Here is a 55,407-nt window from a genome sequence, read left to right as displayed (position 1 = left end):
GATCTGCGTGCAGCGGGTTCGCGGTGACCAGGTGCGGCTGAAAATCCTCGACGCCGGAGAGAGTCAGCGCGAGCGGCGCGGCGCCTGGTGGCGCTGGCTGCTGCCCCGCGCGTTGCGCAGTGTATGAGCAGGTGATTATGCAACATGAATTCTGGCAGGCGCGCTGGGCGCGCAATGAAATCGGTTTCCATCAGCAGGCGGTGAATCCGGGCTTGCAACGGCACTGGCCGAACCTCGGGCTGCCCGAGGATTCGCAGGTCCTGGTGCCTCTGTGCGGCAAGAGCCTGGACATGCTCTGGCTGGCGCAGTGGGGGTACCGCGTGCTGGGTGTCGAACTGGCCGAGCGTGCCGCCGTGGACTTCTTCGCCGAGCTGGGGGTGACCCCGCAGGTCAGCACGGAGGGCGCGCTGCGCCGCTACAGCTACGAGCGCCTGGAGATTCTCCAGGGCGACTTCTTCGACGTGAGCGCCGAGCAGGTGGCGGGCTGCAGCGGGCTGTATGACCGCGCCGCGCTGATCGCCCTGCCACCGGACCTGCGCACGGCCTACGCGGCGCATCTGCAGCGCATCCTGCCGCAGCAGGCGCGGGGGTTGCTGGTCAGCCTGGAATACCCGCAGGCGGAAATGGACGGCCCGCCGTTCGCCGTGCTGGCGGAGGAGGTGCGCGGGTTGTTTGCCCCGGCGTGGAGCGTGGAAGAGGTGGAGCGCCTCGACGTGCTGGCGGAGAACCCGAAGTTCCTCAAGCGTGGCGTCGGCCATCTGGACGAGGTGGTGTTCGCGCTGCGTCGCGGCTGAGTCGCAGGCATGAAAAAGGGCGGCCCATGGGCCGCCCTTTTTTATTGCCTTGAAACTCAGCGGCCAGCGGCGCGCAGGGCTTCGATACGGTCTTCCAGCGGCGGGTGGCTCATGAACAGGCCAGCCAGGCCGTGCTTGAGGTTGCCGTTGATGCCGAAGGCCTGCAGCGAGTCCGGCATCTGCACCGGTACGCCCTGTTCGGCGCGCAGGCGTTGCAGCGCGGCGATCATCGCGCCGGTGCTGGCCAGGCGGGCGCCGGCTTCGTCGGCACGGTATTCGCGTTTGCGCGAGAACCACATGACGATGATGCTGGCGAGGATACCCAGGACCAGTTCGGCGAAGATGGTCGCGACGAAGTAGCCGATGCCCGGGCCGTCTTCGTTCTTCAGGATCACCTTGTCGACGAAGTTGCCGAAGATGCGCGCGAAGAACATCACGAAGGTGTTCACCACGCCCTGGATCAGCGCCAGGGTGACCATGTCGCCATTGGCCACGTGGCCGATCTCGTGGGCCAGCACGGCTTTCACCTCTTCAGGCGAGAAGCGCTCGAGCAGGCCCTGGCTGACCGCGACCAGTGCGTCGTTGCGGTTCCAGCCGGTGGCGAAGGCGTTGGCCTCGTAGGCAGGGAAGATGCCCACTTCCGGCATCTTGATGCCGGCTTCGCGGGACAGTTCTTCGACGGTCTGCAGCAGCCACTGTTCGTGGCGGGTGCGCGGTTGGCTGATGATCTCGGTGCCGGTGCTCATCTTCGCCATCCACTTGGAGATGAACAGCGAAACCAGGGAGCCGGCGAAGCCGAACACGGCGCAGAAAATCAGAAGGCTACCGTAATTCTGGCCGGTGAAACGGTCCACGCCGAGCAGTTTCAGGGTGATGCTGGCGATCACCAGAACTGCCAGGTTGGTGGCCAGGAACAACAGGATGCGCATCATGGCGTAAAGCTTCTCCTCACGGTGACATTGGGGAAAACCGCCTGGGAACGCGGCTTTCCGGATCGCCGGGCACAGTAGCGCACGGGATCGCTGAATAGTATGCGGGGTATATACGGTTGGCCCCCAGGCGATTCAACTCGGGGACTATTTCAACTTGTGTCGCCTGCCCGGATTACAGGCGGCCGGGCTCGCTCTCGAAGAGTAGACGGGTCAGCCGCGCGATGCGCTCCCCGTGCCGGGCGGCCAGCGCCTCGCGCAGCTGGTTGGCCAGCGTGGCCTGGTCACGGCGCACGCTGGGCGGCAGTTCCTCGCCGTCGCGCACGGCGTGGGGGACGATGCGGGTCAGGCGCATGAAGGCCTTTTCGCTGAGCACGGCCTGGTCCAGCGCCTCGTAGCGAATGGTCGCTTCGAAGCGCAGGTAGCCTTCGTCGGCCAGCCACAGCAACGCGCCCAGGCAACTCTGGTGGCGCGTACTGGGCAGGCCGAACTCGTCAGGCTCTTCCCGGCCGATCAGGTCCTCGACATAGAGGGCGATCTTGCGCGGGAAGGCCTGGTAGAGCGTCAGCAGGCCCGAGGCGGCGTCCTTGTAGAAATCGTCGATCTGCAGGTCCATTGATGCGCTGGGGTTCACTAGCGATGAGTTATTGGCGATAGCTTTTCAGGAAGTTGCCGATGCGCCCGATGGCCTGTTCCAGGTCATCGACACGGGGCAGGGTAACGACCCGGAAGTGATCCGGCCAGGGCCAGTTGAACGCGGTGCCCTGAACGATGAGCAACTTCTCGGACAGGAGTAGGTCGAGGACGAATTTCTCGTCGTTGTGGATCGGGCAGACCTTCGGGTCGATGCGCGGGAAGGCGTAGAGCGCGCCCATGGGTTTGACGCAGCTGACGCCGGGGATGTCGTTGAGCAGTTCCCAGGCGCGGTTGCGCTGTTCCAGCAGGCGGCCGCCCGGCAGCACCAGGTCATTGATGCTCTGGTAGCCGCCCAGCGCGGTCTGGATGGCGTGCTGGCTCGGCACGTTGGCGCACAGGCGCATGTTGGCCAGGATATCCAGGCCCTCGATGTAGCTCTGCGCCTTGTGCTTGGGACCGGAAATGGCGATCCAGCCCGAACGGAAGCCGGCCACGCGGTAGGACTTGGACAGGCCGTTGAAGGTCAGGCAGAGCACGTCCGGCGCCAGGGACGCGGTGGAGATGTGCTGGGCCTCGTCGTAGAGGATCTTGTCGTAGATCTCGTCGGAGAAGATCACCAGGTTGTGCTGGCGCGCCAGTTCGACGATGTCCAGCAGCACTTCCTTGGAGTAGACCGCGCCGGTGGGGTTGTTCGGGTTGATCAGCACCAGGGCCTTGGTGTTGCTGGTGATCTTCGCCTTCATGTCGGCAACGTCGGGGAACCAGCCGGCCTGCTCGTCGCACAGGTAATGCACCGGCTTGCCACCGGAGAGGGCGACCGAGGCGGTCCACAGCGGGTAGTCCGGCGCCGGGATCAGCACCTCGTCACCGTTGTTGAGCAGCGCCTGCAGGGCCATGACGATCAGCTCGGATACGCCGTTGCCCAGGTAGATGTCCTCGATGCCGACGCCTTCCACCTGCTTCTGCTGGTAGTACTGCATCACCGCCTTGCGCGCGCTGAACAGGCCCTTGGAGTCGCTGTAGCCCTGGGCGGTGGGCAGGTTGCGGATGACGTCCTGGAGGATTTCGTCCGGCGCCTCGAAACCGAACGGCGCCGGGTTGCCGATGTTCAGCTTGAGGATGCGGTGGCCTTCCTCTTCCAGGCGCTTGGCATGCTTGAGCACGGGCCCGCGGATGTCATAGCAGACGTTGGCGAGCTTGTTCGATTTGGTGACCTGCATGATCTGGAATTCCGAAATAGTCCGCGGCCGGCGACTTGGCAGGCTGTAACGCGGGTGACAGACTGGCGTCAAATAGTGGGTTCGGAAGTGCTTTTCCCTGGTATCGATCCTGAAAATCGGCAGGAAAACAGTGTATTTCTCGAAAAGGTAGAGTTTTTAAGGCTTTTCTATCGCGAGAACGTCTCTGTGCGGCAGATTCTGAACCTGACGTTAACCACGCGCATCATACGTGCGGCCCGATTCCCGGAAAAGAGAGGGAGTGGGCATTTTTTTGCTAATGGAGGCAGATCGATGGAAAAGCTGGAAAAACCCCTGGACTCCTGGCGCGAAGAGCTGACCGACGAGCAGTTCCATGTCTGCCGTCTGGGGGGCACCGAGCGCGCCTTCACCGGCGAATACCACGACACCAAGACCCCCGGCATCTACCACTGCGTGTGCTGCGGCACCGCGCTGTTCGACTCCGATGCCAAGTACGACTCGGGCAGTGGCTGGCCGAGCTACTTCCAGCCGGTGAACGGTGAGGTGGTGCGCGAGCTGGAAGACTTCAGCCACGGCATGCACCGCATCGAAGTGCGCTGCGGCAAGTGCGATGCCCACCTGGGCCACGTCTTCCCCGACGGCCCGCGGCCGACCGGGCTGCGCTACTGCATCAACTCGGCATCCTTGAAGCTGGTGCCCAAAGCGTGATCCCAAGGCCCGCCACCGAGCGGGCCTTTTCTTTGGTGTGCGTGGCATTCCACTGTAGGAGCGGGCCATGCCCGCGACCGGCCGGCAGGCCGGCATAACCTCGCGCCGACAGGCATCGATCATGGATTTCAGCGGACGTTGTCCGCTGTTCGCGGGCATGGCCCGCTCCTACACGGGAATCCATGTCGTGTCATTTTGCTGGGTGATTCGTGATCAATTGAATTGCGTGCAATTTAATTGATCACTACTCTTGGGTTTCCCACTTCCCGGAGCCATGTCCGATGAGCGATGCACTGCTGAATATTCCCGTGACCACCATCAAGGGCGAACAGAAGACTCTCGCCGACTTCGGCGGCAAGGCCCTGCTGGTGGTGAACACCGCCAGCCAGTGCGGCTTCACCCCGCAGTACAAGGGGCTGGAGAAGCTCTGGCAGCAATACAAGGACAAGGGCCTGGTGGTGCTCGGATTCCCCTGCAACCAGTTCGGCAAGCAGGAGCCAGGCAACGAAGGGGAGATCACCCAGTTCTGCGAGCTGAACTTCGGCGTGAGCTTCCCGCTGTTCAAGAAGATCGACGTCAACGGCGCCGACGCCCACCCGCTCTATGTGCAGCTGAAGAAGCGCGCCCCCGGCCTGCTGGGCAGCCAGGGCATCAAGTGGAATTTCACCAAGTTCCTGATCGGCCAGGACGGCAAGCTGGTCAAGCGTTTCGCCCCGACCACCAAGCCCGAGCAACTCTCCGCCGAGATCGAAGCGCTGCTGTGATGAACGACGCTGTATCCCTGCCGGCCGAGCTGCACCTGGACAACCAGTTGTGCTTCCGCCTGTATGCCGTGTCCCGCGCGGTGATCCGTGGCTACCGGCCGATGCTCGAGGCGCTCGGCCTGACCTACCCGCAGTACCTGGCCATGCTGGTGCTATGGGAATGGCAGGCCGAGCCGCCGTCGCAGCCGTCGGTGAAGGCGCTCGGCGAGCGCCTGATGCTCGACTCCGGCACCCTCACGCCGCTGCTCAAGCGCCTGGAGCAACTGGGCCTGGTGCAGCGCCGCCGCGCCCGGCACGACGAGCGCGAGGTGCATCTGGGGCTGACGCCGGACGGCGTTGCACTGCGCGAGAAGGTGCTGCCACTGCGCGAGGAGTTGCTCTGCCGTAGCGGCATTGACCTGGGCGTCACCGACGGCCTGCGCGAGCAGTTGGACAGCCTGCTGCTGCAGTTGTCGAAGCTGGACGCCTGACTCAGGCGCGGGCGCGCGGCCCGGCCCAGCGTTCGAGGATGGCCGCCAGCTCGTCGCGGTGGAACGGCTTGGCCAGGTAGTCGTCCATGCCAGCGGCGCGGCAGCGTTCGCGCTCCTCCGGCAGGGCATTGGCGGTCAGTGCAACCACCGGCAGCGCCGGCCAGCGGCCGCTCTCGCGGATCGCCCGGGTGGCCTGGTAGCCGTCCATCACCGGCATGTTGCAATCCATCAGCACCAGGTCGAATTCGGCGCCGTCGAGCTGCTTGAGCGCCTCTTCACCGTTGATGGCAATGCCCACCTGGCAACCCAGCTTCTGCAGCAGGCCGCGGGCGACCAGCTGGTTGACCGGGTTGTCCTCCACCAGCAGTACGCGGGCGGAGAACTGTTCCTGCGCGGCGGCCCCCTCGCTGGTCGACGAGGGCAGCGGCTGGTGTTCGAAGGCCTGCTTCAGCGCCTGATAGAGCACCGCGCGGGACAACGGCCGTGCCAGTTGCCGCAGCGGGGCGAGGCGCTGCGCCAGTTCCGGTTCGAGGAAGTTGCCATAGGCCGTCACCAGCAGCACCGGCCGGGTGACGTTCTGGCGCAGCACCACCAAGCAATCCGGGCAGTCCGACAGCAGGGCGTCCAGCTCTACGCCGGCCAGGCTGGCGTCGATGTCCAGGCGCTGGTAGTCCACTCCCCATTCCGGCAGCCAGTTCTGCAGCAGCGCCGCCAGCCCGCTGCTGGCGGCGCATTGCACGATCAGCCTGCCATTGAGCTTCGCCAACGGTTGCGCAGGCTCCAGTGTCTGCAAGGGCAGGGTGACGACGAATTCGCTGCCCAGGCCCGGGTCCGACGTCACGCTCAGCTCGCCGTGCATCGCTTCGCAGAGCTTGCGGGTCAACGCCAGGCCCAGCCCTGTGCCGCCGTACTGGCGGGCGATGCCGGCGTCGGCCTGAGTGAAGGGCTGGAAGATCTTCTGCAGCGCTTCGGGCGCCACGCCGATGCCGGTGTCGCGCACGCTGATGCGCACCCCTTGATTCAGGGGTTCTACGCGCACGTCCACGCGACCGAAGCGGGTGAACTTGAGCGCGTTGGACAGCAGGTTGCTGACCACCTGGCGCACCCGTGTCGGGTCGCCGGAGTGCTGGGCGGGCAACTGCGGGCTGATCAGGCAGGTGAGTTCCACGGCCGGGCCGGCGTTCTGCGACAGCAGGCTGGCGGTGTCTTCCACCAGGGTGCCGAGGTCGAAGGGGATCTGCTCCAGCTCCAGTTGGCCGGCCTCGAACTTGGACAGGTCGAGCACGTCGTTGAGCAGCTCCACCAGCACCTTGCCCGAGTCGTGGGCGATGGACAGCTGCTGGCGCTGCTCGGCGGTCAGCGGGCCGTCGAGCGCCAGGCCGAGCATCCCCAGCAGGCCGTTGAGCGGCGTGCGGATCTCATGGCTCATGTTGGCCAGGAAGCTGCCGCGCGCCTGGGCCATGGCCAGGGCGGTCTGCCGCGCCTGTTCCAGTTCCTGGTTGGACAGGGTCAGGCGCGCGTTGGCCGCCTTCAGCTCGGCGGTGCGCGCGGCGACGATGCTTTCCAGCTCTTCCAGGTACTGGGTCAGGCGGTCCTCGGCCTCGCGGCGCTGTTCCATCTCCACGGAAATGCGGTTGAGCTGGCGGTTGGTGACCTCCACCAGCACACCGATCTCGTCGCGCTCGTGGCCGCGCGGGCAGGGCAGGCGCAGGCGCGATGGCGAGCGCGGGTCATGGCGGGAGAGGGCCTCGATCAGGCTCACCAGCGGCTTGGTCAGCAGCGCGTAGAAAAGCACCAGGAGGATCAGCGAGAGCATCAGGCTGCGCACGAAGCCGGAGATCAGGGTCACCCCGGCGCGGCGCAGGAAGTCATTGCCGAAGACGAAGGTGTCGATCTCCAGGCGCAGAACGCCCAGGGATTCGGCTGGCGCATGGTCGACGAACAGCGGTTCCTCGTAGGTGCGCTGCTGGCCGAAGAGGAAGTCGCTCAGCCCCCGCAGGCTGCTTTGCGCAGGTGGCCGGTCGGCACTGGCCAGGGGCACGTTGGCGTTGTCGATGATCTCGGCGCGGATCACCGCGGGCGAGCGCAACAGCCCGACCACCAGTTCCTGGGCCAGTTCGGCGTCGATGTTGTAGGCGATGCGCGCCGCGGGGTTGTGGCTGACGTCCAGCAGGGCGCGCACTTCGCGGTTGATGGAGGCGTCCTGGCTGGCATAATCGACGCCTACCTGGATGAGGCTCAGCAAGGTGCCCAGGATGAACGCCACCAGCACCGTCAGGCTGGCCTGCTTGAACGAGAGGCGATGTGTGAGCGCAATATCCATGGGTGCGGAGTGTCGCCTCGCGGAAGCTTTCCTGCGGCGTAGCATAGCCCATCGGAACCGTCTGTCGGGATAGCCCGTAGGCGAAGTCATTCCCGGCCCGTACCTGGCGAATTGCCCCAGAGAACTTGGAGACTCGCGTGGATTCCCGTCTGAACGATTTTCTTGCCCGCGCCGAAGCACTGATGGCGCGCCTGGAGCCGTTGCTGCCTGCCGTGCGTGAAACACTGGACTGGCAGCACTGCCTGGCCGCGCGCTGGCACCGAGACGGCCGCAGCGGCTACCTGCAGCCGCTGAAGGTCAGCCTCGACCTGCGCCTGGATGACCTGCTGGGCGTCGACCGCCAGCGCGAGCAGCTGACGCGCAACACCCGGCAGTTCGTCGCTGGCCAGCCGGCCAACCACGCGTTGCTGTGGGGCGCCCGCGGCACCGGCAAGTCCTCCCTGGTGCGCGCGCTGCTGGCGGAATTGGCTGGCGAGGGCCTGCGCCTGATCGAGATCGAGCGCGACCACCTGGCCGACCTGCCCCGTGTGGTCGAACAGATACAGGGCCTGCCGCAGCGCTTCGTGCTGTTCTGCGACGACCTCTCGTTCGATGCCGGCGAGGGGGATTTCCGCGTCCTCAAGAGCGTGCTCGACGGCTCGCTGGAGCAGGCGCCGGACAACGTCCTGCTGTACGCCACGTCCAACCGCCGCCACCTGGTGTCGGAGAAGCAGAGCGACAACGAGAACTGGAAGATGGTCGACGGCGAGCTGCACCCCAGCGAAGCCGTCGAAGACAAGATCGCCCTGTCCGACCGCTTCGGCCTGTGGCTGTCCTTCTATCCCTTTACCCAGGAGCACTTCCTCGAGGTGGTGCGCCACTGGGTCGAGGTGCTCGCGCACAAGTCCGGCCTTGCCGCCTTGGCCTGGGACGAGACGCTGGAGAAGGAAGCCATCCGCTGGGCGCTCGGACGCGGCAACCGTAATGGCCGCTGTGCCTATCAATTCGCCCGCTACTGGGTGGGCCGACAATTGCTGGAAGGAGATACCCCATGATCGATCTGCAACAGGCCGGCGCCGGCCTGGGTGGCTACGCGCTGCTGGCCGCCCAGGCGGAGTCGCTGTTCGCCGATGAGCGCGACTTCATCGCCAACGCCTCGCAGTTTTCCGCGTTCCTGTTCAATGAGCTGCCGGACCTGAACTGGGCCGGCTTCTACCTGAACCGCAACGAAGAGCTGGTGCTCGGCCCATTCCAGGGCAAGGTAGCCTGTGTGCGCATCCCCTTCAGCAAGGGCGTGTGCGGCGCCGCGGCGCGCACCCGTGAAACCCAGCGCGTCGAGGACGTGCACGCCTTCCCTGGGCACATCGCCTGCGACAGCGCGTCCAATAGCGAGCTGGTGGTGCCGCTGGTCAAGGATGGCCGCCTGATCGGCGTGCTGGACCTAGATAGCCCGAAGGTCGGCCGTTTCAGCGAAGAGGACCAGGCCGGCATCGAGCGCCTGGCGGAGATATTCCTGCGTCTATCCGACTGCTGAGGGTGTGCCGGTAAGCAAAAGCCCCGCCTCGGCGGGGCTTTTTCATGGGGTCGCGCGGGTGGCCGGAGCGGTGCGAACCCATCGCGGACGGAGTCCGCTCCTACGCCTTCTGTAACGCCGTGAGTGCCAGCAGGAGCGGATAACGCTGTCGGCTGTTGGCGTGGGATCCGCTCAGCGCTTGGCCATGATCTTGGCAATGATCTGCAATTCGCCCTGGACGATCTCGGCCAGGGCAGGGCGCGCCAGCGTGCGTTCGAAGTGCGCGGCCAGCCGGGGCCAGCGCTGGGCGTCCAGTTGTTCCTCGCCGTGGCGCAGGTTCACCAACTGGCAGGCGATGGCGATATCGGCGAGGCTGAAGCGGTTGTCGACGAACCATTGCTGCTCGCCGAGGGACTTCTCCAGGTAGTCGAAGTGCTCCGGCAGCTTTTCCTGCATCGCACCCTTCACCGCCACTTCGTCGCAGACCTTGCCCATCAGCGGCTTGAGCAGGCGGTTGCGGAACACGGTGAAGGTGGTCAGCGGTGCCAACTCGTAGTCGGCGTACTTTTCCAGCCAGTTGATCCGCGCCCGGGCCTGGGCGCTTTCGCCACACAGCGGCGGGCGTTGCGGGTCGCGGTCTTCCAGGTAATGGCAGATGACGCTGGAGTCGGCGAGGGTGAAGTCTCCATCGCGGATCGCCGGCACGCGGCGCAGCGGGTTGAGCTCGCGGTACCAGTCCGGCTGGTTGAACGGATTGACGTTCTCCAACTGGTAGTCGAAGCCTTTTTCAGCGGCGAACAGGCGGACTTTGCGAACGAAGGGGGATAGCGGGGCGCCGAAGACGACGAGGCTCATGCAAGGCTCCTGGGGCGAAGGTGGCCGGAGTGGATTCGACGGTGGATCAGTCGTAAAGGTTCTTCTTCTTCCAGATATCGTCTTCGTCCAGCGCCTTGAGGCCGTCGCCCAGTTCGCTCTGCTCATCCGGGGCAGGCTGCGAGGTTTCCAGCACCAGGGCGTTGGCCTGGGCCAGTTGGGCTTCCATCTGCCGCAGCTGCGCCTGGTAGCGGCCGATTTCCGGCTGCTTCTGCAGGTACTGCACGCCGCGCTCGAACGCCAGGCGCGCCTGGCGTGGCTGGCCCTGCTGCAGCGCCTGCTGGCCGAGGTTGCCGAAGAACTCTATATGGAGGAGGGTGAGCAGGTGGCGGATTTCCTTCACCCACTTCTGCGCCTCGACCCGCGGCAGCATGTTGTCCTGGGCGCAGCGGGTCAGTTGGGCGTGCAGCGCTTCAAAAAGGAAGCGCACGTCCTTGGCCTTGGCCTCGGTGAGGATCGGCTGCGGCGGGTTCTTCACCGGAATGGCTTCGCCCTTGGCCACCAGCGGGCGCAATTCGGCAATGCGCTGCTTCAGCCCGGCGTTCTGTTTATCGACGGCGAGCAGGCGCTCGCTGAGGCTCAGCTCGAAACTGCTCAGCAGAAGCTTCAGCGCAGGCGACATGAACTGGCCGGGCAGGGATTCGGAAACATCCGCGCAGCGACGGCAGCGGTCTGAAAGATCAGCCTTCAGACGTGCCTGCTCCAGCTTGCGGTTTTCCACCATGTGGTTGATGTAGCCGATGGCGACCAGCAGGGCGATACCGACAAGAACCAGGACCGTAATGACGATTGGCGACACCGTGGAGTGCTCCGGATGTTTTTCCCCGAGTGTAATGTCTTAGTGATACTGCTGATAGCGCCAGCTCAGTTTTTACTCAGAAGTCTTTGATTTAAAAAATATTTCTTTGAAGGGTTGACGACCTTTCAAAGCGTCCCTAGAATGCGCGCCACTTCGACGCGAAACGCAGAACTTGCCGGAACGTCGAAGTCGGAAAGATGTTAAGTTCCGGGCCGCGTCCCCTTCGTCTAGTGGCCTAGGACACCGCCCTTTCACGGCGGTAACAGGGGTTCGAGTCCCCTAGGGGACGCCATTGCGGGAATAGCTCAGTTGGTAGAGCACGACCTTGCCAAGGTCGGGGTCGCGAGTTCGAGTCTCGTTTCCCGCTCCAGATTCTCGATCATCGCCACGGCGGTGAACGAAAGATGAAATGGCGTTACCCTTCGGCGAAAGCTGAAGGTTGCAACAAGTTACTGCGGGAATAGCTCAGTTGGTAGAGCACGACCTTGCCAAGGTCGGGGTCGCGAGTTCGAGTCTCGTTTCCCGCTCCAAATCGAAACGCCGCCTGTCAAGGCGGCGTTTTCGTTAGCCTGAGGCGAGCGCCGAAGGCTACAGCAAGTCAATGCGGGAATAGCTCAGTTGGTAGAGCACGACCTTGCCAAGGTCGGGGTCGCGAGTTCGAGTCTCGTTTCCCGCTCCAGAATCGAAACGCCGTCCATCAGGACGGCGTTTTCGTTTGTGCGGAAAAAATCCCGCCGCCACGTTCTGACTTCTCCAATACCACCCTGCCAAACCGGCGGCCGTTGCCGGCCGTGCGTCCCTACGTCGGTTGATCACGCTTCGAGACAGCGGTGCGAAGTCCTTCGCGCGCCGGAATTAAAGAAAATTCCGACGCCGCGCAGAGGTTAATCCCGTTTGTCTGCCCGCACGGGCAACCGAGAATGCCAGCGCTCCCCCGCGCTGCGGGGGAGAGGGGCTCATCGCGCCGCTGCCTGGCGGCGCAGGTGAGCAGTTGTGATCGCGCCGGTGAGGTGGTTACGCGGATGCTGGAGTTGCTGAATCGCCCTCAATCGGGCTGTCAGGATCGGTTGTCGGCGGCGGGCAAGGCCGCCGTGCTGTCGGTGTTCGACTTCGACGGCACCCTGACGCGGCATGACAGCTTCCTGCCGTTCCTGTGGTTCGCCTTCGGCACGTTCGGCTTCCTGCGCCGCCTGGCGCTTCTCACGCTGCCGAGCCTGGCATTTGTGTTGCGCCGACTCAGTCGCGATGAGCTCAAAGCCCGTCTGATCGAGGTGTTTCTTCGCGGCGTCGACGTGCAATGGCTGGCCGGCCAGGCCGACGCTTATTGCCGGTTCATCTGGGATTACCTGCTGCGCGCCAAGGGCGTGCGCGGCGTGGCCGCCGAATTGCGCACGGGCGCCGAAGTGACGCTCTGCTCGGCATCGCCGGCTCTGGTGTTGCGGCCCTTCGCCGCGCGCCTGGGCGTGAGGCTGATCGGCACGGAACTGGAGGTCGTCGATGGGCGGCTCACCGGTCGCCTGCTCGGCGGCAACTGCCGGGGCGAGAACAAGGTGCTGCGCCTGCAGGCCAAGTACGGCCCGCTGAGCGCCTACCGGTTGCGCGCCTGGGGCGATACCGCCGGCGACCACGCGCTACTGCACGCTGCCCAGGACCCGCATTGGCGGGCCTTCCATCCGCGCTGGCGACGACTGTCCAAACCGACCCGCCCGGCCGCCTGACCCGACCCATGGCCGGTTCGGTCCGGCTGCCTTTTCCTTTTCGAGAACCGTAATCATGGAACAGACACACATTGGCTTCCCTCCGCTGACCATGGCGGTCTTCGTCGGGCTGGCGCTCGCCGCGCTGCTGCTGGACATGGCGACGCACCGCGACAACAAGCCGATCAGCCTCAGGGACGCGGTGGTCTGGTCGATCTTCTGGGTGGCGATCTCCCTGGGCTTTGCCGGCTTCCTCTATATCCAGCACGGCGCCCAGGTGGCCAGCCTGTTCCTGACGGGTTATACGCTGGAGAAGGTGCTGAGCGTCGACAACCTGTTCGTCTTCATCGCCATCTTCGCCTGGTTCAAGATGCCGGATGGCCTGCGCCATCGCGTGCTGTACTGGGGCATTCTCGGCGCCATCGTGTTCCGCGCCATCTTCGTCGCCATCGGCACCGGCCTGCTGACCTTCGGCCCCTGGGTGGAAATCGTCTTCGGCCTGATCGTCGCCTGGACCGGCGTGATGATGCTCCGGGGCGGCGGCGACGATGACGAGCAAGAGGATTACTCCCAACACCTGGCCTACCGCTTCGCCAAGAAACTCTTCCCGGTGTGGCCGAAGCTGTTGGGTGGCCATTTCTTCGTGGCCCGCCAGCAACTCGAGCGCGAGGCACGCAAGCCGGAAAACCAGGGCATCAGCCTGGCTGCCAAGGGCGCGCTGTTCGCCACGCCGCTGTTCCTGTGCCTGGTGGTGATCGAGGTGTCGGACGTGCTGTTCGCCTTCGATTCGGTGCCGGCGGTGATCGCCGTCAGCCGCGAGCCGCTGATCGTCTACTCCGCCATGCTGTTCGCCATCCTCGGCCTGCGTACGCTGTACTTCGTGCTCGAAGCGCTCAAGCGCTACCTGGTACACCTGGAGAAGGCCGTGGTGGTGCTGTTGTTCTTCATCGCCGCGAAGCTGGCGCTGAACGCCACCGACCAGCTGTTCCACCACGGTTACAGCATCGATGCCAATACCAGCCTGGTCGTGGTGCTGGTGGTCCTGGCGGCGGGAATCGTCGCCAGCCTGCTGTTCCCGGAGAAGGAAGAGGCAGAAGGCGAGGCCAGCGAACGCTGAAAGCGCCCGTTTCCTGAAAAGCCCGCGCCAAGCGGGCTTTTTCATGGGCGGGCGATAAGTCCCGGCGCGCCGGTGATCGGATTTTTTCGCGCTCCCGCCGAGCCCGCCGTCATCTGGCTGAAGCCGCGATGCAGAGCGCGGCGCTGGCGTTTGTTCAATGGCGGCGATTGGGGCTGCCGCCGTCGGTTTTTCACACCTTTTTCACGAACGCCGCGCCGCGCCGGAAGTGGTATGGCCATTGGCCGCACGCCGGCTTTTTCCGTGATCTAAGCTCCACTCAGATCGGCCTCTCCCGCAGAGGGTTCCATGCACAGCAATCCTCAACAGAACCTTCGAGACGCGCTGCAGGCCTGCCGCGAGAGCTTCCTGTTCGTGGGTTTTTTCAGCCTGTTCATCAACGCGCTGATGCTGGTGCCGACCTTTTACATGCTGCAGGTGTACGGGCGGGTGATCACCAGCGGCAGCCTGACCACGCTGACCATGCTGACGCTGATCATGAGCCTGCTGGTGATCACGCTCGGCTCGCTGGAGTGGGTACGCTCGCGCATCCTGGTGCGGGTGAGCACGCGGCTGGATGTGCTGCTTAGTCGTCAGGTCTACAAGGCCAGCTTCCAGCGCGCCCTGCACAGCGGCGGGATGGATGCCTCGGCGCAGCCGCTCAATGACCTGACCGGCCTGCGCCAGTTCCTTGCCGGCAGCGGTCTGTTCGCCTTCTTCGATGCGCCCTGGCTGCCCATCTATATCGCGGTGATGTTCGTCTTCCACCCGTGGCTGGGCTGGGTGGCGGTGGGTAGCGCCGTGCTGCTGCTGGTGCTGGCGGTGATCAACGAAAAGCTCACCGCACCCGCGCTGGCGCAAGCCAACAAGGAGCACATCGCGGCGACGCTTCACACCACCAAGAACCTGCGCAATGCCGAAGTCATCGAGTCCATGGGCATGCTGGAAACGCTGATGGAGCGCTGGGGCGCGCGGCAGCGAAGCGTGCTGCTGTTGCAGTCGCTGGCCAGCGACAAGGGCGCGGCGATCAGCACGATTTCCCGGACCTTCCGCCTGCTGGTGCAGTCGCTGGTGCTGGGGTTGGGCGCCTACCTGGCGGTGGACCACCAGGTCGGTCCGGGCATGGTGTTCGCCGGCGCCGTGCTGCTGGGGCGCGCGCTGGCGCCGCTGGACCTGATCATCGGTAGCTGGAAGGGCTTCATCTCGGCCCGTTCGCAGTACAACCGGCTCAACGACATCCTCGAAAAGCAGCAGGCGCAACCGCAGCGCATGCCGCTGCCGGCGCCCCAGGGACATATCCAGGTGGAGAACCTGGTGGTGGCGGCGCCCGGCTCGCTGACGCCGATCATCAAGAACATCAGCTTCAGCGTGCCGGCCGGCTGCGTGGTGGGCATCATCGGGCCGAGCGCGGCGGGAAAGTCCACCCTGGTGCGGGCGCTGATGGGCGTCTGGCCGCCGCTGCACGGGGTGGTCCGCCTGGACGGCGCGGACATCAGCACCTGGAACAAGCACGACCTCGGTCCCCACGTCGGCTACCTGCCCCAGGACATCGAGCTGTTCGAGGGCACCGTCGGCGAGAACATCGCCCGCTTCAACGAGGTGGATGCGGAGAAGGTCATCCAGGCCGCGAAGATCGCCGGCGTCCACGAAATGATCCTGCTGCTGCCCGATGGCTACGACACCGTCATCGGCAGCGAAGGGCTGATGCTGTCCGGCGGGCAGCGCCAGCGCATCGGTCTGGCCCGTGCGCTGTATGGCAGTCCGCGGCTGATCGTGCTCGACGAGCCCAATTCCAACCTCGACGACGTCGGTGATCGCGCCCTGGCGGCGGCGATCCACCAGATCAAGCAGAGCGGCGCGACGGTCTTCGTCATCACCCACCGCACCAACCTGGTGTCCCAGCTCGACCGCCTGATGTTGATGAACGACGGCACCGTCACGCTCTACGGCTCCCGCGACCAGGTGCTGGCCGAGCTGACTGCCCGGCAGCAGCCCCAGGTGCCGCAACGGCCGATGCCGGCCGGCGCGAGCATCGCGCCGGTCGATACCCACAAGGGAGACGCCGATGCCCAGTCTCCCCGTTGAACGCTTCGCCGACCTGCCGGTATCGGACCTCAAGGTCCGCCGCCTGGGGTTGGCCATCGTCGCCCTGACCTTCGGCCTGTTCGGCACCTGGGCGGCGTTCGCGCCGCTGGACGGCGCGGTGTACGCGCCGGGGGTGGTCACCGTGCAGGCCTACCGCAAGACGGTGCAGCACCCCGAGGGCGGTATCGTCAAACAGGTGCTGGTGCATGACGGCGACATCGTCAAACGCGACGACCCGCTGATCGTGCTCGATGACGCCCAGCTGCGCTTCGAATTCGACATGACCCGCAGCCAGCTGCTTGCCGCCCAGGCCATGGAGGCGCGACTGAAGGCCGAGCGCGACGCCCGGGCGGCGATCGACTTCGACGGTGTCGGCGACTTGGCCAGCCCGCGTGGCGAAGAGGCGCGGCAGAGCGAAACGCAGGTGTTCAACGCCCGCCAGGGCTCGCGGCAAGGGCAGATTTCGGTGCTGCGCGAGCGCATCGGCCAACTGAACCAGCAGATCGACGGGCTGGAGTCGATGATTGGCGCCAAGCTGCAGTTGGCGAACTCCTACAGCGGAGAGATCGGCGAGCTGTCCGACCTGCTCAAGCAGGGCTATGTCGACAAGCAGCGCCTGCTGGAGCAGCAGCGCAAACTGGGAATGATCCGCGCGGAAATCGCCGATCACCGCTCCACCATCAACCGCACGCGCCTGCAGATCAACGAAACGCAGCTGCAGATCCTGCAAATCGACAAGGACTTCAGCTCCGAGGTGGCCAAGCAACTGGCCGAGGTGCAGACGCGCCTCTACGACCTGCGGGAGAAAAGCTCGTCGCTGCAGGACCGTCTTGGCCGCATCGTCATCCGCGCACCCGATGCCGGCATGGTGATCGGCATGACGGTGCACACCGTGGGCGGGGTGGTGCGGCCGGCGACGCCGCTGCTGGACATCGTGCCGTCGGTGTCGGAGCTGGTCATCGAGGCTCAGGTGCCGCCGGTGGACATCGACCGCGTGGCCATCGGCAAGCGCGCCGATATTCGCTTCAGCGCCTTCAACAGTGCCACCACGCCGGTGATCGAGGGCGAGGTCATCAATGTGTCGGCCGATCGCCTGGTCAACGAAAAGACCAACGCGGCCTATTACCTGACGCGGGTCCGGGTCACCGAGAAAGGCGCCCGCGCGCTGGGTGAGCGCAAGCTGCTGCCGGGCATGCCGGCGGACGTGCTGATCATCACCGGGCAACGCACCTTGCTGCAGTACCTGATGCAGCCGGCGCGTAACGCCCTCTCCCAATCGATGATCGAGGAGTGACCATGGGTGCATCTTCATGTGGGCTGGTCGGCGCGCTGATGCTGGCGGCGGGCGTCGCGCTGGCGCAGACCGCCGCGGTGGCGCCCGGCGGCGTCAGCATGGCCGAAGACGGCACTGACCTGCTGCACCTGTACCACGAGGCGCGGCTGGAAGACCCGCAGATACTGGCGTCCTTCGCCCATGCGCAGGCGGGCAAGGAGTACCAGCGCGAGGCCATGGGCGTGCTGCTGCCGCAGCTGTCGCTCAATGCCGGAACGAACCAGATCCACCAGCGCAACGACTTCATCGACGAGAGCTACGACAGCGAGAACTACAGCCTGGTGCTGCGCCAGTACCTGTACAACAAGGCGGCCTGGGAGAACTACCAGAAGTTCAAGAGCATGGCCCTGCAGTCCGAGTCCGAGGCGCTGGACGCCCAGGCGGAAGCCACGGTGGAGCTGGCGCGGCGTTATTTCACTGCGTTGGCGGCCGAGGACGAGCTCGAACTGGTGATCGCCGAACGCCGTACCACCCAGGAAAGCCTGGATCGGGTCAACGCGCTGTACGCCAGGCAACTGGCCCTGGTCACCGACCAGCTCGATCTGCAGGCGCGGGTGGACCTGCTGGCCGCGCAGGAACTGGAGGCGCGCAACCAGGCGATCATCAGTCGCGAGGCGCTGGCGGAGATCGTCGGCCGACCGGTGAAGGAGCGACTCAGCCGGGTGCGCAACGATGTGCGCCTGCGGATGACCGAGCGGAGCCTGGACAACTGGGTGCGCGACGGCATCGCCCTGAACCCGGCGCTCAAGGCGCGTGAAAGTGGCGTCGCAGCGGCGGAGGCGGCGCTGCGCAGCGGCAAGGGCGGGCACTATCCGACGCTGAGCCTGAACCTCAGCGCGCAGCAGACCAACGAGGGCTACAACAACTCCCTGGCGCCGCGCACCGACAGCTACGTCGCCGGCGTCGGCCTGCAGGTGCCGATCTACAGCGGCGGCTCCACCTCCGCGCGGGTGCGCGGCCTGTACCAGGACCAGTTGGTGGCCAAGGAGCAACTGGAGGAAATCCGTCGGCGGGTGGTCAAGGAGATCACCAGCGCCTACCTCACGGCCAACTCCAACGGCGAGAAGATCCAGGCCAACCGCCTGGCGCTGGCCTCGGCGCACAAGTCGCGGGAGTCGGCGGAAAAGGCCCTGGGCTACGGCATGGTCAATGCGGTGGATGTGCTGGCTGCGGTGCGCAACGAGTTCCGTGCCCGGCGGGATCTGCTCAAGACGCAGTACGAGTTCCTCAGCAATGTGTTCACCCTCAATCGCTGGGCGGGCAAGCCCCCGATCGAGAGCGTGCAGAGCGTCAATGGCTGGCTGGGCGCTGGCAGTGCCAGTGAGGATTTCCTGCGCCCGTGAGCGGGGGCAGGGCCTTCGCGTGCCCGCTGCGGGGCAGTCCCTTCCCGGTTCCCGTGCCCGTGCGGTTGGCTCGGTCACGAGGTGATCGTGTGCGCGCGGCGCCCACCTTCTGTGTCTTGGGTGACGGTATTTTGGCTGTGCTGGATGACCTGGCCTCCGTTCGTCGTTTAATTGACGAGGTTCGCTGCCCCGAAGCACGGTTCGCCACGCGCGCCCCCCGTATCCAGCTCGATGATTTTGCTGGAGTTTCACGTGTCGCCGGGGAGGGCGCAGCTAACCCTTCGCCGTGAAATCGGACCGCTGATCGACAGGCGGCAAGGCGGTAAGCGGAGCGGCCTGACCTAGACTCAGGTGACCGGCGAGGGAGCACAGTGTCATGTGCAGCGAGGTCTTGTTGATTCCTGTTCGTGCCGTCTCTGGGGCCGTTCCCGACCACGGGAAACGGCCATGGAGCAGTCGCGTGGAAAGACCGCCCGCGCCGAGGAAGTCCTCATCGGCCAGCTCCGCCGCTGGCACCTTCCACCTGTCGCCGCTTCCGTCTTGCTGCCAACCGCCGTAGCCCGGTGGTGAAGACGTCCAGGCAAAGGAGCGCGCGTTCGTTTGCAGAGGGGGTCAGCACACCATGTCTGACCAGAAGAAACCGATACGGGTGATGCTGATCGATTGCCGCCCACTCGTTCTCATCGGCCTGCACGACCTGATCAATGCCCGAAAACCGCACATGGAGGTCAGCGGCCAGGCCACGACCTACACCTACGCCCTGGACTTGGCCGACCAGCAGCGCCCCGACGTGGTGTTCTTCAGCTTCTTTCCCGATGCCCTGGACCCGCTGGAGGTGGTGGGCGAATTGACCCGCAGCGCGCGGATGAAGGTGCTGGTGCTCAAGGGCCTGTACGAGGCGGTGCCGGTCGCCCAGGCGATCGACGCGGGCGCCCGCGGCATCGTGCTGGCGGAAGACCCGACCGAGTCGATCATCCAGGCCATCGTCAATGTCCACCATCGCGATATTGGCCTGGATCGCGCCTGGGCCGGCGGGCTTTCCGGCTACGCGGCCAACGGCCGTGTGCCGCTTCGGTGCAACCGCGAGCAGGCCAAGCAGGCCCGGCTGACGCTGCGCGAGCGGGAACTGATCAGCGCCATCGTCGAAGACCCCTCCGCCAAGTACATGAGCATCGCCGAGCGCCTGGGTATCAGTGAGCACACGGTGCACAACCACCTGAGCAACATCTACCAGAAGCTCGACCTGATCAACCGCATGGACCTGCTGATGTATGCCCTCAAGCACGGCCTGGCCAGCAGCGAGGAGCCGCCGGAATCCGCCTGGGTGGAGCTGGACCGGGCGCCGCAGGGCAATGGGGCGTCGCTGCGTAACGAGTGAGCGGCCGTTTGCCGGTGTGGCGGGCATGCAGCGGAAAAACGAGGCGGGGGTGGTTTCCACACCGCCCCCGCCTCTTTTCCGCGTGCGAATCAGGTGGCGCTGCCGTGGACGATGTCGGTGTTGAGGATGTCGACCCCGACCACGGTGATGGTGGTGATCTGCCCGCCGGTCTCGTGGATGCTCACGACACTGTCGGCGCCGCTGTTGTCGATGGTCTGCACGGTGGAGCCGGCGTCGCCGTTGAGGACCAGCTTGTCACGCTGGCCGGCGGTGTCGAAGCCGGTGACCTGGTACTTGTTCTCGGTGCGCGCCAGGTCGACGTTGAAGGCCTCCCGGGTTCCGCTCAGCCCTGCCAGCACGTAGTCGAAGGTCCCGCCGGCGGCCTTGTTGGCGTACAGGTTGGCGGTGAAGGCGCTGGTCGCCGCGTCGCCGTCCTTGTCGGTCACAGTGGCGTTGAACGCCAGCTTGACGTCGCTGGCGAGGTTCTCGACCTGGCGGATGAACTGGATGGTCGGGATCTTCACCATGCCCTCGGCCATGGTCAGCTGGATGGCGTCGATCATCTTGCCGGCGGCCGTCTGCACGGTGAAGGATTTCTGCCCGCCGGCCTCGCTCTGCAGGTTGCCCGCCAGCACCTTGATTGGTGCGCCGGACGTCGTGCCGTCGTCGTAGTAGGCGACGTAGTACAGCGATTCCGAGGTCGGATCGTAGCCGCCTACCGAGTTGTCGATGAACACCTTCACCGAGGTCAGCAACGTCTGCGGGTTGGCGACGAAGCTGTCGTCACCGGCGGTGATGCCGGCGCCGCTGCCCTGCAGCACGTTGTTCTTCACGCCGATGCCGGAGGTGCTGACGTTGAGGGCCTTCTGGTCGTCGATGTAGGACGGCAGGGGGTTGGTCTGCAACTGTGCTTCGGTCGGGTCGCTCGCGCCCTGTCCGATGCCGGTGAGGATGCTGTTGGCGCCCGTTTGGGGTGCCAGTGCCTTGGCCGCGAAGAAGACCACGGCGTCAGTGCCGATGGTCAGCGTCTGCACCGGGTCGGGGCCGCCGGCGCCGAGCGAGCCGTTGGCGGTGCTCAGCACCAGGGTCGAGCTGAAGCCCTGCACCAGGTCCAGGGTGTAGGTGCCATCGGCCAGGGCCGTCAGGGTGTAGTCGACGCTGGTGTTGGGCGTGCCGGCGTTGTTGTCGAAGTCGCCGGTCAGCGTGCCGGCGAAGTGGTAGGCGCCGTTGACGTCCGGCGACGGCGATTGCTCGGTGAGCGTGCCGGTGCCGGTGGTGGTCGTGCCGTTGGGCCGCACCAGGGTGAACTGGCCGTTGCTCAGGACGATATCCAGACCCGCCGCGCCGCTGCCATCAGCGCCGAAGCCGTGGTCCCAGTACCCGGTCTGCGCCAGGGTGCTGCCGGTGCCGACGATGTTGCCGAAGGCCAGCGACGGGCCGTCATCGTAGAACACCAGGTTCTGCCCGATGTTCAGGGTCGCCTGGGCGGTGTCGCCGTCCTTGTCGGTGGCGGTCGCGGTGAGTTTCACCAGGTTGTCCGCGCTGAGGGTGCGGCTGTCGTTGGGGTCGCTGGCATTGGCGTGAACCACGGCGCGCAGTTGGTCGAGCGTGACGTCGCCATTACTGGCCGCGCTGACGGTGAACACCAGCACGTTGCTGACGGCCGTGCGGCCTTCCACCACGCCGTTGTTGAGCGACAGGTTGACCGCCTGGCCGGTGGCCGTGTCGACCAGCCCGGAGGCGCCGGCGATGACGCTCAGGGCATAGCTCACCGGGGTCGCGCCGGCCCCGTCGGCGCCGTAGCTGGGGCTGAAGTTGGCGGCGAAGTTCTGTGTCGCGTTGGTGGTGAAGTCGCTTTCGTCCACCGTCAATGTCGGCTCGGTGCCGGTGGTGGTGACGCTCGGCCCGTCATCCTTGAAGACCAGGTTCTGGCCGATGTTCAGCGTGGCCTGGGTGCTGTCGCCTTCCTTGTCGGTGACGGTGGCGGTCAGGGTGACCAGGCTGTCCGAACTCAGGGTGCGTGAGTCATCGGGGTCGTTGGCGTTGGCGTGGACAATGGCGCGCAACTGGTCGAGGGTGACGTCGCCATTGGCGGCCACGCTGACGGTGAACACCAGGTCGTTGCTCACGGCGCAGCGGCCTTCCACCACGTTGCCGTTGAGCGAGAGGACCACCGATTGGCCGGTGGTGGTATCGGTCAGCCCGGAGGCCCCGGAGACGCAGCCCAGGGTGTAGGTGACAGTGCCACCGCCGTCGGCGCCGAACGAGGAGGTGAAATTGGCGGCAAAGCCCTGCAGCGAGTTGGTCGTGAGATCCGACTCGTCCACCGTCATCACCGGCTCCGTGCCAGCGGGGCTGACGGTCGGCCCGTCATCCTTGAACACCAGGTTCTGGCCGATGTTCAGCGTGGCCTGGGCGCTGTCGCCGTCGCCGTCGGTCTTGGTCGCGGTGAGTTTCACCAGGTCGTCGGAGGCCAGGGTTTTCGAGTCATCCGGGTCGCTGGTATCGGGATGCACCACGGCGCGGATCTGGTCCAGCGTCACGGTGCCGTTGGCGGCCACGCTGACGGTGAACACCAGGTCATTGCTGGAGGCCGTGCGGCCTTCCACCACGGCGCCATTCATCGACAGGTTCACGGTTTCACCGGTGGCGGTGTCGACCAGCCCGGACGCCCCGGCGATCACGCTCAGCGCGTAGGTCAGGGTGCCCGCGCCGTCGGCGCCGAAGGACGAGGTGAAGTTGGCGGCGAAGCTCTGCGAGGCATCGGTGCCGAGGGCGGATTCGTCCACCGTCAGCGTGGGCTCGGTGCCGGTGGTACCGATGCTCGGGCCGTCATCCTCGAAGACCATCTTCGAGCCGATCTCCGCGGTGGCGGTGGACACCTGCAGCAGCTTGAAGCCGCCGATGTCGAAGGCCGCGTGGTCATTGCCCTTGGCCCCGACTGCCGCGCCGTTCTCGACCAGCACGCGGTTGTGTTCCGCCGTGGTGGTGTACTCGATCTTGTAGCCGGCCAGCACGCCGGTGATGGTCGCCACGCCACCAGTGATGGTAATGACGATGCCCGGATCGTTGGCCGAACCGTTGGAGTTCTCGAGTACCGCACCGGTGCTGCTGTTGAGGACCCGGACATTGGTGATGGCGATGGGCGCGTCGTTCCCATACCCGTCGATGAAGGCGGTGCCGGACTCGACGGCGGTGCTGAAGGCGCTGATCTTGACCACCGCGCTCTTGCCGCTCTGCAGCTGCACCACATCGAAGCTGGCGGTCTTGGCGTTGAACATCTGGGTGAAGTCGACGTTGGCTTCGACGTCCGCTTCGTTCTGGTCCAGGTTGGGAATGGTCACGTCCTGCCGGGCGCCGGTGACGAAGGTGAAGCGGATGCCTTCCTGCTCGACGATCATCTGGTTGTTGGTGCCGAAGGTGGTCGGGCCGCCGGCCTGGCTGGTGTTGATGGTGTCGCCGGTGGTGATGTTGGCGCCGGTGGACTGGTTGGCCGGGTCCCTGCCGGTGGCGATGATGGTCGGGTCGGTGATGCGCACCACGCCGTTGTCATTCACCGTGGTCGGCGTCGCCGTGGTGAACATCAGGAACAGGTTCTGCCCGGACGGCGCGTTGGCCAGGCTGAAGGTCAGGTCCTGGCTGGTGCCGATGTAGACCTTGTTCAGCAGGTTCAGGGCGTCGTCGGCATTGCTGCCGTCCGTGTGCTTGAGCGGCTGGTATTCCACGGTCCAGATCTTGCCGCCGCTGACGGGCGAGCCGGTCTCCTCGATGTAGGCGGCGAACACGATGGCGCCCGCGGGCCCGCCGGCACGGCCGACGAGGACGTTGTTGTTGGTGGTGTCGGTATACAGAAGGATGTCCTGCCCGGCGAGGGTGTCCAGCCCGCTGTCGAGGCCGTTGAGCGGCGCGCCGCCGCTGCCGGTGAAGAGGATGTCGGTGATGGCGCCGCCCGGTGCGGAGCTGATGGTGAAGGCGTTGCTGCCGGTGTTGCCGACCGCGCCGGTATAGCCGCTCAGCGCAGCGCCCGAGGCAGTGCCGGCGCCCAGGGCCGACAGGCGCGCGGTGAACGCGGCAGGCAGGGCGGCGAGCAGGATGTCGTTGTCATCGGCGTCGCCCGCCGGGCTGGGAGTGGCCGTAGCGTTCTGCAGGCCGGCGGTTTCGTCCAGTGAGACGCTGACGCCAGTTGCCGTCACGATGGGGCCGGCGTCGGTAAAGGTGGCGGTCGTGGAGGCGTTGCCGCTGGAAGCGGAGAGCAGGAAGCGCGCCCCGGCGGAGTCGTCCGGGTCCACGTACCAGGACGTGGTGATGCTGCCGTTGGCCTGGCCGTCCAGGTCGCCGGCGCCGCCGTCGGTCACGTACCACGGGTCGTGGCCGGCGCCCGCGCTGGTATTGAGCACGTCATCGGCGGTGCCCCACACGCCATCGGCGCCGGGGCTGGTGGCGTGGTCCACCTCGATCTTCACCGTACTGCCGGCGGCAAAGCCGCTGGCGGTGATGATGGCGGTGCTGCCGGGGGCATAGTCGTTCTGGTCGGTGGTGACAAAGAGGGTGCTGCTGTCATCTGCGGTGGGGCGCGTTGGCGACGCAATCTTCTTATGGAGGGTCATGATGTTCTCCCGAGCATGTCCATGCGTGGCGGCCAGACCTCGACTGCTGGCCTTTTACTGCTACATGCCACGACTATGAGGACGGCCCGGGGAACGCGCATCGGCCGATACTCCCAGGCGGCCTGGGAGTTTCGGCCCAGGTGGAGCGCGCAGCACAGGCGCGGTGCGGGTTTGCGCGGGTCGCCTGGCGACGGGAGGTTGCTGCGGAGGCGTCAGGCGCTCAGCCGCGAAATGCTGGCGATCGCCCATGAAAAAGCCCGCATCTGCGGGCTTTTTGAGTGCTGGTGCGGGGTTAGTGCTTGGGCGTGTCGTCCGGCAGGGCGAGCAGCTGCTTTTCGCGGTTCCAGTCGAAGGCCTCGCCATTTTCCTCGGCCTCGAAGCGGCGTTCGTCGAGTTGCTGGTACATCTGCAGCTCCTCGTCGGGCATGTAGTGCAGGCAGTCGCCACCGAAGAACCACAGCAGGTCACGCGGGATCAGGTGGGCGATCTGCGGGTAGCGGTGGAAGATCTGGCTGATCAGGTCCTGGCCCAGGTACTGCGCGCCTTCCGGGTCGCGGGGCAGTTCCACCAGCAGCTCGTCGAAACGTTCGAGGAACAGGCCGTGGTTGTCCTCGGGAACCTGCTCGGCTTCGCCCAGGGCGCCAAGGATCATGCGCAGGTGGTTGAGCAGGGCGATGTGGTGGTCGAGATAGGCGCTGGCCATGGGATTCCTCTGGAGCTGTGTACGAACGGCCGGGGAGTATATCGGGTTTCGCCGCCGCTGCCGCCCGCGCGATCAGCGGATCGGGCGCATCTGGATCTGCCGGCGCTGGTTGTCGATCTGCTGGCGCTGCTGGTCGAGCAGGCGCTGCTGTTGTTGCAGCTGCTGTTGCTGCAGCTCGGTCTTCTGCCGCTGGATCATCTGGTCGCTCTGGCGGCGCTGTGCGTTCCAGCGCTGCTGGTTGTCCTGCTGGCGCTGCAGGTCCTGCTGCTGCCGTTGCAGGCGCTGGTCCTCGTAGTTCAGACGCTGGCTGTCCAGCTGGTTCTGCCGCAACTGCTGCTGGCGGCGCAGGCTGTCCTCCTGTTGCTGGATCGGGTCGATGACCGGGCTGGGTGCCGGCGCCGGGCGCGGCCGGCTGGGGTAGAGCCAGGGGTCGGCTTGCGCGCTGCCGGCCAGCAGGGCGAGCAGGAAGAGAAGGACTCGACGCATGTGCGCATCTCCGCGGGGTGATGCTTTCAGTGTGCACCCGAACGCCCGCGCCGGCATGGCTGTGCGTCGGAGAAAAAAAGGGCGCCCGAAGGCGCCCCGTGCGTGAAAGCGGCTCGTCACTCGGCCTTGCCGGCAAGTTCTTCCTTGGAGAAGTCGTCCACGTCGATCACCGCGCGGCGTGCGCGTTCGGCGGCATGCAGGGTTTGCGCTTCCGCCGCTTCCAGCACGCCCGCCTCGAGGGCGGCATCGATGGGCGACTGCCCCGGCTTGGGATGCACGCCGTGCTCCTTGAGCGCCTTGTGCAGTTTCTTCTGCAGGGGGGCGGCTGCCGCCAGCTGGTCGTAGGCAAAGGTGAGCTTGGCCACTGGATCGTCCTCGCCGGTGGGCAGGTGTGCGCCGGCGAGGATGGCCTGAAGCGCCGGGTCGCTGAGCGGGCGGCCGAGGATGTGGGCGATCTCGGCGTCCAGCGCGTCGCTCGGGCCGCGGTGGCGACGGCCCAGGGGCAGCACCAGCACGCGCAGCAGGCAGGCGAAGGCGCGGTTGGGGAAGTTGTCGATCAGGTCGGCCAGCGCGGCTTCGGCCTTCTCCAGGTTTTCCTCCATGGCCCAGTGCAGCAGCGGGTGCAGGTAGTCCGGGTTGTCCAGGTCGTGGTAGCGCTTGAGCGCGGCCGAGGCGAGGTAGAGGTGGCTCAGCGCATCGCCCAGGCGCGCGGACAGGCGTTCGCGGCGCTTCAGCTCGCCGCCGAGCAGCATCATGCTGAAGTCGGCGAGCAGCGCGAAGGACGCAGCGAGGCGGTTCAGAGCGCGGAAATAGGGGCGGCTGATGCGGTCGCCCGGCACCTGGTCGAAGCTGCCCAAACCCAGGCCCAGCAGCAGGCTGCTGGCGGCGTTGCTGACGGCGAAGCCGATGTGGCTCAGCAGCAGTTCGTCGAACTCGCGTTCGGCCTGGTCCTGGTCCTCGCGGCGGGCCAGTTCCATCTCCTTGAGCACGTACGGATGGCAGCGGATGGCGCCCTGACCGAAGATCATCAGGTTGCGCGAGAGGATGTTGGCGCCCTCGACGGTGATGAAGATCGGCGCGGCCTGCCAGGAGCGGCCCAGGTAGTTGTTCGGGCCCATGATGATGCCCTTGCCGCCGTGGATGTCCATGGCGTGGGCGATGCACTCGCGGCCGCGTTCGGTGAGGTGGTACTTGAGGATCGCCGAGAGCACCGACGGCTTCTCGCCCAGGTCCACCGCGTTGGCGGTGAGGATGCGCGCGCTGTCCATCATCCAGGCGTTGCCGCCGAGACGGGCGAGGGCTTCCTGGATGCCTTCGAAGGCCGACAGCGGCACGTTGAACTGCTCGCGTACCTGGGCGTAGCGGCCGCTGACGTAGCTGCCCGCCTTGGCGGCGCTGGTGCCCACCGCCGGCAGGGAGATGGAGCGGCCCACCGACAGGCAGTTCATCAGCATCATCCAGCCTTTGCCGATCATCTCCTGGCCGCCGATGATGTAGTCCAGCGGCACGAACACGTCCTGGCCGGAGTTCGGGCCGTTCATGAAGGCAGCGCCCAGCGGCACGTGGCGGCGGCCGATCTGCACGCCGGGGGTGTTGGTGGGAATCAGCGCCAGGGTGATGCCCAGGTCCTCCTGCTCGCCCAGCAGGTGGTCCGGGTCATGGCACTTGAAGGCCAGGCCGAGGAGGGTGGCCACCGGGCCCAGGGTGATGTAGCGCTTCTCCCAGGTCAGGCGCAGGCCGATGACTTCCTCGCCTTCCCACTGGCCCTTGCAGACCACCCCGACGTCGGTCATGCCGCCGGCATCGGAACCGGCCTGCGGGCTGGTCAGGGCGAAGCAGGGAATCTCCTCGCCGGTCGCCAGGCGCGGCAGGTAGCGCTGGCGCTGGGCATCGGTGCCGTAGTGCAGCAGCAGCTCGGCCGGGCCGAGGGAGTTGGGCACCATCACGGTGGAGGCGAGGTCGCCGCTGCGGGTGGCCAGCTTCATCACCACCTGGGAGTGGGCGAAGGCGGAGAAGCCCTTGCCGCCGTATTCCTTGGGAATGATCAGGCCGAAGAAGCCCTGGCTCTTGATGTAGGCCCAGGCTTCGGGCGGCAGGTCCATGTCCTTGCCGACCTGATAGTCATTGATCATCGCGCAGAGCTGTTCGGTGGGGCCATCGACGAAGGCCTGTTCCTCCTCGGTCAGCTGTGCGCGGGGGTAGGCCAGCAGGGTGTGCCAGTCCGGACGGCCGCTGAACAGCTGGCCGTCCCACCACACGGTGCCGGCCTCGATGGCCTCGCGTTCGGTCTCGGACATCGGCGGCAGGGTCTTCTTGAACCAGGCGAACAGCCGCGAGGTGAACAGGCTGCGGCGCAGGTCGGTGGCGAGCAGGGTTACCGCGACCACGGCCCACAGCAGCCACAACAGCACCATCCAGCCATGGGCATGGCTGAACAGGCTCATCAGAACCAGGTAAACGGCGACGATGCCGAGTGCTTTCAGAGGCGCGGCGCGGCGATGCGCGAGCCAGGCGACGCCGAGGATCAGAACCAGTAACCAGACGAGCAGCATGCGGATTCCTCCATGACAGCCAGCCCCGGCGACCGCAGGCCGCGGCGGGCTTGGTGACGAACGTGCGCGAACACAGCGGCAGGTTTTCCAGCGGGAACTCCCTTCACCATGCACCCAAAGCGTAGCTGGGCGAATCGGACCGATGGCCGCATGGCCGGACAGCTTGGCCGGATCGCCGTGTCGGGCGGACGCCGGCGCTGGTTAGACTGTGGGCGCCATCACGGATGACCGCCCGGAGACAACGCCATGCAGCAATACCTCACGCCCAGCCGCTTCGTGGATAGTGACCACCCCGGGGTAATCGAGTTCGCTCTAAATCACCGCGACAACGGCGCCACGCCGCTGCAGCAGGCGGTGGCGCTGTATTACGCGGTGCGCGACACGGTGCGCTACAACCCCTACGTGTTCAGCCGCGACCCGCAGACGCTCAAGGCCAGCTACGCGCTGCAGGCCGGGCAATCCTACTGCGTGCCCAAGGCCACGCTGCTGGCGGCGTGTGCACGGCACTGCGGCATCCCCGCGCGCATCGGCCTGGCCGATGTGAAGAACCACCTGGCCACGCCGCGCCTGCTGGAGCTGCTGCGCAGCGAGGTGTTCGCCATGCACGGCTACACCGAGCTGTTCCTCGAAGGGCGCTGGGTCAAGGCCACGCCGGCCTTCGACCTGGGCCTGTGCGAGGCCTTCGGCGTACTGCCGCTGGAGTTCGACGGGCGCACCGACAGCGTCTTCCACCCGTTCAACCGCGACGGCGAGCGGCACATGGAGTACCTGCGCGACCACGGCCAGTTCGCCGACGTGCCCGAGGCGTTCTTCTTCGGCTACCTCAAGCAGTGCTACCCGCACCTGTTCACCGGCGACGACGCGCTGCCCGCGGGTGACCTGCGCAGCGAAGCGGCCCAGGCGTGAACGCCAGCGCCCACATGAACGCAATCGATAGTGACCATCAGTCGATGAGTCTTTTTTCCTGGCGCTGTTGTCGGTAGGGTGCCGTCATCCGAAGTCACGCCTTCAGGTCGTGCCTTCATTCGATGACAACGACAAGAGGGCGCAGCATGCTCAAGATCTGGGGCCGGAAGAATTCCTCCAATGTGCGCAAGGCGCTCTGGTGCGCGGAAGAGGCGGGCCTGGCCTACGAGCGGATCGACGCCGGCGGCGCCTTCGGCGTCGTCAACGACGCGCCCTACCGCGCGCTGAACCCCAACGGCGTGGTGCCGACCCTGGAGGACGAGGGCTTCGTCCTCTGGGAGTCCAACACCATCGTCCGCTACCTCGCCGCGCGCTACGCGCCGCAGCTCTACCCGCAGGACCTGCAGCAACGCGCCAGCGCCGAGAAATGGATGGACTGGACCACCTCGTCCCTGGCGACGCCGTTCCGTACCGTATTCTGGGGAACCGTGCGCACGCCGCCGGAGCAGCGCGACGTGGCGGCCATCCAGGCGGCCATCGACACCTGCGCCGACCTGCTGGCCATTCCCGAAGCGACCCTGGCGCAGCAGCCCTACCTCACCGGCGCACAATTCGGCATCGGCGACATTCCGCTGGGCTGCTTCATCTATGCTTGGTTCGAAATGCCCATCGAGCGCCCGGCGCAGCCGCACCTGGCGGCCTGGTACGAACGCCTGAAGGCGCGCCCGGCCTACCGTGACGCGGTGATGACCGCACTGACCTGACCTGCCTGCGCGCGCCGCGGCGGTTGCAATCCTCGCGGCATACCCTTATCAAGCAGGCCTTTTTTCCAAAGACAGCTGTCTTTCCACCGACTTGCAACGGGAATACCCATGAGTTCCGCGCTGTCCATCCGTCAATTGACGAAGACCTACGGCAACGGCTTCCAGGCCCTCAAGGGCATCGATCTGGACGTCGCCGAGGGCGATTTCTTTGCCTTGCTGGGCCCCAACGGCGCCGGCAAATCCACCACCATCGGCATCCTCTCCACCCTGGTGAACAAGACCAGCGGCACGGTCAACGTGTTCGGCCATGACCTGGACAAGGACCCGTACGGCCTCAAGCGCTGCCTGGGCGTCGTGCCCCAGGAATTCAACTTCAACCAATTCGAGAAGGTGTTCGACATCGTCGTCACCCAGGCCGGCTACTATGGCATTCCCATGAGCGTGGCCAAGGGCCGCGCCGAGAAGTACCTCACCCAGCTGGGCCTGTGGGACAAGCGCAACTCCGCCTCCCGCGAGCTCTCCGGCGGCATGAAGCGCCGCCTGATGATTGCCCGCGCGCTGGTGCACGAGCCACGCCTCTTGATCCTCGACGAACCCACCGCCGGGGTGGACATCGAGTTGCGCCGCTCGATGTGGAACTTCCTCACCGAACTCAACGGCGAAGGCATCAGCATCATCCTCACCACGCACTACCTGGAGGAGGCCGAGCAGCTGTGCCGCAACATCGCGATCATCGACCACGGCACCATCGTGGAGAACACCAGCATGCGCAAGCTGCTGAGCAAGCTGCACGTGGAGACCTTCTACCTCGACCTGCAGGGCACCCTGAGCGAGGCGCCGAAGCTGGACGGCTACCCCGTGCGGCTGGTGGATGACCACACCCTGGAAGTGCAGGTGGACAAGTCGCTGGGCATCAATGGCCTGTTCGTCCAGCTCAACGCCCTGGGCCACCAGGTGCTGAGCCTGCGCAACAAGAGCAATCGGCTGGAGGAGCTGTTCGTGTCGCTGGTGGAGAAGAATCTGTCGAAGGTGGCGGTATGAGCAGCGAACTGCGCGCCAACTGGGTCGCCCTCAACACCATCGTCTACCGCGAAGTCCGCCGCTTCCTGCGCATCTGGCCGCAGACGCTGCTGCCGCCGGCGATCACCATGGTTCTGTACTTCGTCATCTTCGGCAACCTGATCGGCCGGCAGATCGGCGACATGGGTGGCTTCACCTACATGCAGTACATCGTGCCGGGGCTGATCATGATGTCGGTGATCACCAACTCCTACGGCAACGTGGTGTCGAGCTTCTTCGGCAGCAAGTTCCAGCGCAACATCGAGGAACTGCTGGTCTCGCCGGTGTCGCCGCACACCATCCTCCTGGGCTTCGTCTGCGGCGGCGTGCTGCGCGGGCTGGCGGTGGGACTGATCGTCACCCTGCTGTCGCTGTTCTTCACCGACCTGCAGGTCCACCACATCGGCGTGACCGTGCTGGTGGTGGTACTGACCGCGGCGATCTTCTCCATGGGCGGTTTCGTCAACGCGGTGTTCGCGCGCAATTTCGACGACATCTCCATCGTCCCGACCTTCGTGCTGACGCCGCTGACCTACCTGGGCGGGGTGTTCTACTCGATCACCCTGCTGCCGCCGTTCTGGCAGACCGTGTCGCTGGCCAACCCGATCCTGCACATGGTCAACGCCTTCCGCTACGGCATTCTCGGCGTGTCCGACATCCGCATCGGCACGGCGGTGATCTTCATGCTGGTGGCGACGGTGGTGCTGTACGTCTTCTGCGTGCGCCTGCTGGTGAGCGGGCGCGGCATGCGCCAGTGAGCGGCGCGTTGCGCGGATGAACAAGGCCCCGGTTGGGGCCTTTTTTTGGTCAGCTGGAACCTCGCAGCACTGGCTTGCCCTCACCCCAGCCCTCTCCCGGAGGGAGAGGGAGCCGCGCGTGCCGGCTGATACCTTGGTTTCCACCTGTGCCGTACAGTCCCCTCTCCCTCTGGGAGAGGGTTAGGGTGAGGGGCTCTTAAACGGGAAACTCGATGACGAACCGCGTCCGCCCCTGCGTCGATTCGCAGCGAATCTCCCCGCCATGGGCGCGGACGATGGAGCGGCAGATCGCCAGGCCCAGCCCGGCATGTTCGCCCTGACCTTCGCGGCGTGCCGGGTCGGCGCGGTAGAAGCGGTCGAACAGGCGCGGCAGGCGTTCGGCGGGGATTTCCCGGCCGGGGTTCTCCACGCTCAGGCGGCCCGGCTCCAGGCGCACGCGGATCAATCCGCCGTCCGGGGTGAAGCGCAGTGCGTTGTCCAGCAGGTTGGCCAGTACCCGCCGCAGCAGCGCGCGGTCGCCTTGCACGGTGAGCTCGCCGTCGCGCTCCAGGCGGATCGCCTTCTCCTCCGCCAGCGGCGCATAGAACTCCAGCAGCTCGTCCACCTCGCCGGCCAGCGCCAGGGGCTGGCTGCTGGGCGTCAGCAGGCCGTGGTCGGCCTTGGCCAGGAACAGCATGTCGTTGACCATCGCGGTCAGCCGCTCCAGCTCCTCCAGGTTGCCGTGCAGCGCCTCGCGGTAGTCCTCCAGGCCGCGCGAGCGCGACAGCACCACCTGGGTCTGGGTCAGTAGCCCGGTGAGCGGCGTGCGCAGCTCGTGGGCGATGTCGGCGGAGAAGGCCGACAGGCGCTGGAAGGCCTCTTCCAGGCGCGCCAGCATGGCATTCAGCTCCCCGGCCAGGCCGCGCAGTTCCTGCGGCATCTGCCCGGCGTCGAGGCGGGTAGTCAGCGAGTGCGCGCTGACCTGCGCCGCCACTTCGCTCATGCGCCGCAGCGGGCGCAGGCTGGCGCGGGCGGCCCAGGCGCCGAGCAGGGCGGTGGCCAGCGCGGAGAACCCCATGGTCAGCCAGATCAGCCGCTGCATGCGTTGCAGGAAGTGCTGGTGATGGGTGATGTCGAGGATTAGCGTCAGTTGCGCGCCGTCGCCTTGCCGGGCATCCAGCGGCGCCTGCAATTCGCGGAAGGACGGCTCCTCGCCGTTGGCCATGTTCATTGCCGGGCGCTGCTCGAACCAGACGGCGCCATCGGCACCTTGCAGGCGCAGGCCGAGATCGGGGTGCCGCTCCAGCTCGCGGCGCAGCTCGGCGGTATGCGGTGCCAGTTGCGCCGGGCCGCGAACGTCCCCCAGCACGTCGCGGAAGATCGCCAGCTTGCCGGCCATCAACTGCTGATCCAGCTCGATGAAGTGCGCCTCGCTGGCGCGGCTGAAGAGGACGCCGGCCAGCAGCGACACGGCGGCGGTGCAGGCGGCGAACAGCAGGCTCAGGCGCAGGCCCAGGGACAGGCGCGCGCTCATGCGTCGCGCTCTTCGAGCACGTAACCCATGCCGCGCACGGTATGGATCAGGCGCTGCGGGAAGTCGTCGTCGACCTTGGCTCGCAGGCGGCGGATGGCGACTTCGATGACGTTGGTGTCGCTGTCGAAGTTCATATCCCACACCTGGGAGGCGATCAGCGACTTGGGCAGCACCTCGCCGTGGCGGCGCAGCAGCAGTTCCAGCAGGGCGAACTCCTTGGCGGTCAGGTCGATGCGCTTGCCGGCGCGCTGCACGCGGCGGCGCAGCAGGTCCAGCTCGAGGTCGGCCAACTGCAGGGTGGTTTCCTGCAGCTGCTGGCCGCCGCGGCGCAGCAGGGTGCGCACGCGGGCGAGCAGTTCGACGAAGGCGAAAGGCTTCACCAGGTAGTCGTCGGCGCCCAGCTCGAGGCCGCGCACGCGGTCTTCCACGGCATCGCGGGCGGTGAGGAACAGCACGGGCACGGCGCTGCCGGTCTGGCGCAGCGCCTGGAGGATCTGCCAGCCATCGCGGCCGGGCAGCATCACATCGAGGATCAGCAGGTCGTGCTCGCCGGCCAGCGCCAGTTGCAGACCTTCGTCGCCGTCGGCGCTGAGGTCGACGGCGAAGCCGGCCTCGCTCAGGCCCTGCTGCAGGTAATGGCCGATGCGCGGTTCGTCTTCGACGATGAGGAGTTTCATGCGGGTATCCATGGGCGCGCACGGGGCGCAGCTGTCATCAGGGTAATGGGGCGGTCAGCGCGCTGACAGGCTCGGGTTTGCACTCTAGCGGGGTGTTCATTGTCCAGCGCCATCGAGGAGTCCGCCATGCACCTGATCATTTCCCTCTTGTTTGCCGTGTTGTTGTTCCCTGCCGCGCCGGCATTGGCCGACGGCGGAGGGGACATCACCTTCCAGCGCATGCAGGAACAGGCCGCCAAAGCGCGCCAGGCCTGCTGAATCCGTTTCATTGTGGTGCCCCTTGCCCGCCGTTTGGCGGGCTTTTTTTCGCCCTCTTTATACCCCGCCGCGGCCGCGCCGGCGCCAAGCTGACAGAGTTGTAATCTTCCTGACAGCCAAGCCTCAGGCGCCGCCAGCGACCATGGTCATCGTCTTAGAGAGGAGATTCGCCATGTCCCTGCGTCATCTGCTGCACGCTTCCGTCCTCGGCCTCGCCGCCGCCATCAGCCTGCCGGCCCTGGCCGATGCCGGGCATGCCTATGACTTCGGCAAGCCGGCCAAGGCCGCCCAGGCCACCCGCACCGTGGAGATCAAGCTGGGCGAGATGTTCTTCGAACCCGAGAGCATCGACGTCAAGCCGGGCGAGACCGTGCGCTTCGTCATCCACAACACGGGCAGCCTGCTGCACGAATTCAACCTGGGCAGCGCCGCCATGCACGCCGGCCACCAGAAGGAAATGCAGCAGATGATGGACTCGGGAATGCTCACCCCCACCGGCATGCAGCACGACATGAGCCAGATGGACCACAGCAAGATGGGCCATGGCGACCAGCCGATGGGCCAGATGATGAAGCACGACGACCCCAACAGCGTGCTGGTGGAGCCGGGCAAGACCGCCGAGCTGACCTGGACCTTCAGCAAGGCCACCAGCCTGGAGTTCGCCTGCAACATTCCGGGGCACTATCAGGCCGGCATGGTCGGCAAACTGACCGTCAAGCCCTGAGCGCGCAGACGATGAACCGCGCAAGGGAATGGGCCTTGGGGGCGCTGCTGCTGGCACCGTTGGTGGTGCAGGCGGGCGTGTATGACCTGACCATCGGCGAAGGCGAGCTGAGGCTGTCCGACGGCGCCCGCAAGGCGCTCACGGTGAACGGCCGCACGCCCGCGCCGGAGCTGCGTTTCAAGGAGGGCGAGGATGTCGAGCTGCGTGTCACCAACACCCTCGATCGCGACACCTCGCTGCACTGGCACGGGCTGATCCTGCCCTATACCCAGGACGGCGTGCCGGGCATCAGCTTCCCCGGCATCAAGCCCGGCGAAACCTTCACCTACCGCTTCACCGTGAAGCAGTCGGGCACCTACTGGTACCACGCCCACAGCGACTTCCAGGAAATCGAGGGGCTCTACGGCCCGCTGGTGATCGAGCCCAAGGCGCGCGAGCCGTACCGCTACGACCGCGAGTACACCCTGCTGCTGGCCGACTGGCACGACACCCGGCCGGAAACCGTATACGCCAACCTGAAGAAACAGAGCGACTACTACAACCGCAACCAGCGCACCCTGGGCGACTTCATCGCCGATGCCAGCGCCAATGGCGTGATGGCGACCCTGCGCGACCGCCTGGACTGGGGCGGCATGCGCATGACGCCCACGGACATCGCCGACATCGCCGGCTTCCGTTTCCTGGTCAACGGCCAGGACAGCGAGCAGAACTGGACCGGCCTGTTCAAGCCCGGCGAACGCGTGCGGCTGCGCATCATCAACGGTTCCGGCATGAGCTATTTCGACCTGCGCATCCCCGGCCTGAAGATGACCGTGGTGCAGGCCGACGGCAACGACGTGCAGCCGGTGACGGTGGACGAGCTGCGCATCGCCGTGGCCGAGACCTATGACGTGATCGTCCAGCCGCAGGAAGACCGCGCCTACACCTTCTTCGCCGAAGCCATGGACCGCAGCGGCTATGCCCGAGCCACCCTGACGCCGCGCGCCGGCTTGCAGGCCGAGGTGCCGGCACTGCGCGAACGGCCGTTGTTGAGCATGGCCGACATGGGCATGAGCCACGAGGGCATGGACCACGGTGGCATGGCGATGGCGGGGCAGGGCGCTGACGCGGCGGGGGCGGACATGGCCGGGATGGACCACTCCAGCATGGCGGGAATGGATCATTCGAAGATGCAGGGCATGGACCATTCGCAGATGGCTGGCATGGATCATTCGGCCATGTCCTCACCGAAGTCCGACTACGCCCCCGGCAGCGGCCTGACGCCGCAGCCGGCCGAGCCGGGCAACCGCCTGCTGGTGTATGCGGACCTCAAAGCCATGCGCCCCTACGCCGACTACCGCGCGCCGGACCGCACGATCGAGTTCCGCCTGACCGGCAACATGGAGCGCTACTTCTGGTCGATCGACGGCAAGAAGTACTCCGAGGCCGAGCCGATCCGCCTGACCTACGGCGAACGGGTGCGTATCCGCTTCGTCAACGACACCATGATGACCCACCCCATGCACCTGCACGGCATGTGGATGCAACTGGACAAGGGCAACGGCCGCTTCAACCCGCTCAAGCACGTGGTCAGCGTGGCGCCGGGCAGCACCCTGGATGTTGACGTGCCCGCCGACGCCCTGGGCGAATGGGCCTTCCATTGCCACCTGATCTACCACATGGCCGCCGGCATGATGCGCAAGGTCATCGTCGAGCCGGCTCCCGCCAGCGCCAGCCTCTGAGGAACCGCCATGAAACGCATGACAACGGTGGCCTGCGCGGCGACCCTGGGCCTCGCCTTGCCCGCGCACGGCGCCGAGATGGACGACATGCCCCTGGGCTCGCTGCTGATCCAGCGCCTGGAAAGTCGCTTCCACGGCAACGACCAGGCCCTGGGCTGGGAGGCCCAGGGCTGGTACGGCACCGACTACCAGAAGCTGCGCCTGAAGCTGGAGGGCGAGCGCGATGCCGGCGGCCCGACCACCGACAACGAGGTGCAACTGCTCTACCAGCGCCTGCTCGCGGACTTCTGGGACTGGCAAGTGGGCGTGCGCCACGACGACCAGCCGGGGCCGTCGCGCAGCTACGCGGTGCTCGGCGTCCAGGGCCTCGCGCCGCAGTGGTTCGAGGTGGACGCCAACCTGTTCCTCAGCGAACGCGGCGACCCGTCCCTGCGCCTGGAGACCGAGTACGAGCTGCTGCTGACCCAGCGGCTGATCCTCGAACCCTCGCTGGAGTACAACCTGGCGCTGGCCGACGACCGCGACATCGGCGTGGGCGCCGGCGGCAGCGAACTGGAGGCGGGCCTGCGCCTGCGCTACGAAGTACGCCGGGAGTTCGCGCCATACGTCGGCTACGTCTGGAGCAAGACCTACGGCCGCAGCGGCGACCTCGCCCGCGCCGAGGGCGAGCACGACGAGGAGGGCTACTGGGTCGCGGGCGTGAGGATGTGGTTCTGACCTGTCCATTCGGCTGTGATTGCCCGCGAATCCGGCTCCTACGGCGCCCCTGTAGGAGCGGGCCATGCCCGCGATCGCGCGCATGGCGCGCTCCTACAAGGTGGCAGTGGAGCCGCCGGGAAATCCGTTCGCGAGCAAGCTCGCTCCTACAGGGGCCGGCCCTTTCAGCCCCCGGCTCGTCCGCCGCCTGCTGAAAGGGCCGGCGGATTTGTATACACTCGCCGCCTCGCACCACCACCCGCATCGCCGATCCAGCAGGTCTTCCCATGCAGCACCCCGCCGAACACTCGCCCCTGGGCAAATCCAGCGAATACGTCTCCACCTACGCGCCGCAGCTGCTGTTCCCGATCTCCCGCAGCACCAAGTGGGCGGAGCTGGGGCTGACCGCGCAAACCCTGCCGTACCAGGGCGTGGATCTGTGGAACTGCTATGAGCTGTCCTGGCTGACCGCCTCGGGCAAGCCGGTGGTGGCCATCGGCGAATTCTCGATCCCGGCGCAGTCGCCGAACATCATCGAGTCCAAGTCCTTCAAGCTCTACCTCAATTCGCTGAACCAGACCGCCTTCGACAGCGCCGATGCCGTGCGCGCGGTGATGGAGCGCGACCTCTCCGCCGCCGCCGGCGCGCCGGTGGGCGTGCGGGTGCGCAGCCTGGACGACGTGGCGGGGGAGGGCGTGGCCGTCATCCACGGCACCTGTGTCGATGACCTGGACGTCGCGGTGGAGAGTTACGACCACCCGCGCCCGGAACTGCTGCGTTGCGACGATACCCGTCGCGTCGACGAAGTGCTCTACAGCCACCTGCTCAAATCCAACTGCCCGGTCACCGGCCAGCCGGACTGGGGCACGCTGGTGGTGGACTACAGCGGCCCGGCCTTGGATGCGGCCAGCCTGCTGGCCTATGTCGTGTCCTTCCGCCAGCACCAGGATTTCCACGAGCAGTGCGTCGAGCGCATCTACCTCGACCTGCAACGCCTGCTGCAACCCACCCGCCTGACCGTCTACGCGCGCTACGTGCGCCGTGGCGGGCTGGACATCAATCCCTACCGCAGCAGCGAAGCCGTGCAGCCCGACAACCGCCGGCTGGTGCGCCAGTAGAGCTCGGTAAATCGCGGATACGAAAAACCCGGCCTTGGCCGGGTTTTCTGTGTCCGTGGCGGGTCAGATGCCCATGTTCGCCAGGCTCTGCACGATGGAGCGCAGCGTGCCGGCCAGCGTCGGATGGCTCGCCTCGAAGCGCTCCACGGCCAGGTTGACGTTGTCCATGAGCGTCTCGTCGGCCAGCGCCTCTTCGTTGGCCAGCTGCATCTCGATGTCCTTGATCAGCGCTTGCAGCGATGCGCGCTCTTCCTCGTTCAGCGGCGGCTGACGCTCGAGCTGCTCGCGCAGGGCCTGGAGTTCTTCCTGGAGGCGTTGTGTCGGCATGGTGGTGTCCTTCTGCGGTTCGTACGCAAAGATGGACCTCGCCCGGCGGGGAAAAGGTCCATCGCCATGCCGTTGAGCTTAACTCGCCGCGCGCACCCTTGCCTGATGCCGATCAACGCGCAGCAGGCGTTCGAGCAGCGGGAAGAAGTGTTCCAGCTCCGGCGTGCGCATGGCCGGGTCCTTGCCCAGGTCGTCCAGCCGGCGCAGGGTCAGCGCGTCCTGGGAGAAGGGGGCGGTGAGGAAGGCGCTGGAGGCGCGCGCGTCGAACGGCCCGCCCTGCAGCGCCAGGCTCTGCCGCGACGCCCACGACAGGCCGGCGTGGTAGGCCGGGTCGACCGCGCAGAGATAGCGCTTGGCGGCCACGTGCAGGCGGATCGGCTGCCATACCGATTCGGGCAGCAGCTCGCGCAACAGATGGGCGCCAAATTCCTCGTGACGCTGGTCCTGTTCGTCGATCAGCTGCGGGTCCTCGTAGAGGTGGCCGATGTCGTGGAGCAGGGCGGCGATCACCAGGCTGTCGGAGCACCCGGCGCGTTCGGCCAGGGTGGCGCACTGCAGCGCGTGTTCGGCCTGGCTGATGGCTTCGCCATACGGCTCGGCGCCGTGGCTGGCGAAGCGCTCGGCCAGCTCGTCGAGGAAGCGGTGACGCATGTGCTTCACGGTTTTTCTCCTTTCAGGCGGCGGCCGGCGATGTCCTGCAGGCAGGAATCCAGCTCGCCCAGGTGATCGATGACCGAGTGCACGCCGAGGCGGTACAGGCCCAGCGTCGCCTGGGCGCGGAGGCGGTCGCGGTCGAGGTTGCCCAGGGCATCCCAGTCCCCCGGTGCATGGCCGCACAGCGGGCCGCTGGCAGCCAGGCCGATGGTCCACAGGCCGGCATTCAGGCCTGCCTGGAGCAGCCGCGGCTGGCCGCTGACCAGCACGCAACCGTCCAGGTGCGGACTGTCCAGCTGCATCAGTGCCTGCCAGCAGGCGTCTGGCGCGGGCCACGGGCGGCCGGCGAAGTCCAGCCCGGCGGCGAGGCGTTCGTCGAGAGCGGCGGCCAGGTGGCGGGTGGTGGCGTCGGGCAGCTCATCCAGCCAGGCGCAGGGCACCCCGCGCCGGTGCAGGCTGTGCAGGGCCTCCAGGGCGCCAGGCGTGGGCTCGGCATGGGCCTGGGCAGCGTCGTCCAGGGCGCACTGGAAGCGGCTGCGTTCGTCGGCATCGGCGCGGCGGCCCAGCAGCCGTTCCAGGGCTTGCTGCGGGGGCAGGGCGAGGGTATCGGCCAGGCGCTCCGGCGGGGCCTCGGGGCAGGTGCGTTGCAGGGCTACCGGCAGCGTCCTGGCGCCGAAGTCCACCAGGTCGCCCGAGAGTCCGAACAGCAGGGTCGTAAAGCGCGGCAGGTCGGCGGTGGCAGGCATGGTGGGCTTTTCTGATGATTGGTCTAGGCCAGGCTAGCGAGGCAATGTGACGGTCCGATGAAGTCCGCCGCCGTGCCGTTATAATCGCCGCGCCTTTTTGCGGAAGACGCCCATGCCGGTCGAACCCATGCCCCACTACCTGCGCATCCGTGACCAGCTGGCGCAGGACATCGCCACTGCCAGCCTGAGCCAGCGCCTGCCCGCCGAACGCGAGCTGGCCGAGCGCTTCGGCTGCACCCGCGTCACCCTGCGCGAAGCGCTCCAGCAGTTGGAAACCGAAGGCCTGCTGTACCGCGAGAACCGCCGCGGCTGGTTCGTTTCGCCGCCGCGCATCCGCTACAACCCGACCCGTACGACCGGCTTCATGGACTACGTCCAGGCCCAGGGGCGTATGCCGCGCACCGAGGTGCTGGCCGCCGAGCGCCGCGCCGCCGGGCCGGCACTGGCGCGGCGCATGGGGCTGACGGAGGCGGCGCAGGTCTTTCACATCCTGCGCCGCCGCTGGGTCGACGAGCGGCCGGTGATGCTGGAGGAAATCACCCTGGACGCCAGTTGGTGCCCCGGCCTGCTCGATCACGGGCTGGATACCTCCCTCACCCGCGTGCTGCGTGAGCAACTGGGGCTGAGCCTGTCGCGCTCCGAGCTGGCCATGCATTCCACCGCGCTGGTGGAGGCGCGGGCGACGCCGCTACAGCTCACGCCCGGCTCGCCGGGGCTTTACGTGGAGCGGGCCAGTTACACCGATGGCGGTCGCCTGGTGGAGTGGGACCAGGAATTCTGGCGCTCCGATGCCCTGGAAATTGTCATCGACGCACGGTATCCGGACTGAAGTGGCACTATGCTTTCAACTGGACGCATGCGAAACGCCGGCCTGCCGCGCTGAATCGAATTTCTGCGATATCGGTGCGGGTCTGCAAAATCGTTGCGCCTCTATATAATCTGCCCGCATAGCGGGGCCGCCATGGCTGGCCCGATAGACCTTCACTGGAGAATTCCCGATGCGCCCACTAGGCGTCCAATGGACCAAACGCTGCTTCAGCCTGATCGCCGCCGCTGGCCTGGCCACTATCCCATTCCTCGCCCAGGCCGCCAGCGAAGACGACCCGTGGGAAAGCGTCAACCGTCCGATCTTCACCTTCAACGACACCCTGGACACCTATGCCCTCAAGCCGCTGGCCCAGGGATACCAGTACGTCACCCCGAACGTGGTGCAGGACGGCGTGCACAACTTCTTCGGCAACATCGGTGACGTGAAGAACCTGGTCAACGACCTGCTGCAGCTGAAGTTCCGCGACGCCGGTGTCGACACCAGCCGCCTGCTGTTCAACACGACCTTCGGCCTGGCCGGTTTCATCGACGTCGCCACCCACATGGGCCTGCGCCGCAACGACGAAGACTTCGGCCAGACCCTCGGCCACTGGGGCGTGGGCAGCGGTCCCTACGTGATGCTGCCGCTGCTGGGCCCGAGTACCCTGCGCGATGCGCCGGCGCTGATTCCGGACTCCTTCACCGGCCCCTACCCGTACATCGACAACGTGCCGGTACGCAACAGCCTGCGTGGCGTGGACGTGGTCGACACCCGCGCCGATCTGCTCAAATCCGAGAAGCTGATCAGCGGCGACAAGTACACCTTCATCCGCAACGCCTACCTGCAGAACCGCGAGTTCAAGGTCAAGGACGGCGACGTCGAAGACGACTTCTGATCGCTTTGCACGCAGACCGCTCTGTCCTCCAGCCCGCGCCAATCGTGGCGCGGGCGGCGCCTGCTTGAACCCTTGAGCGGATGGGAGTAGTGTCTGCGCCTTGTCGCGACCGACCCGCGCCGCTGTTCCCTAGAATGAGCGCCACACCACAACCCCGGCGCCGTTTGCCTGGATGACCCATGCACAAAGCCAGTGCCTCGCTGCTGATTATCGATGACGACGACGTCGTCCGCGAAAGCCTCGCCGCCTACCTGGAAGACAGCGGATTTAAGGTCACTCAGGCCACCAACGGCCTGGAAGGCCTGAAAGTCTTCGAGCACGAACTTCCCGATCTGGTGATCTGCGATCTGCGCATGCCGCAGATGGACGGCCTCGAGCTGATCCGTCGGGTCAGCGAGATGGCGGTGGAGACCCCGGTGATCGTGCTTTCCGGTGCCGGTGTCATGAGCGACGCCGTCGAGGCCTTGCGCCTGGGCGCCGCCGACTACCTGATCAAGCCGCTGGAAGACCTCGCCGTCCTGGAACACTCGGTCCGCCGTGCCCTGGATCGCGCCTACCTGCGCTCGGAGAACCGCCGCTACCGCGAGAAGCTGGAAACCGCCAACCGCGAGCTGCAGGCCAGCCTGAATCTGCTCCAGGAAGACCAGAACGCCGGTCGCCAGGTGCAGATGAACATGCTGCCGGAGACGCCGTGGGAATCCGAAGGGCTGGTGTTCTCGCACCAGATCATCCCGTCGCTGTACCTCTCGGGTGACTTCGTCGATTACTTCCGTGTGGATGCCCGGCGTATCGGCTTCTACCTCGCCGATGTGTCCGGCCACGGCGCCTCGTCGGCCTTCGTCACGGTGCTGCTGAAGTTCATGACCACGCGGCTGCTGTACGAATCCAAGCGCAACGACCGCTTGCCGGAATTCAAGCCGTCGGACGTCCTCGGTCACATCAACCGTGGGCTGATCAACTGCAACCTGGGCAAGCACGTGACCATGCTCGGGGGCGTGATCGACCTGGAAACCGATCGTCTGACCTACAGCATCGGCGGTCACCTGCCGTTGCCGGTGCTCTACGTCAACGGCGAAGCCCGCTACCTGGAAGGCCGCGGCCTGCCGGTAGGGCTGTTCGACGAAGCGACCTACGACGATCATGTCCTTGATCTACCCAAGTCCTTCAGTCTTTCCCTGTTCTCGGACGGCATTCTCGATGTGCTGCCGGGAGCTACGCTGAAGGAAAAGGAAACGGCCCTGCCCGAGCAGGTCGTCGCCGCCGGCGGAACCCTGGATGGCCTGCGTCAAGTCTTCGGACTGGCCAAGTTGTCCGAGATGCCGGATGATATTGCCTTGCTGGTGTTGAGCAGGAACCTTGCATGAGTACCGGTAAAATCCAGTTCGCCGAGCAGGATGGCTCATTTGTCCTGAAGTTCGTGGGCGAAGTCCGACTGACCCTGTGTTCGGCGCTGGATGCCACCATTGAAAAAATCTTCGCCGCGTTGAATTTCTCGGCGATCATCATCGATCTCACGGAAACCCAGAGCATCGACAGCACCACGCTGGGCCTCCTGGCGAAGTTGTCGATTCTGTCGCGGCAGAAGATCGGTCTGTTGCCCACGCTGGTCACCACCAACGCGGACATCACCCGGCTGCTGCAGTCGATGGGCTTCGATCAGGTGTTCAACATCGTCGATCACCCCGTTCCGTGCTCGGATTGCCTGACCGATCTGCCTCCCCAGGACCAGTCCGAGGAGGTGGTGCGCGGCAAGGTGCTCGAAGCCCACCGTATCCTGATGGGCCTGAACGAGACCAACCGCGAGGCCTTCCACGACCTGGTGAGTGCGCTCGAGCGCCACTGATTCGATGAGCCACAATGCAAACCGGCGCCCTGGGGCGCCGGTTTGCATTGGCTCGTCCGCTGTTTTTCAGCGGCTCGCGAGCAGGGCCTCGAGCTTCTCCTGGTCGCGAGCGAACAGGCGGATGCCCTCGGCCAGCTTCTCGGTGCCCATGGCGTCTTCGTTCATCTGCCAGCGGAAGGCGCTTTCATCCAGCACCTGACGCGCTTCGCCGCCACCGGGCTGCAGCACGCGCGGCAGTTCGCCGTCGGCGTCAGCCAGCTGTTGCAGCAGGTCCGGACTGATGGTCAGGCGGTCGCAGCCGGCCAGCTGCTCGATCTGGCCCAGGTTGCGGAAGCTGGCGCCCATCACCACGGTTTCGTAGCCGTTGGCCTTGTAGTAGCGGTAGATCCGCGAGACGGACTGCACGCCGGGATCTTCCGCGCCCACGTAGTCGCGGTTGTTGGCCTTCTTGTACCAGTCGTAGATGCGCCCGACGAAGGGCGAGATCAGGAATACGCCAGCGTCCGCGCAGGCCGCGGCCTGGGCGAAGGAGAACAGCAGGGTCAGGTTGGTCTGGATGCCTTCGCGCTCCAGTTGCTCGGCGGCGCGGATGCCTTCCCAGGTGGAGGCGATCTTGATCAGCACGCGGTCGCGGCCGATGCCCTGCTGGTCGTACAGCTCGATCAGGCGGTGGGCGCGTTGCAGGGTGGCTTGGGTGTCGAAGGAAAGGCGGGCATCCACTTCGGTGGAAATGCGCCCCGGAATGACGCCCAGGATGTCCTTGCCCACGGCGACGGCGAAACGGTCGCACGCCAGGCCCGCATCACCCTGCGCGCCTTCGGTGGCGCGAGCCAGGTGCTCGGTATAGCGGGGCAGGGCGGCGGCCTTCAGCAACAGCGACGGGTTGGTGGTGGCATCCACCGGCTTCAGGCGGGCAATGGCGTCGAAATCGCCGGTATCGGCGACAACCGTGGTGTACTGCTTGAGTTGCTCGAGCTTGGAGGTCATGGCGCGTCTTCCGTGGAAAGTGCATCGACCTTACCCGAGGCCGATGCGCCACTCAACGGGACTCAATGACCGGCGAGAAGTTCTCCCGCTTGATCGAGCAGCCCCAGGGAATCCTGGGTCTTGTGAACGTCCACCGAGAGCAACTGGCGGAAGCGTCGCGCCCCCGGGAATCCCTGAGCCAGGCCGAGCACGTGGCGGGTCACATGGTGCATCGCGCCGCCCTCGGCGATGTGCCGCTCGATGTACGGGCGCATCCGCGCCAGGGCTTCGGCGCGGGTGATGGCGGGCGCCTGCGAGCCATACAGCGCGGCGTCCACCTGGGCCAGCAGGTAAGGGTTGTGGTACGCCTCGCGGCCGAGCATCACGCCGTCGAACACCTTCAGGTGCTCGCGGCACTCCTCCAGGGTCTTGATGCCGCCGTTGAGGACGATCTCCAGCGTCGGGAAGTCGCGCTTGAGCTGCGCGGCGATGTCGTAGCGCAACGGCGGTATCTCGCGGTTTTCCTTGGGCGACAGGCCTTCGAGGATGGCGATCCGGGCGTGCACGGTGAAGCTGCGGCAGCCGGCGTCGCGCACCTGGCCGACGAAATCGCAGAGTTCCTCGTAGCTGTCGCGACCGTTGATGCCGATGCGGTGCTTGACCGTCACCGGGATCGACACGGCGTCGCGCATGGCCTTCACGCAATCCGCTACCAGGGCCGGATGGCCCATCAGGCAGGCGCCAATCATGTTGTTCTGCACGCGGTCGCTGGGGCAGCCGACGTTCAGGTTCACCTCGTCGTAGCCCGCCTGCTCGGCCATCTTCGCCGCGGCTGCCAGGTCCGCCGGGTTGCTGCCGCCCAGTTGCAGGGCTAGCGGGTGCTCGCACTCGTCATGACGCAGAAAACGCGCGGCGTCGCCGTGCAGCAGGGCGCCGGTGGTGACCATTTCCGTGTAGAGCAGGGCGTGACTGGACAGTTGCCGCAGGAAAAATCTGCAGTGCCTGTCAGTCCAATCCATCATCGGCGCCACGGAGAAGCGGCGGGAGGGCTCGGGGCGCGGAAGCTGGTCGTTCATGGCATCGTCAACTTGAGGGCCCAACTCCCCGCCGGCTGGGCGTTCGGAAGTGGGTCGCGAGAAAGGGGCGATAGTTTACCTTCCGCTGGACGGACCTGCACGCCGAATGCCGGCCGTCAGGCGGGATCATCGGTCAATTGTTTCAGCAGATTACAGGCACCGTGTATAGTGCCGCGTCAGTCTGATCGAGCCTTGCACACGTTATGCAGATCCAACGAATTGCACCGGGATTGAAGGTAGTAGGTGTCGTCCTCACTGGCATTTTGCTGGTGAGCCTATTGATCGGGCGGTTCTGGTGGCCCACCGATTCGGGCAATTGGGAAAAGACGCTGAGGTTGATGACGGTCCTGTCCGTTCTGGCCTGTTCGGTCGCGCTGATTCGCGAGCGCGCTCGCTGGGTGTCGGTGTTGGCTCTGTTATTTGGTCTGTTCTGGCTGGGGTTGCTGGCCAATGCCTTGGCAGCGAACTCGTCCAGTTCGATGCGCCAACTGTTGATGATCCTGCTGTTCAGCCTGGTAGTGATTGGCATGGGCGGCCAGGACGGCCGTTTCTGGCGCGTCGTGCTGGGTATCGGGGCCATTGCGGGTGCCGGCTTTGCCCTGTTCTCGCTGGTGCACAAGGCTCAGCTCGGCGAGTTTTCCTTCGCCTACCGGACCATGAACATCCATGACTCGGGCGTACCGGGCGTGGCGGACTTCGGCATTACCATTGAAGCCGGCATGAACTACGCATTCAGCTTCATCGTCTCGCTTTGGCTGGCCATGCGCAGCCGCCGCTGGCCGGCAGCTGGCCTATGGAGTCTCTGTGCGTTGTCGCAAGGCCTCTACATTTACTTCACTTTCTCGCGAGCGGCCTGGATGGCTGCCCTGATCGGCGCCGTAGTACTGGTGCTGGTGGCTACCCATGGCCGCGTACGCAAGGCGGCGCTGGGGCTGCTCGGGCTAGGAGGGCTTGTGGCGGCGGTGGGGGGGTATCGCCAGTTGGCCTACGAGTTCGGTTCCAGGGGGCTGACCCATCGGGATGAGGTCTGGCGGACGGTCATCGAGCGGGTAGGTGAGCATTGGTGGTTCGGCCACGGCGCGCACACCGATCTGGGCGATGTGGTGCTCAGTACCGGCCAGGTGGTGCACAACCCGCACAGCCTTTATCTGGAGGTGCTGTACCAGTTCGGTGCGGTGGGCCTGGCGTCGCTACTGGTCATGCTGCTGGCCAGCCTGTGGACGCTCCTGCGCAGCCGCGCGACCATGGCCCCGCTGTGGTTCTCGGTGCTGGCGGCGTCGACGATCGTTTTCATGGTGGAAATGCATTTCTTCATCGCCGCACCCAATGTGGTCTGGATGTGGCTCTGGCTCCCGCTCGCCGGCGCCCTGGGGGCTGCCTCCCGCGAGTACCGGGCGCCTCGCAAGGCGCCGATGATTTCCTCGCTGGATGCGCGTCCCGCCTGATCAGGCGGCGCGGAACAGCCGGCGCCAGCCGCTGGGTTTGCTGGGGCGGACCTCGTCGGCGCGCTTGCGCGGTTCGAAGACGACGTTGAACAGTCGGCGATAGTGGCCTTCGGGACAGGTCAGCTTTTCTACACCGTGCCAGGCGTTCTCGGTGTTCTTGAACAGGAAGCTGCGGTTGTCGCGGATATCGCAGCCGATCGCTTGCGCGAAGTCAGTCAGCTCGGGGTTGTCCTGCGGCACCTGCTTGTCCTTGAGCACCAGGATCGAGCCGCCCCATTCCGGCTGCCAGTCCGCCGAGGTATTGAAGTAGAAGATGTGCGTGCCCAGCTTGGTATGGCTGTCGCGGTGCGGCGATACCTCCGAGCCGGCAACGCCGACATGCCAGGCAAAGCGCACGACGAAGTCTTCTACTCCGAGCATGCGCTTGGCGAAGGCGGCATATTCGGAATTGCCCTGCAGCTCCAGCATGAACTGCTGCCAGACCACTGGTAGGTCGCTCAGTGCAACCACGCCCTCGCTGCCGGCCGCGCGATCGTTGTAGATGGACTGCTCAAATGCCAGGTAGTAGCGATTGTGGGGCCGCTGCCCATATGCGCGCTGGATCCCGTTGTGCTTTTCGAACATCACCAGGCTCGGGAAGTTGTCGTACAGGGCCTGGAAGGCTTCCGGCCGCAGGACGTCCTGGAAGGAAAACCATGGAAACGGCTGCTGGAGCGTGAAGTCTTCCGTGGCGAAGTCGCGCAGCATGCGGTCGTCGAGAAAAAGCGACATGAAGATGGCCTTGGATGCAGTTTGAGAAGTGCGGATTCCATTCCGGGGAATGGCACTCCGCCATCCCGTGTAGTGTAGTTGTTACAAATGTTTTCGGTCCATATCCAGACCGCCTGAAACGGGGCTGCGTGCTACGCTCAGCCACTCTTTCCAGATAGGAATCAGCTGATGAAGCTGCGCGTGACTCTGCTGGGTGCGGTGCTGGCCGGATGTACTTCTCCAGGCCTGCTGAAAGAGGAGGCGCCGGCGCTGCGGCTGGAAAGCGGCACGTCGCCGTCGGTGTACATGACCTGCCTGCTGCCCAAGTGGCAGGCGATCCGGCCCGGCGCAAGCGTGACGGAGATCCGCTTCGGCTACCGGCTTCTGCTGCCGGCCGCGTCGGGGGATGCCGCGCAGGTGCTGCTGGAAACGACGGCGGCGGACAAGGGCAGCGCGGTGGCGCTGTATCGTCGCGACGCGCCGGCGGCGGACGATGCGATCACGCTCGCCGCGCGCAGCTGTCTGTAGCGACTCAAGCAGCGTCTCGTCTACCACTAAGGGACGATAGCCGCCGGCTGAAGCAGGCGGCCTAATGGCTCTGACAAGAATAATCGGGCTCCCCGGCAGCGCGCCCGCGCTGCGCAGCGGTAGGGCCCGCCAGAAGAGAGCTGCCGCCATGGATATCGCGCGTCCGCGTATCGTCCTCATCCTTACCTTGCAGACTTGCGGCCTGGTGCTGCTGTTCATCGCCCAGGCGCTGGGCGGTTGGCCGTTGTCGCTGTGCCTGCTGCTTGCCGCGCTGCTGCTCTGGGGGCCGTGGTTCATCCCTGAAAAGACCGCGCCGGCCGGTGCGCTGGCGGTATTGCCGGATGTCGCCGAGTTGACCCGCGAGCTGTCCCAGGGCACCAGCCGCAATGCGTTGTCCGCCGCCGGGGTGTCCTATTCGGTGCAACGCCTGGTGGAGAAGCTCGAGTCCCAGGTGGTGGCGGCCGAGCAGATCGTCGGCAGCGCGGAGGTGATGATCCACACCGAGCGCGCCACCTCGAATCTGGCGCGGCAGGCGAAGGAGGCCGCGACCCTGGCGCGCGCCGGCAGCGATGCCGGGCGTGGCGAGCTGCAGGCGGCGATCCAGCGCATGCATCAGCTCAGCCAGCGTGCCAGCGCCAGCCGCGCGCTGATCGAGACGCTGAATGCGCGCAGCGAGGATATCCAGCGCGTTACCCAGGTCATCCAATCCATCGCCAGCCAGACCAACCTGCTGGCGCTCAACGCGGCCATCGAGGCGGCGCGGGCTGGCGAGCATGGCCGCGGCTTCGCCGTGGTGGCCGAGGAAGTGCGCGGCCTGGCCGGGCGCACCGCCGAGGCCACCGACGAGGTCGGGCAGATGGTCGAGGATATCCAGCGCCAGACCGGCGAGGTGGTGGAGCAGATCCGCCAGCTCACCGATGAGCTGGGCCTGGGCGTCAGCCAGGTGGAGAGCACCGGACGCCAGTTGCAGGACATCGCCGGTCTCGCCGCAACGGTGGAAACCCAGATCACCGAGATTGCCGAGGGGGCGGAGATCAACCGCAACCAGCTGGATAGCCTGTTCGCGGCGGTGGAACAGGTGCGCGGCGACCTGCGCGCCAGCGACGAACAGACCCACCGCCTGGCCGACGCGGCGATGCAGTTGGAAAGCCAGGCGGAAACCATCAGCGAGCGCTTGGCCGAGGTGGCGCTGGACGATTACCACCAGCGTGCCTATGACCTTGCCCGCGCTGGCGCCCAGGCCATTGGCGCGAAGTTCGAGGCGGATGTGGAAAGCGGACGGATCGGCTTCGACGACCTGTTCGACCGTGACTACCAGCCGATGCCCGGCACCCGCCCGCAGAAGTACCGCACGCGCTTCGATCGCTACACCGACGAGGTGCTGCCGCGCATCCAGGAAGACCTGCTGCAGCGCCATGAAGGGCTGGTGTTCGCCATCGCCTGCACTGCCGAGGGCTACGTGCCGACGCACAACCAGGCGTTCAGCCACCCGCCGTCGGGCGACCTGCAGGTGGACATGCTCAAGAGCCGCAGCAAGCGGCTGTTCAATGACCGCACCGGGGTGCGCTGCGGTAGCCACAACCAGCCGATGCTGCTGCAGACCTATTGCCGCGATACCGGCGAGCTGATGCACGACCTCTCGGTGCCGATCTATGTGCGTGGCCGCCAGTGGGGCGGCCTGCGCCTGGGCTACCGGCCGGAAGCCTGAGTCCCCGGTGGGGCCTGGCGCTGCCGGTCGATGTCGCTACTGCGGGCGGCGTAGGAGCAACTGTCTTCTTCTGATAGTTCGTGCTTTGGATTTCCCTCTCCCCGCGCAGCCAGCGCGGGGAGAGGGGAGCCCCAGAACGTAGGGCGCATAACGCGCCAGCGTTATCCGCCGTGCGGGTGTTGGCGGATAACCTTTTCAGGTTATGCGCCCTAGGGCATCCTTCGGACGCCGATCGCGGGCATGGCCCGCTCCTACAGGGAGCGACGGTGCATCCCTTTTCGTAGGAGCGGACTTCGTCCGCGATGGCATCCGGTTGGCACCGCGGCGCCAGGGGCGATTCGCTACCAAGCGCTGCAAAAATAAAAAAAGCCGCGAAGGAGTGTACGCGGCTGGGGTGCGGGCGTCCGGGAGGCGCCCGCGAAAGGGGCTCAGTGATGCCCGCAGAGGGCGTCGCGGCCATGCTCGCCGAGGATGTTGAACAGGATGTTCAGCACCACGGCCCAGATCGCGGTCATCGCGATGCCGCTGTGGGTGATCGGCTCCATCCACTGGGGCAGGGCGGCGAAGAAGTCCGGACGCACCACCGGCACCATGCCCATGCCGATGCTCACCGCCACCAGCAGCTGGTTGCGGCGGTCGACGATGTCCGCCTCATGGAGGATGCGGATGCCGCTGGCGGCGACCATGCCGAACATGGCGATGCCGGCGCCGCCGAGTACCGCCGGCGGAATCGAGGCGACCAGGAAGGCAGCCTTGGGCAGCAGCGACAGGGCGATCAGGAACAGCGCAGCGGCGGCGGTGACGTAGCGGCTGCGCACGCCGGTCATCTGCACCAGGCCGATGTTCTGGGCGAACGAGGAGTGGGTGAAGGTGTTCATGAAGCCGGCGACGAACGAGGCGCTGGCATCGCACAGCAGGCCGCGGCGCAGGCGGTTGGGGCAGATCTCGGTGTCGGTGATCTTGCCCAGGGCGAGGAACATGCCGGTGGACTCGACGAAGATGATCACCACCACCAGGCACATGGACAGCACCGGCGCGAGGTGGAATTCCGGCGCGCCGAAGTGCAGCGGGGTCACCACGTCGAACCACGGACGCTGCTCGATGCCGTCCAGGCTGACCATGCCCATGCTGGCGCCGATGATGTAGCCCAGCAGCATGCCGATCAGCACCGAGACGTTGACCCAGAAGCCCTTGAGGAAGCGGTTGATCAGCAGGATCACCGCCAGCACGAAGGACGACAGGGCGAGGTATTCGATGGCGCCGAAGTTGGCCGCTGCCTTGCCGCCGCCAGCCCAGTTGATCGCCACCGGGAACAGGCACATGCCGATGGAGGTGATCACGGTGCCGGTCACCAGCGGTGGGAAGAAGCGCACGATGCGGCTCATGAACGGCGCGATGAGCATGCCGAAGAAGCCTGCGGCGATGGTCGCGCCGAAGATGCCGGTCATGCCCACGCCGGGCATCCCGGCCATGGCGACCATGCTGCCGACCGCGGCGAAGCTGGCGCCCATCATCACCGGCATGCGGATGCCCACCGGGCCGATGCCCAGCGACTGCACCAGCGTGGCGATGCCGGCGACCAGCAGGTCGGCGTTGATCAGGAAGGCGATTTCCTCGCGGGACAGGCCGGCGGCCTGGCCGACGATCAGCGGGACGGCGACGGCACCGCCGTACATCAGGAGAACGTGCTGGAAGCCGACCAGCAGCAGCTGCAGCAAGGGCAAACGCTGGTCGACGGGCGAGCCGGTAGTGGAGCGCTCAGTTACCACGGACATGCAACACCTCGGTTTTTATTGTTGTCAGTCGCTGGTTGCCGGATGGGCACGACAACCGGGAAGTACTGGCCGATCTCACCCCCGGGGCCGAGCGGGTGAAGCGGTGCGGGACTTTATAAACGCGATGTGTATTACGTTCAATCGATTTTTGTATACAACTGCCCGGTCATGTTTTGTCTTCGTAGTGCTGCAGCGCTCTGCGCCGCGTGTTTCCTGGCTTCGGTGTTTCTGTAGCCATTGGTCGAGAGGACTACATTTTTTGTTTAGCGCGCTTTTCGTAGGAGCGAGCTTGCTCGCGAACCGGGCGATACCCGATCGATCCGGCGGGCGCTGATGGTTTGTTCGCGAGCAAGCTCGCTCCTACAGATCCGGTATCGCACGGGCATAAAAAAACCGCACCCGAAGGTGCGGTTTTTCTGGCCGTGCCGCAGGCTCAATTAACCTGGGCGCCCTTGGCGATCCAGTCGCCGATGAGCTTTCGCTCATCCGGGGTCATCTGCGTAATGTTGCCCAGCGGCATCACCTGCGAGGCCACGGCCTGCGCCTGGATGCGCGGGGCGAGCTGCTGGATCTGCTGCGGGGTGTCGAACATCACGCCGGCCGGCGCGGTGCTGAACAGGTTGCTGGTCGGTTTGGCCGAGTGGCACACGGCGCAGCGTTCCTGGATGACGTGGTGGACCTTGTCGAAGCCTTCACCCGAACCCGCGGCGGACGCCTGGGCCGGGGCGGCCTGCGCCTGCTGCGCGGCGGCGGCCTTGGCGGCTTCCTCGTCCTTGGCGCGCTCGGCCGGGGTCTTGCCGCCGATGGCGGTTTCCGGCAGCGGCTGGTACTCGACCTTCTGGGCCTGCGCGGTGCTGGAGGAGGCGTCGCTGCTCGGCCAGTTCGGGCCGGTGACGAAGGCCAGGGCGATCATGCCGACGGCGCCGGCGGGCAGGGCCCAGGCCATGCCGTTGCCTTCGTGACGGGTGTTGAAGTAGTGACGCACGATCACCGCCAGCGCCGCGATGCACGCCAGGATCAGCCAGTTGTAGTGGCTGCCGTAGGTGCTCGGGAAGTGGTTGCTGATCATGATGAACAGCACCGGCAGGGTGAAGTAGTTGTTGTGGCGCGAACGCAGCAGGCCCTTGGCCGGCAGCACCGGGTCGGGCTCGCGGTTTTCCTCGATGGCCTTCACCAGCGCACGCTGGGCCGGCATGATCACGCGGAATACGTTGCCCACCATGATAGTGCCGATGATGGCGCCCACGTGCAGGTACGCACCGCGACCGCTGAACACCTGGCTGAGCAGGTAGGCGGCGAGGACCAGCAGGCCGAACAGGATGGCGCCGAGCAGGGCAGGGGTCTTGCCCAGCGGGGAGTCGCACAGCGTGCTGTAGACGAACCAGCCGGCGATCAGCGAGCCGATGCCGATGGCCACGGCGGCCGCCGGTGCCAGGTCGCTGCCCGGGGCGATCAGGTACAGGGTCGGGTTCAGGTAGAACACGATGGTCAGCAGGCAGACACCCGACAGCCAGGTCGAGTAGGCCTCCCATTTGAACCAGTGCAGGTTGTCCGGCATTTTCGGCGGGGCGAGCTTGTACTTCTCCAGGTGGTAGATACCGCCACCGTGGATCGCCCAGAGGTCACCGGAAAGCCCCTCGCGCGGGTTGACGCGGTTGAGGTTGTTTTCCAGCCAGACGAAGTAGAACGAGGCGCCGATCCACGCAATACCCACGATCATGTGGATCCAGCGGACCAGCAGGTTCAGCCATTCGATGAGATGTGCTTCCACAGTTTTTTACCTCTTGCCCGGACTTTGCCGTCGCAATGCGCGGGCCTCTCTTATTAGTTCAGTTTCCACCTGCGCGTGTCTTCGTGGTGATGCTGCTGCGTTGAAAGCCGGCTCGGAGTGCTTATTTACAAGCGTAAACTGCGCTTGCCTCGCCGCCTTTCGCCTTGCCTCATCGTCACTCGACGACGCTCAGTCGGAACCTCATTGGGGGTCGAGGAGGAGCTGTTCGTCCTCGGTGAAGAAATGCTCGTCGCAGTTGTTGCCAGAACCGCTGCGATCGACCACCAGGAAGTCATCCCGCTTTTCGATCGTCAGCACCGGGTGGTGCCAGACGCCGCGGTGGTAATTGACGCCCTGCTTGCCGTTGGACAGGAAAGCGCGGACGAGGCCCGATACAGGTACATCGCCAAGTGGCGCGACCACGATCAGAAAGGGGTTGCCGAGCAGCGGTATGAACGCCTGGCTGCCCAGCGGATGGCGTTCCAGCATGCGGATGCGCAAGGGCATCTCCAGGGACTCGGCGCTGAAGATGCTGATGATCGCCTTGTCATCGGGCTGCGCCGTTTCGACGGTGGCGAGCTTGTGATAACGGCGGGTGGAGCCGTTGTTGATCATGAAGAAATCGCTGCCTTCGGTCTCGATGACATCACCGAACGGTGCGAAGGCTTCCTTGGTCAACGGCTCGATCTTCAGGGTACGCATGGCTGGTCTTCTTATATCGTTGTTCGCTTGGGTCCCCTTCGTGGAGAAGGGAGTGAAGGTCCGCTCGCTCAGAGCTGCTGCAGGCGGAACATCGCGATCTTGTTGATCTCCGCCAGGGCGGTCTGGAACTCCTGCTCCGGCGTGTTGTGGATGCGTTCTTCGAACGCCGCCAGGATCTGATGGCGGTTGCTGCCCTTCACCGCCTTGATGAAGGGGAAGCCGAACTTGGCCTTGTAGGCGTCGTTGAGCTGGGTGAAGCGGGCGAACTCCTCGGCGGTGCAGTCCTGGATGCCGGCGCCGGCCTGTTCGGCGGTGCTGGAGGCCGTCAGCTCGCCACGCACCGCGGCCTTGCCGGCGAGGTCCGGGTGCGCGTTGATCAGCGCCAGCTGGGCTTCGCGGCTGGCGGACAGGAGGATGTCGGCCATGCGCTGCTGCAGCCGCTCGATGTCGTTCAGGGTGTCGTCGACGCCCAGGTCATAGGCCTTCTCGGCGACCCACGGCGAGTGCTCGTAGATGTCGGCGAAGGCGGCGACGAAAGCGGCGCGGTCGAGGCTGGCCGGGGTCAGGGTCTGGAAGCGGCTCATGCCTTGTTCTCCTGCGCTTTGAACGGGTGGTGCTCGTACCAGTGCCGGGCGATGTCGACGCGGCGGGTGATCCACACCTTCTCGTGACCCTTAACGTACTGGATGAAACGCTCCAGCGAGGCCATACGCGCCGGACGGCCCAGCAGGCGGCAGTGCATGCCGATGGACAGCATCTTCGGCGCGCCCTCGGCGCCCTCGGCGTAGAGCACGTCGAAGGCGTCCTTGAGGTATTCGAAGAAGTCGTCGCCCTTGTTGAAGCCCTGCACCTGGGTGAAGCGCATGTCGTTGGTGTCCAGGGTGTAGGGGATCACCAGGTGCGGCTTCTCGGCGGTGCTGGCCGGGTCCCAATA

The 55,407-nt window shown here is 65.9% G+C and carries 53 protein-coding genes and 4 tRNA genes (2 of these 57 running past the window's edge); 34 read left to right on the top strand and 23 right to left on the bottom strand.

Translation table 11 applies throughout. The annotated features are described in order from the left end of the window. On the top strand, positions 1–127 hold the 3' portion of the coding sequence (locus tag N0B71_RS26515; RefSeq protein WP_259755994.1) for a hypothetical protein. 68 nt of this gene lie to the left of the window's left edge; the window shows 127 of its 195 coding nt (coding positions 69–195); its start codon lies beyond the left edge, outside the window; the stop codon is at positions 125–127. 10 nt (positions 128–137) lie between these two features. After that, positions 138–794, top strand: coding sequence for a thiopurine S-methyltransferase (locus N0B71_RS26510; protein ID WP_259755992.1), 657 nt, complete (start codon positions 138–140; stop codon positions 792–794). Positions 795–850: 56 nt separating this feature from the next. Here the strand turns inward: N0B71_RS26510 and htpX are convergent, their stop codons facing one another. The 3 genes from htpX to N0B71_RS26495 form a co-directional block, all read right to left on the bottom strand. Further along, positions 851–1,726, bottom strand: a complete 876-nt coding sequence (gene htpX, locus N0B71_RS26505; RefSeq protein ID WP_054909673.1) for a protease HtpX — start codon at positions 1,724–1,726, stop codon at positions 851–853. Positions 1,727–1,898: 172 nt separating this feature from the next. Continuing rightward, on the bottom strand, positions 1,899–2,339 hold the full coding sequence (locus tag N0B71_RS26500; protein ID WP_259755990.1) for a hypothetical protein: 441 nt from the start codon (positions 2,337–2,339) through the stop codon (positions 1,899–1,901). Positions 2,340–2,367: 28 nt separating this feature from the next. Further along, a complete protein-coding gene (locus tag N0B71_RS26495) occupies positions 2,368–3,579 on the bottom strand; it encodes a pyridoxal phosphate-dependent aminotransferase (protein WP_259755988.1) in 1,212 nt (403 codons plus the stop codon). 291 nt (positions 3,580–3,870) lie between these two features. On the opposite strand from N0B71_RS26495, the gene msrB reads away from it, so the two are divergent. The 4 genes from msrB to N0B71_RS26475 all read left to right on the top strand — a co-directional run bounded on the left by msrB (position 3,871) and on the right by N0B71_RS26475 (position 5,500). Continuing rightward, on the top strand, positions 3,871–4,266 hold the full coding sequence (gene msrB, locus N0B71_RS26490; protein ID WP_259755987.1) for a peptide-methionine (R)-S-oxide reductase MsrB: 396 nt from the start codon (positions 3,871–3,873) through the stop codon (positions 4,264–4,266). Between the two features lie 67 nt (positions 4,267–4,333). Further along, a complete protein-coding gene (locus N0B71_RS26485; protein WP_259755986.1) occupies positions 4,334–4,507 on the top strand; it encodes a hypothetical protein in 174 nt (57 codons plus the stop codon). 40 nt (positions 4,508–4,547) lie between these two features. Continuing rightward, positions 4,548–5,030, top strand: a complete 483-nt coding sequence (locus tag N0B71_RS26480) for a glutathione peroxidase (RefSeq protein ID WP_259755985.1) — start codon at positions 4,548–4,550, stop codon at positions 5,028–5,030. Next, complete coding sequence (locus N0B71_RS26475) at positions 5,030–5,500, top strand: MarR family winged helix-turn-helix transcriptional regulator (protein WP_259755984.1); 471 nt, start codon at positions 5,030–5,032, stop codon at positions 5,498–5,500. Before N0B71_RS26480 ends, N0B71_RS26475 begins: the two co-directional genes overlap by 1 nt. Position 5,501: 1 nt before the next feature. Here the strand turns inward: N0B71_RS26475 and N0B71_RS26470 are convergent, their stop codons facing one another. Further along, the gene (locus N0B71_RS26470) at positions 5,502–7,868 is read right to left on the bottom strand and encodes an ATP-binding protein (protein ID WP_259755983.1); all 2,367 of its coding nucleotides are present in this window, start codon (positions 7,866–7,868) and stop codon (positions 5,502–5,504) included. Between the two features lie 92 nt (positions 7,869–7,960). Between N0B71_RS26470 and N0B71_RS26465 the strand changes: the two genes are divergently transcribed. Then, the gene (locus tag N0B71_RS26465; RefSeq protein ID WP_259755982.1) at positions 7,961–8,857 is read left to right on the top strand and encodes an ATP-binding protein; all 897 of its coding nucleotides are present in this window, start codon (positions 7,961–7,963) and stop codon (positions 8,855–8,857) included. Further along, positions 8,854–9,336: a GAF domain-containing protein gene (locus N0B71_RS26460; RefSeq protein WP_259755980.1), complete on the top strand. Its 483-nt coding sequence runs from the start codon at positions 8,854–8,856 to the stop codon at positions 9,334–9,336. Before N0B71_RS26465 ends, N0B71_RS26460 begins: the two co-directional genes overlap by 4 nt. 171 nt (positions 9,337–9,507) lie before the next feature. Here the strand turns inward: N0B71_RS26460 and N0B71_RS26455 are convergent, their stop codons facing one another. Together N0B71_RS26455 and N0B71_RS26450 are read right to left on the bottom strand one after the other, a co-directional pair. After that, complete coding sequence (locus tag N0B71_RS26455; protein WP_259755978.1) at positions 9,508–10,170, bottom strand: glutathione S-transferase family protein; 663 nt, start codon at positions 10,168–10,170, stop codon at positions 9,508–9,510. A 46-nt stretch (positions 10,171–10,216) separates the two neighbouring features. Next, positions 10,217–10,987 carry a hypothetical protein gene (locus N0B71_RS26450; protein ID WP_259755976.1) on the bottom strand — a complete coding sequence of 257 codons (771 nt, stop codon included), beginning with the start codon at positions 10,985–10,987 and terminating at the stop codon, positions 10,217–10,219. A 216-nt stretch (positions 10,988–11,203) separates the two neighbouring features. On the opposite strand from N0B71_RS26450, the gene N0B71_RS26445 reads away from it, so the two are divergent. From N0B71_RS26445 to N0B71_RS26400, 10 genes are all read left to right on the top strand, one after another. Further along, positions 11,204–11,279: transfer RNA gene (locus N0B71_RS26445), tRNA-Glu, on the top strand. A gap of 2 nt (positions 11,280–11,281) precedes the next feature. After that, positions 11,282–11,357 (top strand) — tRNA-Gly (locus tag N0B71_RS26440). An 84-nt stretch (positions 11,358–11,441) separates the two neighbouring features. Next, positions 11,442–11,517: transfer RNA gene (locus tag N0B71_RS26435), tRNA-Gly, on the top strand. A 73-nt stretch (positions 11,518–11,590) separates the two neighbouring features. Continuing rightward, positions 11,591–11,666 (top strand) — tRNA-Gly (locus N0B71_RS26430). Positions 11,667–12,009: 343 nt separating this feature from the next. Continuing rightward, positions 12,010–12,705, top strand: coding sequence for an HAD-IB family phosphatase (locus N0B71_RS26425; RefSeq protein ID WP_259755975.1), 696 nt, complete (start codon positions 12,010–12,012; stop codon positions 12,703–12,705). 55 nt (positions 12,706–12,760) lie between these two features. After that, the gene (locus tag N0B71_RS26420; RefSeq protein WP_259755973.1) at positions 12,761–13,801 is read left to right on the top strand and encodes a TerC/Alx family metal homeostasis membrane protein; all 1,041 of its coding nucleotides are present in this window, start codon (positions 12,761–12,763) and stop codon (positions 13,799–13,801) included. 306 nt (positions 13,802–14,107) lie between these two features. Then, entirely contained in the window at positions 14,108–15,883 is a 1,776-nt protein-coding gene (locus N0B71_RS26415; protein WP_259755972.1) for a type I secretion system permease/ATPase, read from the top strand. Beyond that, positions 15,864–17,177 (top strand): HlyD family type I secretion periplasmic adaptor subunit, encoded by a 1,314-nt coding sequence (locus N0B71_RS26410; protein ID WP_259755971.1) that lies wholly within the window; start codon positions 15,864–15,866, stop codon positions 17,175–17,177. The genes N0B71_RS26415 and N0B71_RS26410 overlap by 20 nt, the downstream gene beginning before the upstream one ends. A 2-nt stretch (positions 17,178–17,179) precedes the next feature. Continuing rightward, the gene (locus tag N0B71_RS26405; RefSeq protein ID WP_259755970.1) at positions 17,180–18,559 is read left to right on the top strand and encodes a TolC family outer membrane protein; all 1,380 of its coding nucleotides are present in this window, start codon (positions 17,180–17,182) and stop codon (positions 18,557–18,559) included. Between the two features lie 622 nt (positions 18,560–19,181). Then, entirely contained in the window at positions 19,182–19,937 is a 756-nt protein-coding gene (locus tag N0B71_RS26400) for a response regulator transcription factor (RefSeq protein WP_259755969.1), read from the top strand. Between the two features lie 89 nt (positions 19,938–20,026). Here the strand turns inward: N0B71_RS26400 and N0B71_RS26395 are convergent, their stop codons facing one another. The 4 genes from N0B71_RS26395 to N0B71_RS26380 all read right to left on the bottom strand — a co-directional run bounded on the left by N0B71_RS26395 (position 20,027) and on the right by N0B71_RS26380 (position 28,285). Then, on the bottom strand, positions 20,027–24,544 hold the full coding sequence (locus N0B71_RS26395) for a DUF5801 repeats-in-toxin domain-containing protein (protein WP_259755967.1): 4,518 nt from the start codon (positions 24,542–24,544) through the stop codon (positions 20,027–20,029). A 292-nt stretch (positions 24,545–24,836) separates the two neighbouring features. Continuing rightward, positions 24,837–25,247, bottom strand: coding sequence for a PA2817 family protein (locus N0B71_RS26390; protein WP_259755966.1), 411 nt, complete (start codon positions 25,245–25,247; stop codon positions 24,837–24,839). A 72-nt stretch (positions 25,248–25,319) separates the two neighbouring features. Next, positions 25,320–25,733, bottom strand: coding sequence for a PA2816 family glutamine-rich protein (locus tag N0B71_RS26385; RefSeq protein ID WP_259755965.1), 414 nt, complete (start codon positions 25,731–25,733; stop codon positions 25,320–25,322). 116 nt (positions 25,734–25,849) lie between these two features. Continuing rightward, entirely contained in the window at positions 25,850–28,285 is a 2,436-nt protein-coding gene (locus N0B71_RS26380; RefSeq protein ID WP_259755963.1) for an acyl-CoA dehydrogenase, read from the bottom strand. Positions 28,286–28,531: 246 nt separating this feature from the next. Here N0B71_RS26380 and N0B71_RS26375 point away from each other — a divergent pair, with 246 nt between their 5' ends. The 4 genes from N0B71_RS26375 (at position 28,532) to N0B71_RS26360 (ending at position 31,772) form a co-directional block, all read left to right on the top strand. Then, the gene (locus N0B71_RS26375) at positions 28,532–29,191 is read left to right on the top strand and encodes a transglutaminase-like domain-containing protein (RefSeq protein ID WP_259755962.1); all 660 of its coding nucleotides are present in this window, start codon (positions 28,532–28,534) and stop codon (positions 29,189–29,191) included. 146 nt (positions 29,192–29,337) lie between these two features. Next, the gene (locus tag N0B71_RS26370; RefSeq protein WP_259755961.1) at positions 29,338–29,955 is read left to right on the top strand and encodes a glutathione S-transferase; all 618 of its coding nucleotides are present in this window, start codon (positions 29,338–29,340) and stop codon (positions 29,953–29,955) included. A 108-nt stretch (positions 29,956–30,063) separates the two neighbouring features. After that, on the top strand, positions 30,064–30,996 hold the full coding sequence (locus N0B71_RS26365; RefSeq protein ID WP_259755960.1) for an ABC transporter ATP-binding protein: 933 nt from the start codon (positions 30,064–30,066) through the stop codon (positions 30,994–30,996). Continuing rightward, the gene (locus N0B71_RS26360) at positions 30,993–31,772 is read left to right on the top strand and encodes an ABC transporter permease (protein WP_259755959.1); all 780 of its coding nucleotides are present in this window, start codon (positions 30,993–30,995) and stop codon (positions 31,770–31,772) included. The genes N0B71_RS26365 and N0B71_RS26360 overlap by 4 nt, the downstream gene beginning before the upstream one ends. A gap of 196 nt (positions 31,773–31,968) precedes the next feature. Here the strand turns inward: N0B71_RS26360 and N0B71_RS26355 are convergent, their stop codons facing one another. Together N0B71_RS26355 and N0B71_RS26350 are read right to left on the bottom strand one after the other, a co-directional pair. Continuing rightward, entirely contained in the window at positions 31,969–33,285 is a 1,317-nt protein-coding gene (locus N0B71_RS26355) for a heavy metal sensor histidine kinase (protein ID WP_259755957.1), read from the bottom strand. Beyond that, positions 33,282–33,962 (bottom strand): heavy metal response regulator transcription factor, encoded by a 681-nt coding sequence (locus N0B71_RS26350; RefSeq protein WP_259755956.1) that lies wholly within the window; start codon positions 33,960–33,962, stop codon positions 33,282–33,284. The genes N0B71_RS26355 and N0B71_RS26350 overlap by 4 nt, the downstream gene beginning before the upstream one ends. Before the next feature lie 126 nt (positions 33,963–34,088). Between N0B71_RS26350 and N0B71_RS26345 the strand changes: the two genes are divergently transcribed. From N0B71_RS26345 to queF, 5 genes are all read left to right on the top strand, one after another. Then, a complete protein-coding gene (locus N0B71_RS26345) occupies positions 34,089–34,220 on the top strand; it encodes a co-regulatory protein PtrA N-terminal domain-containing protein (RefSeq protein WP_259755955.1) in 132 nt (43 codons plus the stop codon). 172 nt (positions 34,221–34,392) lie between these two features. Beyond that, complete coding sequence (gene copI, locus N0B71_RS26340) at positions 34,393–34,944, top strand: copper-resistant cuproprotein CopI (protein WP_259755954.1); 552 nt, start codon at positions 34,393–34,395, stop codon at positions 34,942–34,944. 11 nt (positions 34,945–34,955) lie between these two features. Further along, on the top strand, positions 34,956–36,665 hold the full coding sequence (locus N0B71_RS26335; protein WP_259755953.1) for a copper resistance system multicopper oxidase: 1,710 nt from the start codon (positions 34,956–34,958) through the stop codon (positions 36,663–36,665). A gap of 9 nt (positions 36,666–36,674) precedes the next feature. Continuing rightward, entirely contained in the window at positions 36,675–37,382 is a 708-nt protein-coding gene (locus N0B71_RS26330) for a copper resistance protein B (protein WP_259755952.1), read from the top strand. Between the two features lie 266 nt (positions 37,383–37,648). Further along, a complete protein-coding gene (gene queF, locus N0B71_RS26325) occupies positions 37,649–38,479 on the top strand; it encodes an NADPH-dependent 7-cyano-7-deazaguanine reductase QueF (RefSeq protein WP_259755951.1) in 831 nt (276 codons plus the stop codon). Positions 38,480–38,542: 63 nt separating this feature from the next. Here the strand turns inward: queF and N0B71_RS26320 are convergent, their stop codons facing one another. The 3 genes from N0B71_RS26320 to N0B71_RS26310 all read right to left on the bottom strand — a co-directional run bounded on the left by N0B71_RS26320 (position 38,543) and on the right by N0B71_RS26310 (position 40,206). Further along, positions 38,543–38,806, bottom strand: coding sequence for a DUF4404 family protein (locus N0B71_RS26320; protein WP_259755949.1), 264 nt, complete (start codon positions 38,804–38,806; stop codon positions 38,543–38,545). Positions 38,807–38,884: 78 nt separating this feature from the next. After that, complete coding sequence (locus N0B71_RS26315; RefSeq protein ID WP_259755948.1) at positions 38,885–39,466, bottom strand: phosphonate degradation HD-domain oxygenase; 582 nt, start codon at positions 39,464–39,466, stop codon at positions 38,885–38,887. Beyond that, on the bottom strand, positions 39,463–40,206 hold the full coding sequence (locus tag N0B71_RS26310) for an HAD family phosphatase (protein ID WP_259755947.1): 744 nt from the start codon (positions 40,204–40,206) through the stop codon (positions 39,463–39,465). Before N0B71_RS26310 ends, N0B71_RS26315 begins: the two co-directional genes overlap by 4 nt. A 112-nt stretch (positions 40,207–40,318) precedes the next feature. Here N0B71_RS26310 and N0B71_RS26305 point away from each other — a divergent pair, with 112 nt between their 5' ends. The 4 genes from N0B71_RS26305 to rssC all read left to right on the top strand — a co-directional run bounded on the left by N0B71_RS26305 (position 40,319) and on the right by rssC (position 43,752). Further along, positions 40,319–41,035: a GntR family transcriptional regulator gene (locus tag N0B71_RS26305; protein ID WP_259755945.1), complete on the top strand. Its 717-nt coding sequence runs from the start codon at positions 40,319–40,321 to the stop codon at positions 41,033–41,035. 169 nt (positions 41,036–41,204) lie between these two features. Continuing rightward, positions 41,205–41,909: an MlaA family lipoprotein gene (locus N0B71_RS26300; protein WP_259755943.1), complete on the top strand. Its 705-nt coding sequence runs from the start codon at positions 41,205–41,207 to the stop codon at positions 41,907–41,909. Between the two features lie 179 nt (positions 41,910–42,088). Beyond that, the gene (rssB, locus tag N0B71_RS26295) at positions 42,089–43,273 is read left to right on the top strand and encodes a two-component system response regulator RssB (RefSeq protein WP_259755941.1); all 1,185 of its coding nucleotides are present in this window, start codon (positions 42,089–42,091) and stop codon (positions 43,271–43,273) included. Next, entirely contained in the window at positions 43,270–43,752 is a 483-nt protein-coding gene (rssC, locus tag N0B71_RS26290; protein WP_259755940.1) for an anti-sigma factor antagonist RssC, read from the top strand. The genes rssB and rssC overlap by 4 nt, the downstream gene beginning before the upstream one ends. A gap of 66 nt (positions 43,753–43,818) precedes the next feature. Here rssC and tal read toward each other — a convergent pair whose 3' ends face one another. Then, on the bottom strand, positions 43,819–44,739 hold the full coding sequence (gene tal, locus N0B71_RS26285; RefSeq protein WP_259755939.1) for a transaldolase: 921 nt from the start codon (positions 44,737–44,739) through the stop codon (positions 43,819–43,821). 62 nt (positions 44,740–44,801) lie between these two features. Continuing rightward, positions 44,802–45,794, bottom strand: coding sequence for a tRNA dihydrouridine(20/20a) synthase DusA (gene dusA, locus N0B71_RS26280; RefSeq protein ID WP_259755937.1), 993 nt, complete (start codon positions 45,792–45,794; stop codon positions 44,802–44,804). Positions 45,795–45,997: 203 nt separating this feature from the next. Here dusA and N0B71_RS26275 point away from each other — a divergent pair, with 203 nt between their 5' ends. Further along, positions 45,998–47,239, top strand: a complete 1,242-nt coding sequence (locus N0B71_RS26275) for an O-antigen ligase family protein (protein ID WP_259755936.1) — start codon at positions 45,998–46,000, stop codon at positions 47,237–47,239. Here N0B71_RS26275 and N0B71_RS26270 read toward each other — a convergent pair whose 3' ends face one another. After that, positions 47,240–48,010 (bottom strand): 2OG-Fe(II) oxygenase, encoded by a 771-nt coding sequence (locus N0B71_RS26270; RefSeq protein WP_259755935.1) that lies wholly within the window; start codon positions 48,008–48,010, stop codon positions 47,240–47,242. Between the two features lie 168 nt (positions 48,011–48,178). Between N0B71_RS26270 and N0B71_RS26265 the strand changes: the two genes are divergently transcribed. Next, positions 48,179–48,517, top strand: a complete 339-nt coding sequence (locus N0B71_RS26265) for a hypothetical protein (protein WP_259755934.1) — start codon at positions 48,179–48,181, stop codon at positions 48,515–48,517. A 64-nt stretch (positions 48,518–48,581) separates the two neighbouring features. Beyond that, positions 48,582–50,225, top strand: coding sequence for a methyl-accepting chemotaxis protein (locus N0B71_RS26260; RefSeq protein WP_442964634.1), 1,644 nt, complete (start codon positions 48,582–48,584; stop codon positions 50,223–50,225). A 428-nt stretch (positions 50,226–50,653) separates the two neighbouring features. Here the strand turns inward: N0B71_RS26260 and N0B71_RS26255 are convergent, their stop codons facing one another. The 5 genes from N0B71_RS26255 to puuE all read right to left on the bottom strand — a co-directional run. After that, positions 50,654–52,000 (bottom strand): nucleobase:cation symporter-2 family protein, encoded by a 1,347-nt coding sequence (locus N0B71_RS26255; protein WP_259755931.1) that lies wholly within the window; start codon positions 51,998–52,000, stop codon positions 50,654–50,656. A gap of 433 nt (positions 52,001–52,433) precedes the next feature. Next, positions 52,434–53,771, bottom strand: a complete 1,338-nt coding sequence (locus N0B71_RS26250) for a urate hydroxylase PuuD (protein ID WP_259755930.1) — start codon at positions 53,769–53,771, stop codon at positions 52,434–52,436. Between the two features lie 201 nt (positions 53,772–53,972). Continuing rightward, positions 53,973–54,473: an ureidoglycolate lyase gene (locus N0B71_RS26245; protein ID WP_259755929.1), complete on the bottom strand. Its 501-nt coding sequence runs from the start codon at positions 54,471–54,473 to the stop codon at positions 53,973–53,975. A gap of 68 nt (positions 54,474–54,541) precedes the next feature. Then, complete coding sequence (uraD, locus tag N0B71_RS26240; RefSeq protein ID WP_259755927.1) at positions 54,542–55,057, bottom strand: 2-oxo-4-hydroxy-4-carboxy-5-ureidoimidazoline decarboxylase; 516 nt, start codon at positions 55,055–55,057, stop codon at positions 54,542–54,544. Continuing rightward, positions 55,054–55,407 carry the 3' end of an allantoinase PuuE gene (puuE, locus tag N0B71_RS26235; protein WP_259755925.1) on the bottom strand. It continues 582 nt past the right edge of the window, so only the last 354 of its 936 coding nucleotides appear in the window; its start codon lies off the right edge, out of view; the stop codon is at positions 55,054–55,056. The genes uraD and puuE overlap by 4 nt, the downstream gene beginning before the upstream one ends.

Source organism: Pseudomonas sp. GCEP-101 (genome assembly GCF_025133575.1).
GTDB classification, from domain to species: domain Bacteria; phylum Pseudomonadota; class Gammaproteobacteria; order Pseudomonadales; family Pseudomonadaceae; genus Pseudomonas; species Pseudomonas nitroreducens_B.
The sequence above is the reverse complement of the archived record's forward strand: the minus strand, read 5'-3'. Positions and strand labels throughout refer to the sequence as shown.

Bases quoted from the DNA above. Each gene is read 5' to 3' on its own strand.
- N0B71_RS26475 (WP_259755984.1), top strand. From the start codon at position 5,030: ATGAACGACGCTGTATCCCTGCCGGCCGAGCTGCACCTGGACAACCAG.
- N0B71_RS26385 (WP_259755965.1), bottom strand. From the start codon at position 25,733: ATGCGTCGAGTCCTTCTCTTCCTGCTCGCCCTGCTGGCCGGCAGCGCG.
- N0B71_RS26245 (WP_259755929.1), bottom strand. From the start codon at position 54,473: ATGCGTACCCTGAAGATCGAGCCGTTGACCAAGGAAGCCTTCGCACCG.
- N0B71_RS26400 (WP_259755969.1), top strand. From the start codon at position 19,182: ATGTCTGACCAGAAGAAACCGATACGGGTGATGCTGATCGATTGCCGC.
- N0B71_RS26345 (WP_259755955.1), top strand. From the start codon at position 34,089: ATGCACCTGATCATTTCCCTCTTGTTTGCCGTGTTGTTGTTCCCTGCC.
- N0B71_RS26300 (WP_259755943.1), top strand. From the start codon at position 41,205: ATGCGCCCACTAGGCGTCCAATGGACCAAACGCTGCTTCAGCCTGATC.
- N0B71_RS26350 (WP_259755956.1), bottom strand. From the start codon at position 33,962: ATGAAACTCCTCATCGTCGAAGACGAACCGCGCATCGGCCATTACCTG.
- N0B71_RS26415 (WP_259755972.1), top strand. From the start codon at position 14,108: ATGCACAGCAATCCTCAACAGAACCTTCGAGACGCGCTGCAGGCCTGC.
- N0B71_RS26305 (WP_259755945.1), top strand. From the start codon at position 40,319: ATGCCGGTCGAACCCATGCCCCACTACCTGCGCATCCGTGACCAGCTG.
- N0B71_RS26405 (WP_259755970.1), top strand. From the start codon at position 17,180: ATGGGTGCATCTTCATGTGGGCTGGTCGGCGCGCTGATGCTGGCGGCG.
- rssB (WP_259755941.1), top strand. From the start codon at position 42,089: ATGCACAAAGCCAGTGCCTCGCTGCTGATTATCGATGACGACGACGTC.
- N0B71_RS26370 (WP_259755961.1), top strand. From the start codon at position 29,338: ATGCTCAAGATCTGGGGCCGGAAGAATTCCTCCAATGTGCGCAAGGCG.
- msrB (WP_259755987.1), top strand. From the start codon at position 3,871: ATGGAAAAGCTGGAAAAACCCCTGGACTCCTGGCGCGAAGAGCTGACC.
- queF (WP_259755951.1), top strand. From the start codon at position 37,649: ATGCAGCACCCCGCCGAACACTCGCCCCTGGGCAAATCCAGCGAATAC.
- N0B71_RS26355 (WP_259755957.1), bottom strand. From the start codon at position 33,285: ATGAGCGCGCGCCTGTCCCTGGGCCTGCGCCTGAGCCTGCTGTTCGCC.
- copI (WP_259755954.1), top strand. From the start codon at position 34,393: ATGTCCCTGCGTCATCTGCTGCACGCTTCCGTCCTCGGCCTCGCCGCC.
- N0B71_RS26390 (WP_259755966.1), bottom strand. From the start codon at position 25,247: ATGGCCAGCGCCTATCTCGACCACCACATCGCCCTGCTCAACCACCTG.
- rssC (WP_259755940.1), top strand. From the start codon at position 43,270: ATGAGTACCGGTAAAATCCAGTTCGCCGAGCAGGATGGCTCATTTGTC.
- N0B71_RS26425 (WP_259755975.1), top strand. From the start codon at position 12,010: ATGCTGGAGTTGCTGAATCGCCCTCAATCGGGCTGTCAGGATCGGTTG.
- N0B71_RS26500 (WP_259755990.1), bottom strand. From the start codon at position 2,339: ATGGACCTGCAGATCGACGATTTCTACAAGGACGCCGCCTCGGGCCTG.
- N0B71_RS26380 (WP_259755963.1), bottom strand. From the start codon at position 28,285: ATGCTGCTCGTCTGGTTACTGGTTCTGATCCTCGGCGTCGCCTGGCTC.
- N0B71_RS26330 (WP_259755952.1), top strand. From the start codon at position 36,675: ATGAAACGCATGACAACGGTGGCCTGCGCGGCGACCCTGGGCCTCGCC.
- N0B71_RS26420 (WP_259755973.1), top strand. From the start codon at position 12,761: ATGGAACAGACACACATTGGCTTCCCTCCGCTGACCATGGCGGTCTTC.
- N0B71_RS26495 (WP_259755988.1), bottom strand. From the start codon at position 3,579: ATGCAGGTCACCAAATCGAACAAGCTCGCCAACGTCTGCTATGACATC.
- uraD (WP_259755927.1), bottom strand. From the start codon at position 55,057: ATGAGCCGCTTCCAGACCCTGACCCCGGCCAGCCTCGACCGCGCCGCT.
- N0B71_RS26310 (WP_259755947.1), bottom strand. From the start codon at position 40,206: ATGCCTGCCACCGCCGACCTGCCGCGCTTTACGACCCTGCTGTTCGGA.
- N0B71_RS26265 (WP_259755934.1), top strand. From the start codon at position 48,179: ATGAAGCTGCGCGTGACTCTGCTGGGTGCGGTGCTGGCCGGATGTACT.
- N0B71_RS26410 (WP_259755971.1), top strand. From the start codon at position 15,864: ATGCCCAGTCTCCCCGTTGAACGCTTCGCCGACCTGCCGGTATCGGAC.
- htpX (WP_054909673.1), bottom strand. From the start codon at position 1,726: ATGATGCGCATCCTGTTGTTCCTGGCCACCAACCTGGCAGTTCTGGTG.
- N0B71_RS26395 (WP_259755967.1), bottom strand. From the start codon at position 24,544: ATGACCCTCCATAAGAAGATTGCGTCGCCAACGCGCCCCACCGCAGAT.
- N0B71_RS26455 (WP_259755978.1), bottom strand. From the start codon at position 10,170: ATGAGCCTCGTCGTCTTCGGCGCCCCGCTATCCCCCTTCGTTCGCAAA.
- N0B71_RS26360 (WP_259755959.1), top strand. From the start codon at position 30,993: ATGAGCAGCGAACTGCGCGCCAACTGGGTCGCCCTCAACACCATCGTC.
- N0B71_RS26260 (WP_442964634.1), top strand. From the start codon at position 48,582: ATGGCTCTGACAAGAATAATCGGGCTCCCCGGCAGCGCGCCCGCGCTG.
- N0B71_RS26510 (WP_259755992.1), top strand. From the start codon at position 138: ATGCAACATGAATTCTGGCAGGCGCGCTGGGCGCGCAATGAAATCGGT.
- N0B71_RS26480 (WP_259755985.1), top strand. From the start codon at position 4,548: ATGAGCGATGCACTGCTGAATATTCCCGTGACCACCATCAAGGGCGAA.
- N0B71_RS26270 (WP_259755935.1), bottom strand. From the start codon at position 48,010: ATGTCGCTTTTTCTCGACGACCGCATGCTGCGCGACTTCGCCACGGAA.
- N0B71_RS26255 (WP_259755931.1), bottom strand. From the start codon at position 52,000: ATGTCCGTGGTAACTGAGCGCTCCACTACCGGCTCGCCCGTCGACCAG.
- N0B71_RS26320 (WP_259755949.1), bottom strand. From the start codon at position 38,806: ATGCCGACACAACGCCTCCAGGAAGAACTCCAGGCCCTGCGCGAGCAG.
- tal (WP_259755939.1), bottom strand. From the start codon at position 44,739: ATGACCTCCAAGCTCGAGCAACTCAAGCAGTACACCACGGTTGTCGCC.
- N0B71_RS26365 (WP_259755960.1), top strand. From the start codon at position 30,064: ATGAGTTCCGCGCTGTCCATCCGTCAATTGACGAAGACCTACGGCAAC.
- N0B71_RS26375 (WP_259755962.1), top strand. From the start codon at position 28,532: ATGCAGCAATACCTCACGCCCAGCCGCTTCGTGGATAGTGACCACCCC.
- N0B71_RS26335 (WP_259755953.1), top strand. From the start codon at position 34,956: ATGAACCGCGCAAGGGAATGGGCCTTGGGGGCGCTGCTGCTGGCACCG.
- N0B71_RS26485 (WP_259755986.1), top strand. From the start codon at position 4,334: ATGCCCGCGACCGGCCGGCAGGCCGGCATAACCTCGCGCCGACAGGCA.
- dusA (WP_259755937.1), bottom strand. From the start codon at position 45,794: ATGAACGACCAGCTTCCGCGCCCCGAGCCCTCCCGCCGCTTCTCCGTG.
- N0B71_RS26460 (WP_259755980.1), top strand. From the start codon at position 8,854: ATGATCGATCTGCAACAGGCCGGCGCCGGCCTGGGTGGCTACGCGCTG.
- N0B71_RS26275 (WP_259755936.1), top strand. From the start codon at position 45,998: ATGCAGATCCAACGAATTGCACCGGGATTGAAGGTAGTAGGTGTCGTC.
- N0B71_RS26470 (WP_259755983.1), bottom strand. From the start codon at position 7,868: ATGCTACGCCGCAGGAAAGCTTCCGCGAGGCGACACTCCGCACCCATG.